General features: G+C 72.5%; 51 protein-coding genes, 1 pseudogene and 1 riboswitch. Of the genes and pseudogenes, 30 read left to right on the plus strand and 22 right to left on the minus strand.

Going from position 1 to position 53,897, the window contains the following annotated elements; genetic code table 11:
* The 6 genes from VF746_28595 to VF746_28620 form a co-directional block, all read right to left on the minus strand.
* A partial coding sequence (locus VF746_28595) for a DUF4173 domain-containing protein (protein ID HEX8696412.1) occupies positions 1-1,473 on the minus strand: 1,473 nt, incomplete at its 3' end.
* Between the two features lie 19 nt (positions 1,474-1,492).
* Positions 1,493-2,686 (minus strand): NAD(P)/FAD-dependent oxidoreductase, encoded by a 1,194-nt coding sequence (locus tag VF746_28600; protein ID HEX8696413.1) that lies wholly within the window; start codon positions 2,684-2,686, stop codon positions 1,493-1,495.
* Positions 2,683-3,396, minus strand: a complete 714-nt coding sequence (locus VF746_28605) for a hypothetical protein (GenBank protein HEX8696414.1) — start codon at positions 3,394-3,396, stop codon at positions 2,683-2,685. Before VF746_28605 ends, VF746_28600 begins: the two co-directional genes overlap by 4 nt.
* A gap of 134 nt (positions 3,397-3,530) precedes the next feature.
* Entirely contained in the window at positions 3,531-4,259 is a 729-nt protein-coding gene (locus VF746_28610; protein ID HEX8696415.1) for a di-trans,poly-cis-decaprenylcistransferase, read from the minus strand.
* A 39-nt stretch (positions 4,260-4,298) separates the two neighbouring features.
* Entirely contained in the window at positions 4,299-4,670 is a 372-nt protein-coding gene (locus tag VF746_28615) for a transcriptional regulator (GenBank protein HEX8696416.1), read from the minus strand.
* Positions 4,663-5,280 carry a hypothetical protein gene (locus tag VF746_28620; protein ID HEX8696417.1) on the minus strand — a complete coding sequence of 206 codons (618 nt, stop codon included), beginning with the start codon at positions 5,278-5,280 and terminating at the stop codon, positions 4,663-4,665. Before VF746_28620 ends, VF746_28615 begins: the two co-directional genes overlap by 8 nt.
* Positions 5,281-5,480: 200 nt before the next feature.
* Here VF746_28620 and VF746_28625 point away from each other — a divergent pair, with 200 nt between their 5' ends.
* Positions 5,481-6,098, plus strand: a complete 618-nt coding sequence (locus VF746_28625; protein ID HEX8696418.1) for a hypothetical protein — start codon at positions 5,481-5,483, stop codon at positions 6,096-6,098.
* 18 nt (positions 6,099-6,116) lie between these two features.
* Here VF746_28625 and VF746_28630 read toward each other — a convergent pair whose 3' ends face one another.
* From VF746_28630 to VF746_28665, 8 genes are all read right to left on the minus strand, one after another.
* Positions 6,117-6,839, minus strand: a complete 723-nt coding sequence (locus VF746_28630) for a hypothetical protein (protein ID HEX8696419.1) — start codon at positions 6,837-6,839, stop codon at positions 6,117-6,119.
* A 119-nt stretch (positions 6,840-6,958) separates the two neighbouring features.
* A complete protein-coding gene (locus tag VF746_28635) occupies positions 6,959-7,564 on the minus strand; it encodes a DUF4276 family protein (protein HEX8696420.1) in 606 nt (201 codons plus the stop codon).
* On the minus strand, positions 7,561-8,775 hold the full coding sequence (locus VF746_28640; GenBank protein HEX8696421.1) for an AAA family ATPase: 1,215 nt from the start codon (positions 8,773-8,775) through the stop codon (positions 7,561-7,563). The genes VF746_28635 and VF746_28640 overlap by 4 nt, the downstream gene beginning before the upstream one ends.
* An 80-nt stretch (positions 8,776-8,855) precedes the next feature.
* A complete protein-coding gene (locus VF746_28645; protein ID HEX8696422.1) occupies positions 8,856-9,884 on the minus strand; it encodes an amidohydrolase family protein in 1,029 nt (342 codons plus the stop codon).
* Entirely contained in the window at positions 9,881-10,765 is an 885-nt protein-coding gene (locus VF746_28650; protein ID HEX8696423.1) for an alpha/beta fold hydrolase, read from the minus strand. The genes VF746_28645 and VF746_28650 overlap by 4 nt, the downstream gene beginning before the upstream one ends.
* Positions 10,762-12,195 carry an NAD(P)/FAD-dependent oxidoreductase gene (locus tag VF746_28655; GenBank protein ID HEX8696424.1) on the minus strand — a complete coding sequence of 478 codons (1,434 nt, stop codon included), beginning with the start codon at positions 12,193-12,195 and terminating at the stop codon, positions 10,762-10,764. The genes VF746_28650 and VF746_28655 overlap by 4 nt, the downstream gene beginning before the upstream one ends.
* A gap of 353 nt (positions 12,196-12,548) precedes the next feature.
* Positions 12,549-13,073 (minus strand): hypothetical protein, encoded by a 525-nt coding sequence (locus VF746_28660; GenBank protein ID HEX8696425.1) that lies wholly within the window; start codon positions 13,071-13,073, stop codon positions 12,549-12,551.
* Positions 13,074-13,115: 42 nt separating this feature from the next.
* The gene (locus tag VF746_28665; GenBank protein ID HEX8696426.1) at positions 13,116-14,279 is read right to left on the minus strand and encodes a hypothetical protein; all 1,164 of its coding nucleotides are present in this window, start codon (positions 14,277-14,279) and stop codon (positions 13,116-13,118) included.
* A gap of 133 nt (positions 14,280-14,412) precedes the next feature.
* Here VF746_28665 and VF746_28670 point away from each other — a divergent pair, with 133 nt between their 5' ends.
* The 21 genes and pseudogenes from VF746_28670 (at position 14,413) to VF746_28770 (ending at position 35,424) form a co-directional block, all read left to right on the plus strand.
* Entirely contained in the window at positions 14,413-14,979 is a 567-nt protein-coding gene (locus tag VF746_28670; protein HEX8696427.1) for a DUF3267 domain-containing protein, read from the plus strand.
* A gap of 68 nt (positions 14,980-15,047) precedes the next feature.
* The gene (locus VF746_28675) at positions 15,048-15,272 is read left to right on the plus strand and encodes an AbrB/MazE/SpoVT family DNA-binding domain-containing protein (GenBank protein HEX8696428.1); all 225 of its coding nucleotides are present in this window, start codon (positions 15,048-15,050) and stop codon (positions 15,270-15,272) included.
* A 131-nt stretch (positions 15,273-15,403) separates the two neighbouring features.
* The gene (gene fadI, locus VF746_28680) at positions 15,404-16,696 is read left to right on the plus strand and encodes an acetyl-CoA C-acyltransferase FadI (protein HEX8696429.1); all 1,293 of its coding nucleotides are present in this window, start codon (positions 15,404-15,406) and stop codon (positions 16,694-16,696) included.
* Positions 16,697-17,075: 379 nt separating this feature from the next.
* Positions 17,076-17,582 carry a sigma-70 family RNA polymerase sigma factor gene (locus tag VF746_28685; GenBank protein HEX8696430.1) on the plus strand — a complete coding sequence of 169 codons (507 nt, stop codon included), beginning with the start codon at positions 17,076-17,078 and terminating at the stop codon, positions 17,580-17,582.
* On the plus strand, positions 17,579-18,376 hold the full coding sequence (locus VF746_28690) for a zf-HC2 domain-containing protein (GenBank protein HEX8696431.1): 798 nt from the start codon (positions 17,579-17,581) through the stop codon (positions 18,374-18,376). The genes VF746_28685 and VF746_28690 overlap by 4 nt, the downstream gene beginning before the upstream one ends.
* Positions 18,376-19,734, plus strand: a complete 1,359-nt coding sequence (locus tag VF746_28695) for a HEAT repeat domain-containing protein (protein ID HEX8696432.1) — start codon at positions 18,376-18,378, stop codon at positions 19,732-19,734. Before VF746_28690 ends, VF746_28695 begins: the two co-directional genes overlap by 1 nt.
* On the plus strand, positions 19,731-20,564 hold the full coding sequence (locus tag VF746_28700) for a HEAT repeat domain-containing protein (GenBank protein HEX8696433.1): 834 nt from the start codon (positions 19,731-19,733) through the stop codon (positions 20,562-20,564). The genes VF746_28695 and VF746_28700 overlap by 4 nt, the downstream gene beginning before the upstream one ends.
* Before the next feature lie 310 nt (positions 20,565-20,874).
* Positions 20,875-22,260, plus strand: a complete 1,386-nt coding sequence (locus VF746_28705; GenBank protein HEX8696434.1) for an ATP-binding protein — start codon at positions 20,875-20,877, stop codon at positions 22,258-22,260.
* Between the two features lie 230 nt (positions 22,261-22,490).
* Positions 22,491-23,744: a tetratricopeptide repeat protein gene (locus tag VF746_28710; GenBank protein ID HEX8696435.1), complete on the plus strand. Its 1,254-nt coding sequence runs from the start codon at positions 22,491-22,493 to the stop codon at positions 23,742-23,744.
* A 33-nt stretch (positions 23,745-23,777) separates the two neighbouring features.
* Entirely contained in the window at positions 23,778-25,034 is a 1,257-nt protein-coding gene (locus tag VF746_28715; GenBank protein ID HEX8696436.1) for a tetratricopeptide repeat protein, read from the plus strand.
* Positions 25,035-25,052: 18 nt separating this feature from the next.
* Positions 25,053-26,321 (plus strand): tetratricopeptide repeat protein, encoded by a 1,269-nt coding sequence (locus VF746_28720; protein HEX8696437.1) that lies wholly within the window; start codon positions 25,053-25,055, stop codon positions 26,319-26,321.
* A 43-nt stretch (positions 26,322-26,364) separates the two neighbouring features.
* On the plus strand, positions 26,365-27,369 hold the full coding sequence (locus VF746_28725; GenBank protein ID HEX8696438.1) for a tetratricopeptide repeat protein: 1,005 nt from the start codon (positions 26,365-26,367) through the stop codon (positions 27,367-27,369).
* 82 nt (positions 27,370-27,451) lie between these two features.
* Positions 27,452-28,771, plus strand: coding sequence for a hypothetical protein (locus VF746_28730; protein HEX8696439.1), 1,320 nt, complete (start codon positions 27,452-27,454; stop codon positions 28,769-28,771).
* Between the two features lie 6 nt (positions 28,772-28,777).
* A riboswitch (TPP riboswitch) is annotated at positions 28,778-28,879 on the plus strand.
* 144 nt (positions 28,880-29,023) lie between these two features.
* Positions 29,024-30,829 carry a phosphomethylpyrimidine synthase ThiC gene (thiC, locus tag VF746_28735; protein HEX8696440.1) on the plus strand — a complete coding sequence of 602 codons (1,806 nt, stop codon included), beginning with the start codon at positions 29,024-29,026 and terminating at the stop codon, positions 30,827-30,829.
* A 169-nt stretch (positions 30,830-30,998) separates the two neighbouring features.
* Positions 30,999-31,184: a hypothetical protein gene (locus VF746_28740; protein HEX8696441.1), complete on the plus strand. Its 186-nt coding sequence runs from the start codon at positions 30,999-31,001 to the stop codon at positions 31,182-31,184.
* A gap of 208 nt (positions 31,185-31,392) precedes the next feature.
* Positions 31,393-31,647, plus strand: a complete 255-nt coding sequence (locus VF746_28745; GenBank protein ID HEX8696442.1) for a hypothetical protein — start codon at positions 31,393-31,395, stop codon at positions 31,645-31,647.
* A gap of 216 nt (positions 31,648-31,863) precedes the next feature.
* Positions 31,864-31,989: a hypothetical protein gene (locus VF746_28750; protein ID HEX8696443.1), complete on the plus strand. Its 126-nt coding sequence runs from the start codon at positions 31,864-31,866 to the stop codon at positions 31,987-31,989.
* Positions 31,990-32,223: 234 nt separating this feature from the next.
* The gene (locus VF746_28755; protein ID HEX8696444.1) at positions 32,224-32,748 is read left to right on the plus strand and encodes a hypothetical protein; all 525 of its coding nucleotides are present in this window, start codon (positions 32,224-32,226) and stop codon (positions 32,746-32,748) included.
* Entirely contained in the window at positions 32,735-33,913 is a 1,179-nt protein-coding gene (locus tag VF746_28760; GenBank protein HEX8696445.1) for a P-loop NTPase, read from the plus strand. The genes VF746_28755 and VF746_28760 overlap by 14 nt, the downstream gene beginning before the upstream one ends.
* Before the next feature lie 20 nt (positions 33,914-33,933).
* Positions 33,934-34,203 (plus strand): annotated as a pseudogene (locus tag VF746_28765) (hypothetical protein).
* Between the two features lie 174 nt (positions 34,204-34,377).
* Positions 34,378-35,424 carry a restriction endonuclease gene (locus VF746_28770; protein HEX8696446.1) on the plus strand — a complete coding sequence of 349 codons (1,047 nt, stop codon included), beginning with the start codon at positions 34,378-34,380 and terminating at the stop codon, positions 35,422-35,424.
* A gap of 39 nt (positions 35,425-35,463) precedes the next feature.
* On the opposite strand, the gene VF746_28775 is transcribed toward VF746_28770, so the two are convergent.
* The 5 genes from VF746_28775 to VF746_28795 form a co-directional block, all read right to left on the minus strand.
* Complete coding sequence (locus VF746_28775; GenBank protein ID HEX8696447.1) at positions 35,464-37,128, minus strand: FtsX-like permease family protein; 1,665 nt, start codon at positions 37,126-37,128, stop codon at positions 35,464-35,466.
* Positions 37,128-38,180: an ABC transporter permease gene (locus VF746_28780; GenBank protein HEX8696448.1), complete on the minus strand. Its 1,053-nt coding sequence runs from the start codon at positions 38,178-38,180 to the stop codon at positions 37,128-37,130. The genes VF746_28775 and VF746_28780 overlap by 1 nt, the downstream gene beginning before the upstream one ends.
* 12 nt (positions 38,181-38,192) lie before the next feature.
* The gene (locus VF746_28785) at positions 38,193-38,546 is read right to left on the minus strand and encodes a PadR family transcriptional regulator (GenBank protein HEX8696449.1); all 354 of its coding nucleotides are present in this window, start codon (positions 38,544-38,546) and stop codon (positions 38,193-38,195) included.
* A gap of 379 nt (positions 38,547-38,925) precedes the next feature.
* Positions 38,926-41,646: an ABC transporter permease gene (locus VF746_28790; GenBank protein ID HEX8696450.1), complete on the minus strand. Its 2,721-nt coding sequence runs from the start codon at positions 41,644-41,646 to the stop codon at positions 38,926-38,928.
* Positions 41,643-41,987 carry a PadR family transcriptional regulator gene (locus VF746_28795; GenBank protein ID HEX8696451.1) on the minus strand — a complete coding sequence of 115 codons (345 nt, stop codon included), beginning with the start codon at positions 41,985-41,987 and terminating at the stop codon, positions 41,643-41,645. Before VF746_28795 ends, VF746_28790 begins: the two co-directional genes overlap by 4 nt.
* Positions 41,988-42,125: 138 nt before the next feature.
* Between VF746_28795 and VF746_28800 the strand changes: the two genes are divergently transcribed.
* The 3 genes from VF746_28800 (at position 42,126) to VF746_28810 (ending at position 44,710) form a co-directional block, all read left to right on the plus strand.
* Positions 42,126-43,781: a glycosyltransferase gene (locus VF746_28800; GenBank protein HEX8696452.1), complete on the plus strand. Its 1,656-nt coding sequence runs from the start codon at positions 42,126-42,128 to the stop codon at positions 43,779-43,781.
* A gap of 298 nt (positions 43,782-44,079) precedes the next feature.
* Entirely contained in the window at positions 44,080-44,310 is a 231-nt protein-coding gene (locus tag VF746_28805) for a hypothetical protein (GenBank protein HEX8696453.1), read from the plus strand.
* 34 nt (positions 44,311-44,344) lie between these two features.
* Positions 44,345-44,710, plus strand: a complete 366-nt coding sequence (locus VF746_28810; GenBank protein HEX8696454.1) for a type II toxin-antitoxin system death-on-curing family toxin — start codon at positions 44,345-44,347, stop codon at positions 44,708-44,710.
* Positions 44,711-44,904: 194 nt separating this feature from the next.
* On the opposite strand, the gene VF746_28815 is transcribed toward VF746_28810, so the two are convergent.
* The 3 genes from VF746_28815 to VF746_28825 all read right to left on the minus strand — a co-directional run bounded on the left by VF746_28815 (position 44,905) and on the right by VF746_28825 (position 47,734).
* A complete protein-coding gene (locus tag VF746_28815; GenBank protein ID HEX8696455.1) occupies positions 44,905-45,753 on the minus strand; it encodes a L,D-transpeptidase in 849 nt (282 codons plus the stop codon).
* 429 nt (positions 45,754-46,182) lie between these two features.
* Positions 46,183-46,770: a hypothetical protein gene (locus tag VF746_28820; GenBank protein HEX8696456.1), complete on the minus strand. Its 588-nt coding sequence runs from the start codon at positions 46,768-46,770 to the stop codon at positions 46,183-46,185.
* A gap of 412 nt (positions 46,771-47,182) precedes the next feature.
* On the minus strand, positions 47,183-47,734 hold the full coding sequence (locus VF746_28825) for an RNA polymerase sigma-70 factor (protein ID HEX8696457.1): 552 nt from the start codon (positions 47,732-47,734) through the stop codon (positions 47,183-47,185).
* 166 nt (positions 47,735-47,900) lie between these two features.
* Here VF746_28825 and VF746_28830 point away from each other — a divergent pair, with 166 nt between their 5' ends.
* The 5 genes from VF746_28830 to VF746_28850 all read left to right on the plus strand — a co-directional run.
* Entirely contained in the window at positions 47,901-48,953 is a 1,053-nt protein-coding gene (locus VF746_28830; GenBank protein HEX8696458.1) for a FecR domain-containing protein, read from the plus strand.
* On the plus strand, positions 48,950-51,427 hold the full coding sequence (locus VF746_28835) for a TonB-dependent receptor (GenBank protein HEX8696459.1): 2,478 nt from the start codon (positions 48,950-48,952) through the stop codon (positions 51,425-51,427). Before VF746_28830 ends, VF746_28835 begins: the two co-directional genes overlap by 4 nt.
* 304 nt (positions 51,428-51,731) lie before the next feature.
* Complete coding sequence (locus VF746_28840; GenBank protein HEX8696460.1) at positions 51,732-52,529, plus strand: hypothetical protein; 798 nt, start codon at positions 51,732-51,734, stop codon at positions 52,527-52,529.
* A gap of 180 nt (positions 52,530-52,709) precedes the next feature.
* Entirely contained in the window at positions 52,710-53,357 is a 648-nt protein-coding gene (locus tag VF746_28845) for a hypothetical protein (protein HEX8696461.1), read from the plus strand.
* Positions 53,358-53,454: 97 nt separating this feature from the next.
* Positions 53,455-53,897: hypothetical protein (locus VF746_28850; GenBank protein HEX8696462.1), on the plus strand; the 443-nt coding region annotated here is incomplete at its 3' end.

The raw sequence follows: 53,897 nt of genomic DNA on the forward strand, positions 1-53,897 counted from the left end.
GCGGCCCAGGCTCCACTCCCGCCAGTCCGCCGGGGCGTCGTCCCAGCGCTTCAGCAGCCGGTCGGTGGCCAGGCAGCGGTCCGCCGGCGCCAGCTTCGGCAGCGCCGCCAGGAGCGCGGGGACGGCGTCGGCGCTCAGGGACGCGGCGTAGCGCGCGTCGAACGGCACCTCCGCGCTCATCCGCCGGGCGTTCACCCGCACGATCAGCGCGTCGGGGTTCACCGCGTGCAGCACCACCAGCGCCTCCAGCCCCGCCGCCAGCGCGCCGAAGGCGAAGCGCTCGCGCCGCCCCCGGAGCACCGTCCACGCGAACCAGCCGAAGACCGCCGCCAGCCAGACCATGAACGCCGTGGTGTACAGCCGCAGCTCGGTGAGCCCGTACGCCGCCTGGTACAGCCGCATCCGGTGCAGCGCCGAGGCGATCATCACGAACACCAGCGCCGTCATCGCGGCCGCCAGCACGCGGAAGGCGCGCTCGTGCCGCGGGCTCTCCCTGCGCAGCAGCCAGTGCGAGCCCAGCAGCAGCGGCAGCACCATCCCCGCCACCGCGCACAGTTCGAAGAAGCCCCGCCGCGCGTACTCGGCGTACGTCGTGGTCCCCGGCTGCTCGATCAGCCCCGTCCCGCCGAAGAAATAGGGGAGCTGCACCACCACGAAGGCCAGGAAGAGCAGGTCCAGCGACCCCAGCACCGTCCCCAGCTCCACGATCCCCAGCGACGGCCGCGGCGGGCGGAGCTCCTCCGAAGGCCGCGCGATCGGCTCGCCGGGGAGCACCAGCGCGCGCAGCACCCCGCCCGCCAGCCAGGCGAAGCAGAGCGCCAGCAGCACGTGCGAGAAGGCGAGCGGCAGGTCCAGGTCGAACCCGCCCAGCAGCCGCTCGAAGCGCGCGTCCGCCGCCGACAGCAGCGCCCCGAAGACCAGGAGCAGCGGGATCGCCAGCGCCAGCCCGCGCGCCACGGCCAGGGCGTGGCGGCTCCACCCCTCGCGCGGCACCTCGCGCCACTTCACGTCCTTCGTGAGCAGCAGGAGCGAGCCGAAGGTGGCCTCGGCGAAGGAGGTCAGCAGCCCGCCCACGTACGCCGCCAGCCCGCCCAGGCGGATCGTCCCCCCGCGCGCGCGGTGCACGGCCAGGCCTAAGATCAGCAGCAGCGCGGTGAGGTCGAGCGCCTTGAGGGTGGGCGAGTCGCGCCAGGCGATCAGCACGGCCACCGCGAGCGCCAGCGGCATCCACCCGCGCACGCGGTCGTCCGTCTCCGCCCAGTCCTGCAGCCCCACGGCGGCGGCGACGAGCGCCACGGTCCACAGCGCCAGGTTGAGCCCCCACGGCGTGGGCCGGAGCAGCGCGTCGCCCAGCGCGCCCAGCGCCAGCGCCGCGCCGGCCACCCCCAGCGCGCGGCGCGTCGGCGGGCTCATCGGCAGGCGCGCGGCCGTCGGCGCCTCGAGGTTCGCGGGGAGGGTCGATTCGATCTCCATCTCCATCACCCTTTGTAGTTCAGCTCGCCGACGTGCCGTAGAGCACCCGGTCCAGGAGCCGCGCGCGGACCGGTCCGTGAGCGACGGTGGACCGCGTGGCCGGCTCGACGTCGGGGAACGAGCCGCGGCCGAAGAAGACGTGGTGCGCGAGCGGGGGAAGCAGGCGCAGCGCGGCGCAGGCGGCCTCCGCCAGCGCGGGCGAGCGCACCGCCGACAGGGCGTGCCGCATGGCGATGCGGGTGGCGAAGTGCCGCCGGAAGCGCTCGCCGTCGTACGGCTCCAGCGCCGTCGTGTCGCCGCCCGCCAGGTAGTCCGCCGTGACGCGCGCGGCCAGCGCCGAGAGCCGCAGGCAGGGGTCCAGCCCGCCCGCCGTGAGGGGCGACACCGCCCCCGCCGCGTCGCCCACCAGCAGCCCGCGCGGGGAGGCGATGCGCCGCAGCACCCCGCCGACCGGGATCCGTCCGCCGCGCCGCTCGTCCGCCCGGCGGCCGGCGAGCCCGAAGCGCGGCGCCACGCGCGCCAGGAAGCGGCCCAGCGCCTCCACCGGGCGGAAGCGGCCCGCGTACCCGCCGGTGCCCACGTGCACCTCCTCGCCGTCGCTCACCACCCAGGCCAGGTAGCCGGGGGCCAGCACGGGGTCCAGCCAGCAGTGGAAGGCGGGCGGCCCGTCGGCGCGCACGCCGCGGAAGACGTCTTCCACGCCCACGATCCACTCGCGGTTCTCGTCGAGCCCCAGGGCGCCCGCCACCCGCGACACGGCGCCGTCCGCGCCCACCAGGAAGCGTGCCCGCACCGTGCGCCGCCCGCCCGCGCCTTCGAGCACGACGGACGACCCCGCGCCGTCCGGGCGGCTCTCGAGGTAGCGCGTGCGCGGCATCCACTCCACGCCGAGCGCGGCGCAGTCCTCCAGCATGCGGCGGTAGAGCGCGCCCATCCGTCCCACGCGGAACTCGTCGCGCGGGCTCTCGAGCGGCAGCGCCCGGCCGGCGGGGGAGTAGAGGACCACGCGGCGCACGGGCGGGCCCAGGCAGTCGTCCGGGAGGTCGAAGTCCTCCAGCGTGCGCCGGACGAAGATCCCCGTGGTGTGCACCGCCGCGTCGACCGAAGCCCTGTGATCGACCAGCAGCACCCGGAGCCCGCGCGCGGCCATCCCCCGCGCGCTCTCCAGCCCCGCCAGCCCGGCGCCCACCACCAGCACGTCGTGGTCGCTCACGAGCGGACTCCGGCGAGCGGCGCGTCGCGTAGGCGAAAGACGGTCTTCGCGTGCAGCAGGCTGCGCTCGTGCCCGATCAGCAGGCGGGTGACGGGGTCGGCCTCGGTGACCAGGAGCCCGGGGCTCCGCACCCCCGGCGGGACGTCGAAGACCAGCGTGGTCGTGTACGACTCCCCCGGCCGGAGCGGCGCGGCGAGCGGCGTCTGCCGCCCGGCCGACGCTTCCAGCGCGCGCAGCCCCTCCTCCGAGGGCGCGTAGCGGTTCCCCTCCGCGTCCACCAGGCGCACGTCGCGCGGGTTGGGCGTGAGTGGGCTGCCGCCGCGGCGGGAGGAAGTCGTCCCGGGGTCGAACCAGACCCTGAGCGTCACCACCTCCCAGGCGCCGCGCGAGGGCCGCGCGGCGCCGAGGGCGGCCTCCCGCCGCGCGCCGAGCACCGAGTAGGCCAGGTGGCAGTCGATCTCGCAGAAGTACTTGGCGTTCCCCGGCTCCACCACCCGCTCGCGGCTGGCCAGCGAGAAGCCGGTGAGCGCCGCCAGGTACGCCGCCGCGACCGCGCCCCCCGCGAGCAGCACCCGCCGCGCCGCGAACGAGCTGCGGCGGAGGAGCAGGATCACGAACGCCACGCCCGCCGCCCCCAGCAGCGCCGCGGTGCCCAGGAACGCCAGCACGGAAAGGATCGCGTTGCCGTGGAAGTTGAAGAGCGGTTGCATCGTACGGCCTCCTTCGGTTGATCGACCCCAAGTGCTTTAGTCCTTAGTGCTTAGTCCTTAGTGCTTGTACAAAGGCCGATGATCGCGCCGAAGCCCCACTAAGCACTAAGGACTAAGCACTAACACACTGCCGTTCACCCCGCCGCCGCCGCCGGCACCCGCCCGAAGCGGCGCTCGCGCCGGCGGAACTCCGCCACCGCCTCGCCGAGCGCGGCCGCGTCGAAGTCCGGCCACTGGCGCGGGGTGAAGTACAGCTCCGCGTAGGCGCACTCCCAGAGCAGGAAGTCGCTGAGGCGCTGCTCGCCCCCCGTGCGCACCAGCAGGTCCACGTCGGGCACGGGGAACGGGTCGCCGATCGCCTGGCCCAGCAGCGCGGCGAACTCCTCGCGGTCCGGCTCGCGGCCCCCGGCGAGGGACGCCGCGCGCGCGATGGCGTCGCGCGCCGAGTAGTCGATCGCCAGGCGCAGGTGCAGCCGCGCGCCGCCGGCGGTCGCCTCCTCGGCGCCCTCGATGGCGCGCACCAGCGTCTCCGACAGGCGGTCGCGCCGGCCCACCACGCCCAGGCGCACCCCGTTCTCCACCAGCCGCTGGGTCTCCGAGGCCAGGTAGCTGCGGAAGAGGCGCATCAGCGCCCCCACCTCGCGCGGCGGGCGGGCCCAGTTGTCGGAGCTGAACGCGTAGAGCGTGAGCGTGCCCACCCCCAGCCCGGGCGCCGCCTCCACCACCCGCCGCACCGCCTTCGCCCCCTCGCGGTGGCCGGCCACCCGCGGGAGCCCCCGCGCCACCGCCCAGCGGCCGTTGCCGTCCATGATCACGGCCAGGTGCAGCCCCGCGAACCCGCCCTTGCCCAAAGTGCTCTGCATCGTAAAGCCCCGGGTGAAAAAAATTTGGGTTTCTCCGCGTCAGCGCTCGCGCACCGCGTGGATGAGCGCCTCCATGTGGGCCAGGTACGCCTCCAGCGCGCGGCGCCCCGGCTCGGTCAGCCGGAACTCCGTGCGGGGGACGCGCCCCTCGAACTTCTTGGTGCACTCCACGTAGCCCGCCTCCTCCAGCTTGCGGGCGTGCACGCTCAGGTTGCCGTCGGTGAGCCCCAGCATGTCCTTCAGCTCGTTGAAGGCGAGCGACTGGTTCACCGCCAGCGCGCTCACGATCCCCAGCCGCACCCGCTCGTGGATGAGCCGGTCCAGCTCGGGGGCGCCCGCCTCGGCGCCGCCGGGAACGCTGCGCAGCGGCTCCGCCGCGCTCTGGCGCGCGGCCCGCCTGGCCTCAGCCACCGTACCTCCTCGCGATCAGGGTCCCGAACACCACGTGCAGCCCCCCGAACCCGGCCGCCATCAGCGCGTCGCCCCACTCCGGCGGGGCGAAGAGCGTGGCGCCGCCCAGCAGCATGAAGCTGAGTCCCATCACCGGCACCACCTTCACCGAGAACGAGCCCGCCGCCACGATCCCCACCCCGAAGAGCAGCAGCCACATCCCCGGGAGCAGGTGCGGCATCCCCGCCCGGAAGAGCACCGCCGTGAGCACCGCGCCCGCCACCAGCGGCGGGAACAGGCTCAGCGCGAACTTACGCCCCGGGCCGGAGCGCAGCGGCATCCCCATGGCGCGCGCCTTCATGGCCGTGGTCACCAGCCCGATCAGCCCGGCCACCACGGCCGCCACCGCCCAGGTGGCCAGCCAGTTGTGGGGCGACTCCTGCCGCGAGGCCAGCCACGCCGCCAGGAAGCCGGTGACGCCGATCACCACCTGCCCCCACCCCGAGACGGCGGTGAAGCTCCCCGCGCGCTCCATGGTGTCGCGGATGAAGCGCAGGTTGTCCAGCGCGGCCGCGTGCAGCTCCAGGGGCGGCTCCTCGGGGGGCCTGCGGAAGGGGAGGATCTTCGCCATGGCTCGATACGATGCGCTGCTGGTGCCCGCGTGTCAAGTGCTTTACACAGTAAAGCAGGTTTCGTGCCTGCCCGGTGCGCCGCCGAGAGCGTCCTTTCGGCCCGTCCTTGGACGTTCCCGGTCGGCGACATAATATGTCCCCTTGTGCTTCACCGCTCACGCTCCGCGACTCATCCCCTCGTTCGATCCCGGAGGAGATCATGCGCCGATGGCACCCGCTGGCCGCGTCTCTGGCGGCGCTGGCCCTCACCGCCGCGCTCTCCGCGCCCGGCGCCGCCCGGCGGCAGTCGTGCGACCGCTCGCAGGTCTTCCGTCGCGACATGCTGGACAACTTCCGGACGCCGGGGGCCCGCACCCAGCCGAGCTCCGAGCTCCGGGCCTACCTGGCAGGCATCAAGACGGGGTCCCGGGAGAACCAGGGCTACGACAACGGCGCCGCCGGCACGGGCTTCGGCGACTCGTTCACGCTCGGCGCCGAACCGGTCTGCTCGGTCCTGGTGGAGATCGCCGTCCGCAAGGCGCCGCAGGGCCTCGCCGGCACCGGCTGGAGCGGCGACGAGGTCCGGGTGGGCCGCGCTCCCTTCGCCGCGGAAGGGCAGATCCTGTACCGGGACAGCCTCTGGGCGGGCCCGAACGCCGAGCGCTCCGCGCGGACGCTGCACATCCCGCTCGCGTCCGACTCGCTGGCACTGGCGGGCGTGAACGCCTTCCTGGAGGCGCACGGCGGGGTGCTCGACGTGGCGGTGGGAGGCCACAGCAACGTGGATTACGTCGCCGTCTACGTCACGCGCAGGCTGCCGGCCGAGCCTCGCCCGTAGGCCGTCCGCCGCCGCCCGTCAGCGCCGCATGCCGGCCGACACCAGCACGCCCGACGACGGGCTGAAGTCCGTGTACCCGGCCACGAGCTCCGCGCGGACGAACCAGCGTCCCGTCGTGCGGAAGCCCAGCCGTACCTCGCCCAGCGACTCGTTGCCGCGGATCTCCTCGTGCGCCGTCCCCACCTGCTGGCCGAGGACGGCGAGCGAGGGGACCACCGGCCCGGCGTCCAGCTCCGCGCACAGGGCGTAGACCAGCAGGTCGTCCTGCTCGAACTCCGGGTCGCGCGTCCCGAAGATCCCCACCCCCGCCTCCGCCGCCAGCGACGCCCTCCCCCGCGCCGCCCGCGCGCCCACGGTGGCGAAGAAGTCGGTGGCGTCGCGGTCCAGCCCCACCCGGTTGTCCGTGGTCGGCAGCCGCGCCCCGAAGCGCAGGATCGCGGCGACCGGCGCTCCCTCCCCGGTCAGCCGCACCGCCGTCGCCACGCGGTAGTCCCCCGAGTCGCTTCGGTCGCCGTCGTCCGCCGGCTGCACGAACGGCTCCGGGGGCGCGAAGCTCCGCTCCTCGTCGAAGAAGCGCCGCACCGTCCCGCCCGCTTCCAGGACCACGCGCCCCGTCCGCCAGAACGCGCGGAAGCTCCCCGCCTCCACCAGCGTCCCCTCCGTCCCCGCCAGCGACGCCCGTTGCCCGCGCAGCCACCCCCCGCCGGCCTCTACCTGCACGCTCCTTCCCGCCTCCAGCATCCCCCATTCGAACGGCTCCAGCGGTCGGAGCTGCGCGGCGAGTGGAAGCGCCGTGAGTGAAAAGATCGGAGCAAGAAGAAGCAGGCGTAACGAACGGAACCGAAGAGCGCGAGGCGAGATCAAGCGCCCTCCGTCGAAAGTTGTTGCTCAATCGTTATAAACAGCCGCTCGCAGTGAGACGCCCGGTCGCGCACCTTGCCTGGGTCCAGCCGCTCAAGGATTTGTGGGGCGTGCCGGATCTTGTCGTATTTCCCTTTCTGTGTTCTGCGCGTCGCATTCTCAAGCGATGGAGCTAAGTCTACCTTGGGAATTTCTTCTACCTTTTCACGTCCCGGGAGCGCACCGGCCTGGAACCCTTGGCCGTAGTACTTTCGGAGCGCATCGATATCCGCCAGGAACCAGGCCTCCATGGCCTGGGTCATTAGATGGCACTGTTCGTCAGCCACTGCTGATAGATCCCATGCATCGCCTTTTGGCGCGGAGAGATGCTCCCGAGGTGTCTTGATGACGGGCCACTCCGCGTCTACAAGCAGGATGTTCAGTGCTTTCGGGTGGGTACGCAGGGCGAATTGGAAAGCGTCATACGTGCTGGATCGCGAGCCGCACAGCACGATTTCCCATCGGCATTTGCGGCGCCTGGCGTTCTCTTCGAGTCCCGCTAAGAAACCACGAAATCCTCTTCGTAGCTCTGGGGCACCTTCGATGTAGAGGCGGATCTCCCTCACCACCGCGTTCCCCCGATCTCGCCCATCCGCCAGAGCTCACCCAAGGAGTATCGGTTTAGCCATTCAACCAATGCGTCACGATCGAGCCGCCGTAGTTGGGTGCCGTCGCTGCTCGGTTCGCAGACGACAATTGCTTCCGGAGCGTCCGCCAGTGCCGAAACTAGAGCCTCGGAGTGGGTGGTGACGACGAGTTGCGTACGTTTGGATGCCTCCCGGAGCAACTCCGCGATCGTGGGAAGAATATCCGGATGCAACCCGAGCTCCGGCTCCTCAAAGCAGACGAGCGGCGGCGGAGATGGATGCAGCAGAATCGTCAGAAGGCTCAGGTATCGCAGCGTGCCGTCCGAAAGCCGAGATGCGGGGACAAAATCGTCCCGTCCTTCGTCAATGTAGAGTTCCACCGTCCCACCCTGAATTCTCGTCCGTACCCGCTGTGCCGACTGGTAGAAGACGCGGAGGTACTCGATCAACCTTTCTTCCGTCTGGGACCGTTGCATCAGTTCGTGCAGCACAAGCACAAGATTGCTTGCATCCGGTAGAAGGAAATCGGTTGGGAGATCTGCCGGTTGGGGAGCCCGCACCCGGGCACGACGCCCAAACGTCCACTCTTGGATTACCGAGATCTCGTCAAAGCGCTCTGCAAGATAGGTCAGTTCAGGATATAGCTCTGGATCTTTGCGCTGTGAAAGGATGGATCGATCGGCGGCCAAATCTTTGAGAGGTATCTCGCGCTCGTAAGCATCACTCCATTCATCCCCTCCGGGCGCGCGTCGGTGGATCACGGCCTGTCCATCGCGGAGCGAATAAAAGACCTGCGGCAGCATCCCTTCATCTGTGAATACGAAAGAACGGTTGTAATCGATGGATTCCTCGACCACTCGTGGACGATGGCGGATCTGCGAAAAACCCAGAGCATAACGCAATGGATTGCTGAGACCGGGGTAGTCCACAAGCGCCTCTATTGATGCCACTGCATCAGAACCTCCGCCCTTCCAGATGTATTCCTCGACGCCGCCACCGCTGCGTAGCCAGGCCGGCAGATCCGACGCGGTGGCGCGCAGGACTGACAGCGCCTCAAGCAAGTTGGACTTTCCAGAGGCATTGGGACCAATCAGCACGTTCAGCGGCAGCAGATCGATCGAGGCACCTTCGCTCCCGTACGAGAGGAAGTTACGCAAGGTCAATCGCTGGATCAGTCGCTTGCCTTCCATGCTGCAACCGGGTCACAGGGCTGAATCGAGGAGCGGGAGAAATCTCGTTGGAAGATGCTGCGAGCCCGTGCACCTGGCAATTACATATTGCGTGCGGGGTTCTCCTGCCGCACCCACCGCTCCAGGTTCGGCAGCACCGAGCAGGCGCGCGTGAGCACCTCGTCGGGGTAGCCGAGGGCGCGCTTGATGGCGACGTCGCGCTGCAGCGGGTTCTTCTCGCTCTCCAGCGAGCGCACCCGCCGCGCCCCCAGCTCGCGCACGTAGTAGAAGGAGTTGGTGGGGACGGGGAAGTCGCTGCCGTGCAGCGTGCGCCCCACCAGCAGCGGGTCCCGCGCGAACTTCGGCAGGTGCGGGAAGCGCGACAGGTTGCTGATCCCCGAGTTGTCCACCCACAGCCGCGGGAACTCGCCCATCCACTCCTTGAGCAGCGGCACCTGGTCCTCGTCGCGGGCGTAGAGCACGGGCGCGGCCGTGTGGGCCACGATCACCGTCACCCCCTCGCGCAGCGGGCGCTCCAGCAGGCGCAGGTCCTTGAGCCGCGCGTCCACCTGCGCGAAGGTGTTCTCGCTCCCGCCCGAGTGCACCAGCAGCGGGATCCCCGTCTCCGCCAGCCGCCGGTAGAACCACCCGTGCGCCGGGTCCGCCGGGTCGATGCGCTGCGTGGCCGGGAGCCACTTGATCAGCACCGCCCCGCCCTCCACGCACTCCTCCAGCCGCTCGCGCGCGTCCTTCCGGTGCGGATTGACCGACGGTCCGGGGAGCAGCTCCGGGTGTCGGCGGCAGGCCTCGAAGACGAACGACGGGGGGACGATCATCTGCGAGAGCGCCCGGTCCAGCTCGCCGCGCCCGTCGTACACGCCGTCGAACCCGAGCGCCACCGCGAAGTCCACCTCGCTGGCGCGCACCCGCCGCGCGAGCCCCGCCGCCCACTCCGCGTCGAAGCTGCTCTCCAGCTGCGCGGCCGTCACCCCCAGCATCCAGCGCAGCACCCGGAAGGTGAGCCGCTTGCGGAGCGCGTCCGACGTCCAGCAGCCGGACGCCTCCGTGCCCACCCCCGCCAGGTGCGCGTGCACGTCGATCCGCGCCGGCCGGCGGATCCCCCCCGTCACGCCGGCACCGCCCGGCGCGCCGCCATCCACCCCGCCGCCGCCTCCACCGCCTCCGACGCCAGCAGCGTGCTCCAGTGCGACCCCCCCGCGATCCGCAGCAGCTCCGCGTGGGGGAGCCGCGCCGCCAGCCGCTCGCCCTGCGCCAGGGGCACCAGCCGGTCGCGCGTGCCGTAGACCAGCAGCACCGGCGCGCGCACCTCCGGCGCCCGGCGCTCCAGGTCCAGCCGCGCCAGCAGCGACTGCACGGCGGCCACGTAGCCGAACGGGCCCCCCGCCGGCCCCGTGCGCCGGAACGGGTAGGCGCCCCGCCTCACCGGGCCGAAGGCGGGGACCAGCCCCCACAGCCCGTAGTGCTCGCGCTGCGCCAGCGTCGCCGGCCGCAGGAAGTTGCGCAGCTCCGCCAGCGCGGCCCCCGTGTCGATGGTGAGGAAGGTCGGCGCGGAGACCACGACGGCGCCGGACGCGTGGGGGACGGCGCCCGCGGCCAGCGCGTGCAGCACCAGCGACCCGCCGAAGCTGTGCCCCTGCAGGAGGAGGGGAAGCTCCGGCCGCCCCCGCTCCGCCTCGGCCACCGCGGCGGGGAGCGCCGTCTCCACGGCGGGGACGGAGAAGGTCGTGGTGCTCGCGGTGCCGTGGCCGTCCACGTCGAAGGCGAAGACCTCGAAGCCCTGGCGGAGGAGCGCCTTGAAGAGCGCGACCTGCGGGAAGAGCGCGTCGTTCCCCGCCCCGTGCGCTGCGACGACGCGGCCGCGCGGGTCGGGCGGGACCAGGCGGAAGCCCGAGACCTCGCCGCCCGCCTCGGGGCGCGCGTAGCGGACCGTCTCCAGCCGCGCCCCGGCCGCCGCCAGCCAGCGCTCCAGCCGTCGCGCGAGAGCCGTCATCGCCCCCCGGGCGCGGCGGCGGCCTGGTCGCGGTCGCCCGACATCCACCCGCGCTGCTCGGCGTCCGCGGGGGCGCCGCTGCCCATCGCCTCCGCCTCCACCGCGTCGCGCCGGCTGGCGTGCTCCTGCCGCGGCGCGCCGATCGGCAGCCCCGGCGGCGCCAGGTCGGGGCCCACCTCGCCGGTGATCAGGCGGGCGCCGCGCTGCCAGGTGAGGTAGCTCCACGCCCACTGGATCATCACCACCAGGCGGTTGCGGAAGCCGATCAGGAAGAAGATGTGGATGAAGAGCCAGGCCAGCCACGCGATGAACCCGCTGAACCGCACCCCCGCCGACTCCACGATCGCGGCGCTGCGGCCGATCGTCGCCATGCTCCCCTTGTCGCGGTAGCGGAAGGGGCGCCGCCGCCGGCCCACGATCGTGGCGACGATGTTCTTCGCCGCGTGGGCGCCCTGCTGGTTGGCGACGGGTGCCACCCCGGGGAGCGGCTTCCCCTTCTCGTCGCCGAGCAGCGCCAGGTCGCCGATCACGAAGATCTCCGGGTGCCCGGGGATGGAGAGGTCGGGCTCCACCTTCACGCGGCCCACGCGGTCCGTCTCCACCCCCAGCTTCTTCCCCAGCGGCGACGCGGTCACCCCGGCCGCCCAGACGACGTTGCGCGTGCGGAGGCACTCGTCGCCGATCATCACCCCCTCCGCGGCGATGCCGGTGACCACCGCGCCGGTGCGCACCTCCACCCCGATCTCCTCCAGCGCGCGCTTCGCGTAGGCCGAGAGCTCCTCGTGGTAGGCGGGGAGGATGCGGGGGCCGCCCTCCACCAGCACGATGCGCGAGGCGCCGGGGTCGATGTGGCGGAAGTCGCGCGTCATGGAGTGGCGGGCGATCTCGGCCATGGCGCCGGCCATCTCCACCCCCGTGGGCCCGGCGCCCACCACCACGAAGGTGAGCAGCGCGCGCCGCTCGGCGGGGTCCTCCTCCTGCTCGGCGGCCTCGAAGGCCAGCAGGAAGCGGCGGCGGATCTCGGTGGCGTCCTCGAGCGTCTTGAGCCCCGGCGCCAGCGGCTCCCACTCGGGGTGGCCGAAGTAGGCGTGCGTGGCCCCGGTGGCGATCACCAGGTAGTCGTAGTCGAGCCGCTTCCCGTCGGCGAACACGACCTGCCGCCGCTCGCGGTCCACGTCGGTCACCTCGGCCATCAGCACCTCGGCGTTGCGCTGCCGGCGCAAGACGTTGCGGATCGGCGCCGAGATGTCGGCGGGGGAGAGGGCGGCGGTGGCCACCTGGTAGAGGAGGGGCTGGAAGACGTGGTGGTTGCGCCGGTCGACCAGCGTGAGCGTCACCGGCGCCCGCCGCAGCGCCCGCGCCGCCGCCAGCCCCCCGAACCCGCCCCCGACGATCACCACGTGGGGAACCCGCAAGATCCTGGTCGCCATCGAGCCTCCCGTTCCCGAGCCGCCGCACCCCGGCGGCTCGTCATCAAGATACCGCCGGGGAGGGAGACACGAAAATGAGGGGGAGGGGAGAGAGGGGCTGTCGGGCGGCTGAAGCCGCGGCAACAACTGCAGGAAGCCTGCTGCGCAGGCTGCGGGGCGAGGTTCCGTTCTCCTGCGCCAAGTTCGACCTGAACGAAGCGAGTACCATCCAACCATATCGCGCCGTCTCGCCGCTCTGGAGCACTCAACGAACGGAAGAATCGCGCGATCGAAGTTGAAGCCTCGCGTAGTTTGCGAGGCTTTCTGCAGTTGTTGCCGCGGCTTCAGCCGCCCGGCAACCCCCGGGACCCCCTCTACACCCCCTCCTGGTGCGACGGCGGCCGCCCGCCCGGCGGGGGGCCGCCGGCCATCCCGCCCGGGAGCGTGCCGCCGCGCAGCTCCGGGCGCGGGGTCTCGCGGCCCGCGCCCAGGCCGTCGCCGCCGCGGGGGGCCAGGGCGCCCTCCAGGCGGGCCACCTTGCCGTTCAGGCGGCCCACCAGGATGCGGGTGGCGCGCAGGTCGTGGTTCGACTCGATCAGCATCAGCGCCAGGTCGGCCGCGCCCCACAGCAGCCCCGCGAACACGATGATGCGCGTGGCCTCCACCAGCAGCGTGGGGATCGCCGAGTTCCCCTCGCGGATCAGCCCCAGCACGATCTCGCCGATCAGGAGCAGCACCAGCAGCACCGCCAGCAGCTTGAAGAGCCGCGCGATGTAGCGCAGCCCCTCGTGCGGCTCCAGGTCCTCGTCGCGCACGTCCATGTCGGGCGGCAGGTCGACGCGCTCCAGCTCGTGCCGCCGCTCGTCGCGCCGCTCCGCCTCTTTCGCATCCAGCGCCATGCCGTCCCCCTTCCGTCGTCCGGATCTCTCGGCGCGCCGCCGCTACCAGCGGGCGCGGAACCCCCGCGTGTCGATGTGCACCATCCCCTGGTGCCCGCCCGTGGGGGGGTAGTAGTGCATCCCGCCCACCAGGTTCGGGTACTTCCGCTCCACCCGGTCCACCGCCGCGCCGATCACGCGGGCGTCGGCCAGGTTGATGCGCCCGTCGCCGTTCAGGTCGTCCATGATCCCGTTGCGGTCGTTGTCGACCGCGATGTCCATGGCGTCGCCGTACATGTGCCGCGAGAGCTGCCCGCGCCCCGCGGTGGTCCCCCCGTGCGCGTTGTACCAGGGGGTGCGGAAGCCGCTCACCGCGAAGATGTTCTCCACCGGGTGCCCCATCCGCTCCAGCTCCTGGATCACCAGCTCCACCTTGTCCAGGATGCGCGGGTTGACCGCCACGTACTTGGGCCAGACGTTCTCCTGCCCCTTGGTGATGAAGTCCTTGAGCTGGATGTGCTCCGAGAGCCACATGTCCTTGTTCTCGGGCGTCACCTGGATGAGCCCCTTGGGCGGCCGGTAGACCGGCTTGGGCGCGCCGCCCTGCTCGTACGGCCAGTTGCCGATGTTGAAGCGGCCGATCCGCCCGCCGCGCTTGGCCGAGAGCGGCACCAGGGTGATCACGCTCACCTCCGACGCCGGCCGCACCGCGTCGGCCATCTTGAGCACCAGGTTCCAGATCCCCGGCTCGGGGGCTCCGTCCGACGCCGGCACGGTCGCGCCCGCGGTTCCCTCCGCGGGCTGCAGCACCACCGCCGCCCCCGGCGGCAGGCTGTCGGCCGAGCCCGGGAGGCCGATCTCCTCGCCGGGCTGCACGATGCGCACGTTCACCGCGCCGCTCTGCCCGCGGACGTCCGCCTCGAAGTCGCGGGCGAAGGCCTGGACGAACTGGTCGACCAGGAACGCGGGCTCGGGGGCCGCGTCGCGGGCCAGGGGGCTGCGCACCAGCTGCGTGCTGATGCGCGCCACCGACGGGTGGTCCGCCGCCAGGGCGACGCGGTCGGCCAGGAAGATCGAGTACAGCCACCCGGTCAGGAAGACGGCCACCAGGAGCGTGGCCACCCGGTTGAAGTTCCTCTCCTGCCGGGGGGAGAGCCCCGCCTTCTCCCAGCGCGAGCGCGGCTCGCGGACCAGCGGAAACAGGTAGTGGTCTTCGACGTATTCCATAGACCCGCCCGCTGATTCAATCCGCGTGCCGCGGCGGCGGGCGCCCCCCGGCGCGGCGATCCTTGCATGCGTTTGCCGGGACTGGAGATACGACGCATTCCCGCGTTTTTCCCTGGGCTTCCGCCTCCGCGCCGTGACCGACGCCACGACCGAACCCGCCGCCGCGCCGCCCGGGCGGGACGCCACCGTCTCGTTCGAGGCGGCGAACGTGATCGCCCTCCTCTTCCTCCCCCTGGCGGCCGCGCCGGTGGCGGCCCACGCGGCGCTCTGGGGCCGCGCCTCGCTCCTGGCGGGGCTGGGCGACCTCTTCCCCTGGGCGTTCCTCCCCGCCTTCCTGGCCAGCATCGTGGCGCACGAGGCGCTGCACGCGGCCGGCTTCCTGCTGCTGGGGCGCGCCCCGCGCCGGGCCATCCGCTTCGGGCTGGACCGCGCGACCCTCTCGCCGTTCGCGGGGTGCCGCGTTCCGCTGCGCGCCGGGGCCTACCGCGCGGCGGTGCTCCTCCCCGCCCTGGTGCTGGGGGCGGGGCCGGCCGCGTGGGGACTGTGGAGGGGAGCGGGATGGGCGACGCTGTGGGGCGCCTTCATGCTGCTGTGCGCCGGCGGCGACTTCGCCGTGCTCTGGGCCATGCGCCGCGTCCCGGCCCGCGCCCGCGTGCTCGACCACCCCGAGCGCGTGGGGTGCCAGGTGGTGGAGGAGTGATCCCGGTTCAAGGTCCTTCTCAGGGCCAGGCCGGAGATCAAGCGAGTGATACCTGGGAGGAGAAGCCGATGCGGATCACTTCGAAGGGACAGGTGACGATCCCGCTCGAGATCCGGGAGCGCTATGGACTGCTGCCGGACACCGAAGTCGAGCTCGAGCCCACCGCGGAGGGAGTCCTGATCCGCAAGACCGAGAGACCGCGACGGCGCGGCAGGTCTCTGATCGAGCACATGCGCGGGCGGGCGACGCGAAAGCTCTCGACGGACGAGATCATGACACTCACGCGGGGATAGCGAACGAGCGCCCACACCCGCTTTTCCGTACCTCGTACTCCGTACTTCCGTCCGCACTCCCTTGATATGAGCGGAGTTCACACGGAGATTGCTCCGTCTCGCCGGAAAACCACGCGACGGAAGGAACCGGAATGAACCGCATCGGGCGCAGGGTGGCGATCATCGAGGGGTGCCGCACCCCGTTCGCCAAGTCGGGGACGGACTTCAAGGACCTCTCCTCGGTCGAGCTGGGGAAGATGGCCGTGCGCGAGCTGGTCTCCCGCGCCGAGCTGGACGTGGAGCAGATCGACCACGTGGTCTACGGCACCGTGGTGCAGTCGGTGAAGGAGCCGAACATCGCCCGCGAGGTCACGCTGGGCTCCGGGATCCCGCCGCGGGTGCCCGCCTTCACCGTGGGCCGGGCGTGCGCGTCGTCCAACCAGGCGATCACCTCGGCGGCGGAGCAGATCGCGCTGGGGCTGGCCGACGTGGTGATCGCGGGGGGCGCCGAGAGCCTCACCGACATCCCCATCCTCTTCTCCCCCGAGATGCGCAACGCCCTGGTGCGCGCCTCCAAGGCCCGCTCGCTGGGCGAGAAGGTGAAGACGTTCGCCACGCTCCGGCCCAAACACCTGGCGCCGGTCACCCCGGCCATCGCCGAGCCCACCACGGGGCTCACCATGGGCGAGAGCGCCGAGAAGATGGCGCAGGAGAACGGGATCACCCGCGAGGAGCAGGACCGCTGGGCGCTGCGCTCGCACCAGCTGGCCGCCGCGGCCACCGCCGACGGGCGGCTCACCCGCGAGATCGTGCCGGCGTACCTGCCGCCCGGCTTCGAGAAGGTGGTCACCTCCGACAACGGGATCCGCGCCGACACCTCGCTGGAGAAGCTGGCGCAGCTCAAGCCCGTCTTCGACCGGCGCTACGGCACGGTGACCGCCGGCAACGCCTCGCCGCTCACCGACGGGGCCTCGGCGGTGCTGCTGATGAGCGAGGAGAAGGCGAAGGCGCTGGGGTACACGCCGCTCGGCTACATCCGCGGCTACGCCTACGCCTCGCTCTCGCCGGCCGACCAGCTCCTGCAGGGGCCGGTGTACGCGGCACCCGTGGCGCTGGAGCGCGCCGGGCTCACCATGAAGGACATCGACCTGCTGGAGATGCACGAGGCGTTCGCCGCGCAGGTGCTCTCCAACCTGCAGTGGTTCGACTCCGACAAGGTGGCGAAGGAGCGGCTGGGGCTCGACAAGGCGATCGGCATCCCCGACGAGGACCGCATCAACGTGATGGGCGGCTCCATCGCCATCGGCCACCCGTTCGGCGCCACCGGCGGCCGGGTGACGGTGACGCTGCTGAACGAGCTCAAGCGCCGCGGCGGGCAGTTCGGGATGATCAGCGTCTGCGCCGCCGGCGCCATGGGCTTCGTGATGATCGTCGAGCGGGAGTAACCCCACTCGTCGCGCCGCGAATCGAAAGGCTCCCTCGCCGCCGCGGGGGAGCCTTCTTCGTGTGCCTGGGAATCGTATGCCACGTCGCCGAGCACCGTTCTGGTCCAGACAGATCGAGGATTTCGGAGCCCTGCACCAGAACGATCCTTTGCAAAGCGGTATGGGCGGAGAACGACGACGGGGGTTCTCCGTTCACTCCGTTTCCTCCGCGTGAAGCTTTTCGCAGGCCGGCCGCGCCTTGCGCTCCGTCTTCCCCGCGCACAATTCCCATCCCTCGAAACGCGTTCCAACCATCGCGCCCGGGCCCCTGTCCAACGCAGTCGCCGAACGCGGAACGAACCACGCCGGAGCGACCACCCTGACCCAGGAACTGCAGGCAGTGCGCGGCAGCGACGCCATGCTGGCGGCGGCGGGAGACGCGCACGCATTCGCCCGGCTCTACCGCGACCACGCGGGGCGCATCCACACCCTGGCGCGCCGCATGGCCAGCGAGGACGAGGCCGACGAGCTCACCCAGGACGTGTTCGTGCGCGCCTGGGAGAAGCTGGGCACCTTCCGCGGCGAGTCGGCGTTCGGCACCTGGCTGCACCGGCTGGCCGTGAACCTGATCCTGGCCAGGCGGGCCGCGGCCGGGCGGCGGCGGAGCAGGGAGGCGGGCGACGAGGCGCTGGAGATCACGCCCGGCAGGAGCGCCCCGCCCGAGCTCAGGATGGACTTCGAGAAGGCGGTCGAGTGGCTCCCCGACGGCGCGCGGCACGTGTTCGTGCTGTTCGACGTGGAAGGGTACCGCCACGAGGAGATCGCCCAGATGCTGGGCATCAGCGTGGGGACTAGCAAATCGCAGCTCCACCGGGCCCGGATGATTTTGCGGGAGCACCTGACATGAGCGAAACACTGGACCGCCACGCCTGGGCCGACCGGCTCTCGGAGTACCTGGACGACGAGCTGCCGCCGCCCGAGCGCGCGGCGCTGGACGAGCACCTGCGCGAGTGCGCCGGCTGCCGGGCCGTGCTGGAAGACCTGCGGCGGGTGAGCGTCCGCGCGAAGGCCCTGCGCGACCGCGACCCGGACCAGAACCTCTGGCCCGAGATCGCCCGGCGCATCGGCCGGCCCGAGGCGGCGTGGGCCGTGGCGGGCGGGGGCGACGAGGGCGACGAGCTGGCCGCGCGGCGCCGCCGCAAGGTATGGGCGCCCTGGCTCGGCGCCGGGGCGGCGGCCGCCGCCGTGCTGGTGCTGGGGATCGGCATCGGCCGCTTCACGGCGCCCGGCGACCCCGAGCTGCCCACCGCGCGCGTCGAGGCCCCCGCGCCGGGGACGCCGCTCACCTCCGACCCCTACCGCCTGGCCGCGGTGCAGCACCTGTCGCGCACCGAGGCGCTGCTCACCACGTTCCGCGCCGAGGCCGGGCGCGGCACCACCGACCCGGCGGTGGCCGGGTGGGCCGACGACCTCCTCACCCAGACCCGCCTGCTGCTCGACTCACCGGCGGCCGACGACCCCAGGCTGCGCGCGCTGCTGGAAGACCTGGAGCTGGTGCTCGCCCAGATCGCCCGGCTGCCGCGCCAGAACCCCGACACCGAGGTGGACCTCGCCGAGCGCGCCATTGAGCGGAGCCGCGTGCTCCCGCGCATGCGCACGCTGGTGCCGGCGGGCCCCGCTGCCCTTCAGGGAGAATCGTGATGCACATCCGAACCGTCGCGCGGGTCCTGCTGGCCGCCGCGCTCGCGGCCGCGCCGCTGGCCGCGCAGGGAAGGCAGGAGATCGTCCTGGCCGGGTGGGCCGCCGGGTCCGCGGTGCGCGAGTGGCCGCAGGACCCCGCCCACGAGCTGTACACGGAAGGGCGCGAGGCGCTCAACGACGACGACTACGCGCGCGCCGCCCGGCTCTTCCAGCGGGTGCGCCAGGATCATCCGCGCTCGAGGTACGTCCCCGACGCGCTGTACTGGGAGGCGTTCGCCCGCTACCGGATCGGCGGCAACGACCAGCTGCGCATGGCGCTGGGAGGGCTGGACGCGCTGCGCCGCGACCACCCCCGCGCCACCGCCCGGCGCGACGCCGACGAGCTGGCCACGCGCATCCGCGGCGAGCTGGCGCGCCGCGGCGACTCGCGCGCGGCCGAGCGGGTGACCCAGGGCGCCGAGCGCGCCGTGCAGGAGTGCGGCCGCGGGGGCGACGACGACACGAGGACCGCGGCGCTGAACGCGCTGCTGCAGATGGACGCCGACCAGGCGCTGCCGATCCTGCGCCGGGTGCTGGCGCGCCGCGACGCCTGCTCGGAGGAGCTGCGCAAGCACGCCGTGTTCCTGGTGGCGCAGAAGCGCAACGCCGACACCGAGAACCTGCTGCTGTCCATCGCCCGCGACGACCCGAGCTCCGAGGTGCGCGAGCAGGCGGTGTTCTGGCTCTCCCAGGTGGGCACCGAGCGCGCGGTGGACATCCTCGGCGAGATCCTGCGCTCCTCGCGCGACGCCGGGCTCCAGGAGAAAGCGGTGTTCGCCCTGTCGCAGCATCGGAGCCCCCGCGCGGCGCAGCTTCTCCGCCAGACCGCCGAGCAGGCGGGTCCGCGGTCCGTGCGCGAACAGGCGATCTTCTGGCTCGGGCAGCGGCGCTCGCAGGAGAACGCCGAGTACCTGCGCGGGCTCTTCCGCCGGCTGGACGACCGCGAGCTCAAGGACAAGGTGATCTTCTCGCTCTCGCAGATGCGCGGCGTCGGCAACGACCGCTGGCTGCTGGAGGTGGCGCGCGACGAGAGCCAGCCCGAGGAGGTGCGCAAGCAGGCGATCTTCTGGGCCTCGCAGGCGGGGGTGCCGCTCTCCGACGTGTCCGACCTGTACGACCGCGTGCGCGACCCCGAGGTGAAGGAGCAGATCATCTTCGCGCTCTCGCAGCGCGGGCGCGAGGCGGCGGCCATCGACAAGCTGATCCAGATCGCGAAGAGCGACCGCGACCCCAAGATGCGGGAGAAGGCCGTGTTCTGGCTGGGCCAGTCGCGCGACCCCCGCGCCACCCGCGCCATCCAGGAGATCATCGACCAATGAGAACCAGGCGAATCGGCATGGCCGCCCTGGCGGGAGGGCTCCTGGCCCTCCCCTCCGCCGGGTGCGCCGAGGCCCAGGGAGCCAGCCAGGAGGCGATCGCGGCGCGGGTGCGGCGCGCGCCCGACGGCGAGGTGCGGATGCACTTCACCTCGCGCCCCGGGGTGTGCGGGAGCGTGGACGGCCACAACGTCTCCATCCAGGACCGCCGGCGCGGCGGCACCATCATGCACCGGGGCAACTGGTCGGACTACCGCGAAGACCGGGACTGCATCGAGGGCCCCACCCACGTGCGGATGCTGGTGCGCGGCGGCCGCGTGGCCGACGTGAGCACCCGGGTGGCGCACGACTGGCCCCGCGAGGGCGCCGGCCGGGTGACCGACCTGGGGCGGGTGGGCGCGCGCGAGGCGGCCGACTACCTGCTGGACCTGGCCGAGAGCTCGGACGACCGCGACGCGGGCAAGGAAGCGATCTTCCCGGCCACGCTGGCCGACAGCGTGGTGACCTGGCCGCGGCTGCTGCGCATCGCCCGGAGCGGCCAGGCGGGGCAGGAGGCGCGCAAGTCGGCGGTGTTCTGGCTCAGCCAGCAGGCGGGCGACCAGGTGACGCGGGGGATCTCGGACCTGGTGGACGACGACGACCAGGACCGCGAGGTGCGCGAGGCCGCCGTCTTCGCGCTCTCGCAGCGCCCGCGCGACGAGTCGGTGCCGGCACTCATCCACATCGCCCGCACGCACCGCGACCCGCACATCCGGAAGACGGCGCTCTTCTGGCTGGGGCAGAGCCGCGATCCACGGGCGATCGAGCTGTTCGAGGAGATCCTGTCGCAGTAGGGGACAGGGAACAGGGTACAGGGGACAGCCGTCAAGGACTGGACGAGAAGCCCCTCCTCCGGTGGTAATCGGGGGAGGGGCTTCGTCGTGCATCCCCAAAAGGAAAAGCCTCACACGGAGTCAACGGAGTCAACGGAGAAACGGCGGGGTTTTCCTCCGTTAACTCCGTTGACTCCGTGTGAGACATTCAGTTACGGATCTCGATCACGAACGATCCAGCGCTTGACTTGCGGGCGGTCGGGGAGCGATATACCCTCCCGCCGGCCGTTCTCGTCGTCTCCCGTCGCACATTCCCACCGTCCAACACCCGATGACCGAACCCAGCGACCGCATCCGCGCGCTCCGCGCGGCCGTGGGCGTGGCGCCCGAAGACGCCGAGCTGCGCCGCCTGCTGGCCGACGCGCTCCTGGACGCCAGCGACGCCGCCGAGGCCGAGGCCGTGCTGCGCGAGGGGCTGAAGGCGGCCCCCGAGGACGCGGCGCTGCGCCGGGCCCTGGCGCGCGCCTTCCACCGGCAGGGCAAGCTCTCCGCCGCGCTCGTCGTGGTCGAGGACCTGCTGCGCGCGGGCGAGGGCGGCGCCGAGGTGCACCTGCTGCACGCGCGCGTCCTGCTCGACTCGGGCGAGCTGGGGCGCGCGCGCCAGGCGTACCGCGAGGCCACCGCCGCCGGCGCCACGGACGTGGAGCTGGCCGCCCGCCTGGGGAGCGCCCAGCCGCCGCGCGAGCGCCGCGTCCCCGCCGAGGCGGAGGAGGCGCTCGAGCGCCAGGAGCGGGAGCGCTGGCGGGACAGCGGGGAGGAGGACGACGACGAAGACGACGAGGACGACGCCGCGGGCGCGCGCACGGAGAAGCCGCGCATCACCTTCGCGGACGTGGGCGGGATGGACGCGCTCAAGGAGGAGATCCGCCGCAAGATCATCCATCCGCTCCGACACCCCGAGCTCTACCGCGCCTACGGGAAGCAGGCCGGCGGCGGGATCCTGATGTACGGCCCGCCGGGGTGCGGCAAGACGTACCTGGCGCGCGCCACCGCGGGCGAGGCCGAGGCGGCGTTCCTCGCCGTGGGCATCCACGAAGTGCTCGACATGTGGCTCGGGCAGAGCGAGCAGAACCTGAACGCGCTCTTCGAGCGGGCGCGGGCGGTGGCGCCGTGCGTCCTCTTCTTCGACGAGGTCGACGCGCTGGCGGCGCGCCGGAGCGACCTGCGCACCAGCGCGGGGCGCACCCTCATCAACCAGTTCCTGGCCGAGCTGGACGGGGTGGCCGCCTCCAACGAGGGGGTGCTGGTGCTGGCCGCCACCAACGCGCCCTGGCACCTGGACCCCGCCTTCCGCCGCCCGGGGCGCTTCGACCGCGTCCTCTTCGTCCCCCCGCCCGACGAGGCCGCGCGCGCTGCGATCCTGCGGGTGCTCCTGCGCGGCCGCCCCGTGGAGGCGGTCGATTACGCGAAGCTCGCGAAGCGCACCGACGGCTTCTCGGGGGCGGACCTCTCCGCGGCGGTGGAGCTGGCGGTGGAGCGGAAGCTGGACGACGCCATCCGCGCCGGCCGCCCCGTCCCCGTCACCGGCGCCGACCTGCTCGAGGCGGCCAAGACGGTGCGCCCCACCGCCCGCGAGTGGTTCGCCACGGCGCGCAACTACGTGCTCTACGCCAACGAGGGCGGCCAGTACGACGACGTGAAGCCGTACCTCCGCTAGGTGCCGCCGTGATTCGGGATCGCTCACCGAAGTTGGTTGATCAGTCGATCTTTGCTGTCATTCCGAGTCCCGGCCACACGGAACCGGCATCTGGATAGGTGACGGCAGGGCCGAGGAATCTTCTCACCTCGCCAGGTGGGTTGCGCGCGGCAGCGGCACGGATGCCGACCGGGCACGATTCCCGTGATTGCTGATCCTTCCACCCGATCCCACCGGGCGTAGTCGAAGCGATGCCGCCGCACCCGGCCCTCGCGCGGGCGAAGCTCCTGATGGAACGCGGCCGCTGGGCGATGGCGGCCGGCGAGCTGCGCCGCGCGCTCCACGACGAGCCCGACGACGCGCTGCTGCACGCGTACCTGGCGCTCTGCCTGGTGGAGGACCCGGCCCGGCTGGACGAGGCGCAGGAAGAGGCGCTCTGGTCCACGGCGAAGGACCCGCTGCAGCCGCTGGCGTGGTACGCCGCCAGCTACGTGGCGGCGCGCCGGGGGAACGGGCCGATGGCGGAGGACGCGGCCCGGGTCGCGCTGTCGCTCTCCGCTGAGTCGACCCCGCTGCTGGCGCACATGGCGTCGCTGATGCTGGCGCAGGGGCGGGTGAAGGCGGCGCTGGAGACGGCCGGGCACGGGCTGGCGGTGGACCCGGACCACGTGGGGTGCCTGCTGGCCGCCGGGACCGCGCTCTCGCGCAAGGGGCGGCACGACGAGGCGCAGGCCGCGCTCGCGCGGGCGCTGGAGCGCGAGCCCGAGGACGCCGGGGTGCACGCCCGGGTGGGGTGGGCGCTCCTGCGCCGGGGCGACGCGGCCGGGGCGGTGCGCCACTTCCGCGAGTCGCTGCGGCTGGACCCCACGCGCGAGGAGGAGCGGGGCGGGCTGATGGAGGCGCTCAAGGCACGCAACCCCGTCTACCGCGCCCTGCTGCGCGCGTGGCTGCGGCTGCCGTGGGTCCCGCCCAGCCTGAAGTGGCTGGCGGTGGTCGCCGGGATGCTGGCCGTGATCGGCATCCTGATGCTGGAGATGGAAGGCCTCCCCACGTGGATCGCGCTCCCGCTGGAGGTCGCGGTGGTGGCCGCCGTCCTCCTCACCTGGACGGCCGGCCCGCTCTTCGACCTCCTCCTCTTCGGCGACCCGCTGGGCCGGCACGCGCTCACGCCCACGCAGCGGGCGGGCGCCGTGGCGATGGCCGCGACGCTCCTGGCCGCGGCGGCCGTCGCGGTGGCCGCGCTGGCGACGGGCGAGGGGCTGTTCGGCTTCACCGCCGCGCTCCTGGCGCTCTACACCGTCCCGATCGCCGCCACGCTGCGGGCGCGGCCGGGCCGGGCGCGCGCGCTCACCGCCGCGTACACGCTCCTGCTGGTCGTCCCCGCCGCGATGTTCGTCACCCTGCAGGCGCGCGGCGCGGGCGACCCCGCGGTGTGGTTCGGGATCGCCTGCGGGGGCATGGCGTTCTCGGACCTGGTCTCGGACCAGTTCTCCGGGCGGATCTGATCCCGGACCACTTTCGCACTTTCGCACTCGAACATGACGCAACACAGGCACCGCGCGCTGGTGCTGATGGAGCAGGGGCGGCCCGAGCTGGCCGAGGGCGAACTGCGCCAGGCGCTGCAGCACGACCCGCACGACCCGGTGCTGCACGCGTGGCTCTCGCTCTGCCTGAGCGACCTGAAGCGCCCCGCCGAGGCGCTCGCCGAGGCGCGCGAGGCGGTGACGCTCGCGCCCGACCTGGGGACCAGCCACTACGCGCTGGCGCTGGCCCTGGACGGCTCGGGCCGGCCCGACGAGGCGGAGCGGGCGATCGGCGCGGCGCTGGACCTGGAGCCCGACGACCCCGACTACTTGGCGGTGCTGGCGGCGCTTCACGCGCGCCGCGGCCGCTGGGACCGGGCGCTGGCCGCGGCCGACGCGGGGCTGGAGACCGACCCCGAGCACGCCGCCTGCGCCAACCTGCGCGCGCAGGCGCTGGTGCACCTGGGGCGCCGGAACGAGGCCGCGGCCACGCTGGGCGCGGCGCTCTCGCGCGACCCCGAGAACGCGCACACGCACGCCAACCAGGGGTGGGCGCTCCTGCACCGGGGCGAGCCGCGGCGCGCGCTGGAGCACTTCCGCGAGGCGCTCCGGCTGAACCCGCACTCCGAGTGGGCGCGCGCCGGCCTGGTGGAGGCGATGAAGGCGCGCAACCCCGTGTACGCGGCGCTGCTGCGCTACTTCCTGTGGATGCAGCGGCTCCCCGTCCGCACGCGCTGGATCGTGATCCTGGGCGGCCTGTTCGGGTTCCGGCTGCTGGGCCGCGTCCTGCGCTCGCAGCCGGGGCTGGAGCCCGCGGCGCTGGCGGTGGCGGTGCTCTACCTGGGCTTCGTGCTGGTGAGCTGGACCGCCGACCAGCTCTTCAACCTGGTGCTCTTCCTGGACCCGGTGGGCCGGTACGCACTCTCGCGCGAGCAGCGCGTGGGCGCCGCGCTCCTGGGCGTGCCGCTGGCGGCGGCGCTCGGGCTGGCCGCGGCGGGGCTCGCCACGGGGGATGCGACGCTGCTGGCGGGCGCGGGGCTGTCGGCCGGGCTGATGCTGCCGCTGGCGGGGACGCTGCGCGCGGAAGGGACGGGGCGGCTCGTCCTGGGCGCGATCTCCGCCTGCGTGGCCGCGCTGCTGGTGGTGTCGGCCATCGCCGCGTGGACCTCGGCGCTGGGCGGGATGGACACCGCGTCGGGGCTGGTGGGGGTGGCGCTGCTGGCCATCGTCGCCTCGTCGTGGATCGGCAACTTCGTCTCCCTGCGCGACTGAGGCGCCGCGCCGCACGCCATGCACGAAGCCGCCGACCCGTACGCCCGCGCGCAGCTGCTGCTGGACCGCCGGCGTCCCCGCGAGGCCGAGGCGGAGCTCCGCCGCGCCCTGGGCGAACGCCCGGGCGACGCGGAGGGGCACGCGCTGCTGGCGCTCGCGCTGCAGCGGCAGGAGCGCCCGGACGAGGCCCTCCGGGAAGCGCGCCGGGCGGTGGGGCTCGACCCTGAGTGGGGGTACCCGCGCTTCGTGCTGGCCACGCTGCTGGTGGAGCGGGGGAGCGCGCGGGCGGCGGAGCCCGAGGCGCGCGAGGCGGTGCGGCTGGCGCCGAACGACCCGGCGTGCTGGTGGGTGCTGGCGGCGGCGCTCCTGGCGCGCGACCGTGCTCGTGACGCGCTGGAGGCGGCGGAGCACGGGCTGGAGATCGACCCGGACGATCGCGACTGCCTGGAGGCGCGGGCGCGGGCGCTCCTGGCGCTGGGGGACCACGAGGGCGCAGGGGAGACGGTGCGGAGCGCGCTGGAGCTGGAGCCCGAGGCGGCGGCGCTGCACTCGCTGGAGGGCTTGCGGCTGCTGGAAGAGGGGCGCGCGGCCGAGGCGGTGGCGAGCTTCCGCGAGGCGCTGCGGCTGGATGCGTCCGACGAGCGTGCCCGGGACGGGCTGCTGGAGGCGCTCAGGGCGCGCAACCCGCTCTACCGCGCGGTGCTGCGGGCGGTGCTCTGGCTGATCCGGCGCGGGAGCCGGGTGACGGCGGCCGTGCCCGTGGCGGCGTACGTCGTCTTCCTGGCGCTCTGGATGGCCTTCTACGCCTACCCGGAGGCCGCGCCCTACCTGGTGCCGGCGATGGCGCTGCTCGTCGCCCCGTTCGCCCTTTTCCACCTGGCCAACGTGCTGGTCAGGGTGCTGCTCCTGTTCGACCCCGTGGGACGCGACGCGCTGCGCCCCGCCGACCGCCGCGCCGCGTGGTGGCTGCTGGCCGGCCTGGTGATCCTGCTCCCCGCGGCCATCGTAGCCGTGCTGCTGGCGGGCGACCCCGGCCTCGGCGTCGTGGCGATGGTGGTGTTCCTGTGCATGGCCGTGTACCACACGGCGGAGCTGGAGCCCGGCCCTGCGCGCCGGGCCCTCTCCGCGTACTGCGTGCTGCTGGCGGCGGCGCTCGCCTGGGCTTATCCCCTCGTGCTCTCCGCCAGGTCCAGCATCGTGACGGTCGCGTTCGTGGTGGGCGCGCTGATCGGGGCGAGGACTCCCGAGCTGGCCCAGCAGGTGTTCCGGCTGCGGACGCGGGAGTAGCGGCGCGCGTCGCCTCCCGGTTTCGATCCACCCGCAACGCGAAATGACTCCGCGCCTCGCCCTCGCCATCGACCTGATCAACGGCGGCCGCCCGGACCTGGCCGAGCGCGAGCTGCGCAGGCACCTGGCGCGGGAGCCGGAGGACGCCGGGGCGCACGGGCTGCTCGGGGTGGCGCTGGCGGCGCAGCGGAAGGGCGCCGAGGCGCTCGCCGCGGCGGAGGAGGGAGCCCGGCTCGAGCCGGGGCACCCCTGGGTCCTGCAGGCGTTCGCCGAAGCGCACGTGCGCCTGGGCCGCGGCAGGCGCGCCGAGGCCGCGGCGCGCGAGGCGCTGGCGCTCCATCCCCTGGTGCCGTACTTCCACGCGCTGCTCGCCCGCGCGCTCCTGGTCCGCTCGTGGCTGAGGCCCTTCTCCCGCGCGCTGAACGAGGAGGCGCTCCGGGCCGCCGAGGCCGGGCTCGCCCTCGACCCCGTGAACGTGGAGTGCATGCTGCAGCGGGCGCAGGCGCTGGTCCGGCTCGGCCGGGTCGAGGAGGCGCGCCGCGCTTCCGAGGCGGCGCTGCGGCTCTCGCCGGAGAAGGCGGCGCCGCACGCGGTGCACGGGGTGGTGGAGCTGGCCTCGGGGAGCCGCGAGCGTGGCCGCGCCCGCCTGCGCGAGGCGCTGCGGCTGGACCCGGCCGATCCCTTCGCCCGGGTGCGCCTCGAGTTGAGCGGCGACCCGCCCCTGCGCGACTTCGCCGTGCTCGTGCTCCAGGCGCAGGACTGGAAGGTTCCCCTCGGGGCCGTCTTCGCGGTCCTGCTCGCGACCACCTGCGTGGCCCTGGCGCGGCCGGCGCCGGGCGAGTTCCCGTGGCTGCCGCTCGTGCCGCTCGGCTACGTTCTCCTGCCGCTGCTGATCCTCGGGCCGACGTACGCGCGCCACCGCCACCTGCTCACCGACCTCCGCGAACCGGGCGCTCTCCAGCCGCGGGAGCGGTTCTGGGCCCGGGCGAGAATCGTGCTCTGGGCCGTGTTCGGGCTGGGCTCCGCCGCGATGGCCCTGTTCTTCTGAACCGGGGCCGCGCCCGGCGGCGCGGCTCGGAATCACGGCCCCGGCTCCCCGCCCGCTCCGCTCCCAGCTCCCGACGCCGCCCGTGTACTTCGCCGACTCCTCCTTCCAGTCGCCGCGCGCCCGCGAGGCGTTCGAGCAGCTGCAGCGCGGCCGGGCGGACCTGGCCGAGCCGCTCCTGCGGGCCTGGGCCGCGGCGGAGCCGCACCACCCGGCCGCGCGCGGGCTGCTGGGGGTGTGCGTGGCGCTGCTGGGGCGCGGGGAGGAGTCGCTGCGCGAGGCCGAGGCCGCCGTCCGGCTGGCGCCCGAGTGGGACGGGGCGCACGGGCTGCTCGCGACCGTCCACCTGCTCCGCGAGCGCCCGGTGCCGGCGGAGCGGGCCGCGCGCGAGGCGCTGGCGCGCGCCCCGGACGACGTGGAGCACCACGCGCTGCTGGCCGCCGCGCTGCTGGGCCAGGGCCTCCGCCGGGACGCGTACGAGGCGGCCGAAGCGGGCCTGCGGCTCGACCCGCTGCACCCCGGCTGCACGCGGGTGCGGGTTCACGCCCTCCTGCTCCTGGGCCGCGCCGCCGAGGCCGAGGGGGCGGCCGCCGCGGCGCTCGCCCGCCACCGGGGCGACGCGGAGCTGCTGGGGCTGCACGCCTGGGCCCTCCTGGCGCAGGGCGAGAGGGCCCAGGCGGAGAAGCAGGCCCAGGAGGCGCTGCGCCGGGGAGGCGGGGGCGCCTACGCCCGGCTGGTGCTGGAGCAGGCCCGCACGGTGCACGACCCGCTCTGGCGGACGCTGGTGGCCGTCACGGACGAGTACCTCGACTGGGGGCCGCTCGTCCTCCTCCCCCTGGCGTTCGCGAGCGCGGCCGCGATCGCCATCGTGGGAGACGACGCGCCGGGGGTCGTGTGGCTGGCCTTCCTCCCGCACCTGGTCGCCGCGGTGTTCACGGTGCTCGGCCTGGTCCTGTCGGGCTTCTACGACTCCGCGCGCCGCGGCCGGCTGCGCGGGCCCGACGCGCTCCGGCCTGAGGAGCAGGCACGCGCGCGCGGGATCGCCGCTGCGCTGATGCTCGGCTCCACGGGCGTGGCGGCGGCGGCGGTCGCGGGGGGGCTGCGCTGGACCGCCGTGGCCGTGCTGGCGGCGCTCCTCTCCATCCCGGTGCGCGCGGTGGCAGAGGCGAGCGGGGAGGGCGAGTGGGACTTCGCGACGGCGTGGCTGGTGCTGGCGACGGTGGCCGCGCTGCTCGCCTCCGGCGCCTGGCTCTTCGCGCCGCTGCCGGCCCCGCTGCGGGCGCTCGCGCTGCTGGCGGCCGCGGCGGTGTCGCTCCCGGCCGGCGTGCTGGCGCGGCGGGCCGGGCGGCGCAAGCGGGAGGTGTCGGCCGCCGCGGCTCTGGTGCGCGACGACCTCTCCCGCTAGCTTCACGGCAGCCGCCAGGGGTATCCCGTGCGTCCGCGCGGGGTTGAGAGAGTCCCTTGGAACCTGATCCGGATCACACCGGCGTAGGGAGCGCGGCGTGTCGCAGGCGATGAAGCCACCCGTCCGCTTCCGGCGGACCCGACCTCATCCAGGCGCCACCCGGGCTTCCGGGCGGCGCCTGTCCAGTCTGCGGGCGCTTCCCGGGGTCCTTCTCCCGTCCGGATCATCTCCCTCGCTCTTCTGGAGGAGACGATGATCAAGCGAGCCCGTCCCGAGCCCTCCTTCGCCGGCGACTACGGCGAAGCGTTCCCCAGCTCCCGCAAGGTCCACGTCGAGGGGCGCCACGGCATCCGCGTCCCCATGCGCGAGATCTCCCTCTCCGGCGGCGAGCCCGCGCTGCGCGTCTACGACACCAGCGGCCCGCTCGGCGGCGACGTGCGGCAGGGGCTCCCCTCCGTGCGCGGCGAGTGGATCCGGGCGCGGGGCGACGTCACGGAAGTGCCCAGTGCCCAGGGCCCAGTGCCCAGTAACGGCGGTTCCGCAGTTCCTGGGCACTTGGGACTGGGCACTGGGCACTCGCCGTCGCTGATCCCCGACTCGCTCCGGCGGCCAAGGCTGCGCGGCACCGGCTGCGTCACGCAGATGCACTACGCGCGGCGGGGCGAGGTCACGCCGGAGATGGAGTTCGTGGCGCTGCGCGAGGGGGTCGACCCCGAGCTGGTGCGCGCGGAGGTGGCGCGCGGGCGGGCGATCATCCCGGCCAACGTCAACCACCCCGAGCTGGAGCCGATGGTCATCGGGCGGGCGTTCAAGGTGAAGGTGAACGCCAACATCGGGAACTCGGCCGTCTCCTCGTCCATCGAGGAGGAGGTGGAGAAGCTGCGCTGGGCGACGCTCTGGGGCGCCGACACGGTGATGGACCTCTCCACGGGGAAGAACATCCACGAGACGCGCGAGTGGATCGTGCGCAACTCGCCGGTGCCGATCGGCACGGTGCCGATCTACCAGGCGCTGGAGAAGGTGGGCGGGGTGCCCGAGGAGCTCACCTGGGAGGTGTACCGCGACACGCTGGTGGAGCAGGCCGAGCAGGGGGTGGACTACTTCACCGTGCACGCGGGCGTGCTGCTGCGCTACATCCCGCTCACCGCCGGCCGGATGACGGGGATCGTCTCCCGCGGCGGCTCCATCATCGCCAAGTGGTGCCTGGCCCACCACCAGGAGAGCTTCCTCTACACGCGCTTCCGCGAGATCTGCGAGATCATGCGGGCGTACGACGTCTCCTTCTCGCTGGGCGACGGGCTGCGCCCGGGCTCCATCTACGACGCCAACGACGAGGCGCAGTTCGCCGAGCTGCGCACCCAGGGCGAGCTGAACCGGATCGCCTGGGAGTTCGACGTGCAGACCATGAACGAGGGGCCGGGGCACATCCCCATGCACCTGATCCGCGAGAACATGGAGAAGCAGCTCGAGTGGTGCGACGAGGCGCCGTTCTACACCCTGGGGCCGCTGACGACCGACATCGCGCCGGGGTACGACCACATCACGTCGGCGATCGGCGCGGCGCAGATCGGGTGGTACGGCACGGCGATGCTCTGCTACGTGACCCCCAAGGAGCACCTGGGGCTGCCGAACCGCGACGACGTGAAGGCGGGAGTGATCGCCTACCGCATCGCGGCGCACGCGGCGGACCTGGCCAAGGGGCACCCGCGCGCCCGGGAGTGGGACGACGCGCTCAGCAAGGCTCGCTTCGAGTTCCGCTGGCGCGACCAGTTCAACCTGTCGCTGGACCCGGTGACGGCGCTGGCGTACCACGACGAGACGCTCCCGGCCGAGGGCGCCAAGGTGGCCCACTTCTGCAGCATGTGCGGACCGAAGTTCTGCTCGATGAAGATCACCCAAGACGTGCGCGACTACGCTGCCCAGCAGGCCGAGATCGAGGCGGGGATGCAGGAGAAGAGCGCCGAGTTCCGCGAGAAGGGCGGGGAAGTGTACCTGCCGGTGGTGGCCGCGCCGGCCGCGGACGCGCAGGAGGAGACGGTCGCGGCGGATCGAGCGTGAAGGCCGAGGGTGGTGCGGGACGACGGGGCGGGGCACGCCGCGCGCTCCTCCCCGTTTCCCTCGCTCCCCGGCACCCTCCGGGCGCGTGTACCCGATCCCCTCGACGGGAGCGGGGTACCGAAAGAGCACGGCCGGAGCCACACCCATCTACCGGAAAGCGAGGCGGAGAGTGACCGACGCGACACCCTTGAGCGACGCGGAGCGCGCGAAGCTGGAACAGCGGCGCGACCGGCTCATGAAGCTGATCAGGGAAGGCGACGGCTCGGGAGGCGGTCCCGCGCTGGACGCCGACGACCGCGCGGACCTGATGCAGGAGTGGACCCGGATCGACAACCTCCTGCAGCGGCGTCGGTGACCCGGCGGGGACCGGTGGCCTTTCCCGCCGCCGCCCCCGCCGCACACCGGAAGGCGCATGTGGAGGAAACCGATCAGGAGCCCGGGGTTCCGGGCGAAGGGACCGCCGGCGACGAAGGCTCCGACGCGGAGCGACGGCGCCTGCGACGTGATCCGCGCGGTGTGGGCGCGGATCGACCAGCGAGAAACGATTACCTTGTGATTCCGCGATGAAGGTCCCGAACGAGTGGCTGACCCAGCGAGTCGAGAACCGGCCGATCGCGCAGCACCGCGATCTCGCGCCCATGGCGGCGCTGCGGGTCCGGAGGGAGTGGGAGAAGCTGAAGGCCCAGGCCGGCGAAGGAGACGAGCTGTGGGCGTTCGCCAACCCCTCCAACACGTGGAAGCGGCTGGGCAAGCACACCGGCTACGCCCTGGTGCGCGAGGGCAAGATCGTGCAGAGCGTCGTGGTGACCAGCGGGTGACCGACGCCCGGGCGTCGAACGTGCAAGGGGGGTGGGATCCACGGACGCGCTTCGAGTTCCGCTAGCGCGACCAGTTCAACCTGTCATTGGACTCCGTGACGGCGCTGGCGTACCACGAGGAGAAGAAGGGCGCCGAGATGGCCCTTTTGCTCCATGTTTGGCCGGGGGTGCCAAGGTGGCCCACTTTTGCAGCATGTGCGGCCCAAGTTCTGCTCGATGAAGATCACCCAGGACGTGCGCGACTACGCCGCGAAGCAGACCGAGATCGAGGCGGGGATGGCCGAGAAGAGCGTGGAATTTGCCGGTGGTGGAGACGTTCGCGGTCACGGAGGCAGCGGATAACCTCGCAGGGCATCCCGACTGCGGACGGGTAATCAGACCAACTCACAATACCTCCCCAGAAGGAGCCCTGATCTGCCGTGCGACTCCCGGACCTCGGTGGCCGCTTTCCCCGACAGGAGGAACGTCGCGTCGATGGAGCCCAAACTGCCGGCTCACGTTTCACTTGACGTTCCTTTTCGATGCTACTAAACATGAACGCAACTTGCTTGTTGCGCCTCCTCCATTCCAATGAACATGTATACGTTTCTGCAGGAAATTCCTAATTCATCCGATACTGCCCAAGGGGCAGCATCTCCACCCGACGTGATCTCTATTGAAGGCATTTTACGGTTTGTGTTCTCTGGATTAGTCTTGATGGCTATTTCGGTGATCTTGTCTGGTAAGTTCCTGGCTCAAAGGATCAAGCTTCCAGTGAGGTCGTCACAGTTGTTTCAGATACCGCTACCTGGAATTCTCAAGATTGGTGCAACCGACGACGAGGTGATCCTCGGCTTTACTGGACTGATTATAACACTCCTTGCAACTGGGTCTCTATTCGGCAAGCGAGCCCACGTCTTTTTTTCCAACAACTTCGGAATAGATCCAGGACAGTTCAACTCACTATGTATTCTCAGCGCTTTCCTCGCAGTAATTTGGTCGTTCGTATTATTTCTTCTGCTAGGTATTCGCAGCCAGAGCAATTTAGAGCCTGTCGCCGATAAGCATGCGGAAATTGTTCGCTCTCTCACCGAACGCTCGCAGAGAGGTGATCGTGTCTGAATCTTGGGGCAGCCCGGCTCGGGAGATTTTGGACAGTAGTGCGTTAGGTGAAGCGCCTGTTCCGAAAAATGCTTCAGATGCTCGCCAGCCATCCAAGGTACTCGCCATAGTGAGCGGAAAAGGTGGCAGCGGTAAAACCATGATCGGTGCAGCTATTGCTACTATCCTTAGTGAATTTGCGCCCGGTAGAACGATTCTTTTGGATTCTGATGTCGGTACGGGTGGGCTAACGTACTATTTTGGTCTCTCCCTCGCTCCTCGGCCCGGTCTTGGATTGGCGAAACTGGCGGGAGCGCCGAAGGAGAGGATTACCGTTGAAGCCGTAGAGACATTGATACAGAAAGTCAAGGGACTTGAGCATCTTCGGTTTTTAGGACTCGGTGATCATCGGCGCTTGTACCGGGAACTCGAGCAACGAGAGAATATTGCCGAGTTACTTAGCGCAACTGTCCGGGCTCTTCGGGGATTGGCCAATTTCATTGTGGTGGATTGTCGCGGAGGCATTGATGCGGAGTCGATAGCTGTTTGCCAAGAGGCAGATGATATATTGTTGGTGGTTGAGCCGGATACCACATCCTTACAAGCTGGTCAGCACGTTGTTGATATTCTCAGCGAGCACAATTTGGACTCGCGATTGATAGGGTTTGTAATCAATAAAGTCTTCGATGACCCGGGAACGATCGTGCGGGCTGGATCTGGTTTGTTTCGGTGTCGGTATTTAGCATCGATTCCGTTCGATCTCGATGCCACCCGTGCCTTTTATATTGGGGAGATTCCTCGCCTTAGCAGCAATTTCGGAATCCATGTATGGCAAGGTCTTTTTGCCGCTTATGATGACCTGATTCCGCCCCCATTCCGTCGTAGTTGGGAATTCCGTGACTTCAGAGAAGTAGGTTTGACGAACACAGAATCAGTTCGTGGCGGAATGGTATACGCCAGTCTCTTGATGTTACTTGGTATTACGTTCTCTATTCGATTCTTTCTTCTATATCCGCCGACTGTCCGTCAGAACTGGCTTGTACTACAGCTTTTTATCTACAGCGTGGCTGGCTGGCTCCTTGGACTGGCAGCTAGCCTCGAGCCCACGCGACGCCTACTGGGAAGAGCAACGGCTACATACATTCGAATACTGAAGCGTGTTTTTAGCAAACTCACTAAGGGATAGAATAGAATCAGTTTCGCTGGCGCGATAGGTTCAATCTGTCGCTGGACCCGGTGACGGCTTTGGCGTACCACGACGAGACGCTGCCGGCCAAGGGCGCCAAGGTGGCCCATTTCTGCAGCACGTGCGGCCCCAAGTTCTGCTCGATGAAGAACACCCAAGACGTGCGCGACTACCGCGGCGAAGCAGGCAGAGGTCGATGCGGGATGCAGGAGAAGAGTGGCGAGTTCCGCGAGAGGGGCGGGGAAGTGTACTTGCCGGCGGTGGGACAGGAGCCGGTTACGATTGGTTGATTGTCGGGATAAGCGATATTTCTAAGTAGGTAGTCCTAAGTGCTGAGTGCTGAGTCCTAAGTTGCCGGATCGGATATCGTCTGTGCAGTTCAGCACTTAGCACTTAGCACTCAAGACCTGAAAGTCGACAGAACTTCTGAGCACTTACTTAGGAACTCAGTCCTGGACGTTGGTATGAGCCCGAAACCGGCTTTAAGTAACGCGACTACGTTGTGGGTGGTCCATATCGGCAACGACGACCGGATTGCGCTTCGCGCCCGTGAGGAGGGTTTTGTCTGTATCGGTTGGACGGCGATGGGCGACCTGTCGCCGTACGACACTCGTCCTAAGATGCGGGCCGCGATGGAGCAGGCGTATCCGAACTGGAGCCCGAAGACGGTCAGCTCCTCGTATGGTCAGACGTACCGGTTTGCGCACGAAATGAAAGTGGGCGACCCAATCGTGTTCCCGGTCCGTCCCACAGCGGAGATCGCAATAGGGAGGATCGCTGGACCGTACAGCTGGTCCAGCGACCCCGACCTCGCCGCGAACGATTACAACAACGTCCGACCTGTCAGCTGGCTGAAGATTGTTCCGAGAACTGCCTTCTCGCAGGCGGCCCTACACAGTTTCGGATCTTTTCTCTCTGTTAGCACCTCCGACGACTATCTCGAAGAGGTGCAGACCGTCCTCGCCAGAGACATGGCGACGACGGAACTGGTGCCTGGACCGGCCGAGGAACCGGAGACGGAGGAGGAGGCTGGCGCCGGTCTCAATCTGTACGAGACCGCGCGCCAGGAGACAGAGGATTTCCTTCTCAAAGCTTGGCAGCGGACGGGGGCGGACTTCGAACACGTTGTCGCCGGGCTGTTTGAGGCGCTAGGGTACACGGCTACCGTGACACCGCGTAGCGGTGATCATGGCGTAGACGTCATCGCGCACCCCGACCCGCTCGGTCTCGAGCGGCCGTACATCAAAATTCAGGTGAAGAGCGGCACGGGCACCATCGGTGAGCCCGAGGTGAACCAGCTCCGCGGTCTGCTTCACCTGGAGGAGCAGGGCGTGTTTGTATCACTAGGCAAGTTCACTCCCGCTGCTCATGCCATAGAACGCAACAGCAGGAATCTCACCCTGATTGGTCCGAAGCAGTTCGTGAAGCTGTTCTTGGATCATTACGAGAAACTCGACGCGACTTGGAAGGCGAAATTCCCACTAAAAAAGGTCTACGTTCCTTTCAGCTAGAGATCCTCGAGTTGGGCCGCGGGCGTTCCCCCGGGCGGGTTACCCATCCGCCCGCAACGCCTCGGTCGGCTCGACGCGGAGGGCGCGGCGGGTGGGGATGCAGGCGAGCAGGCACACCCCCAGCATGAGCGCCGCGTACCCCACGAATCCCGCGGCTCCCTCCGGCGACACCGCTCCCCGGCTCGCGAGCAGCAGCGAGGCGGCCACCACCCCACCTCCGGCGGCGACGCCCAGGCCCACCTGCGTGAGCGGCCGCCGGAAGATCGCCAGGACCACGCGCCGCGCGTCGGCGCCCAGCGCCACGCGGATGCCGATCTCGCGCGTGCGGCGCGCCACGGTGAACGACATCACCGCGTAGATCCCCGCCAGCGAGAGGAGCACGGCCACCGAGACCGCCAGCACGGTGAGCTGGAAGAGGAACGCCAGCCAGCGCAGGTCGCCTGCGTGGATCTCGTCCAGGGGGACGAGGTCGTGGAGCCGGAGCGCCGGGTCGACCGCGGCGGCGAGCGCCTGGAGCCGCGGCGCGAACGACTCCGGCTCGCCCCGCACGTGCACGGCCAGGTGCACCGGGCCCGCAGCGCCCGGCGCCACGGGGTGGTAGAGCCCCGCGCCTTCGCCGGGGGCGCCGCCGGCCGTCATCCCCAGGTCGCCGACCACGCCGACGATCTCGTACCACGGGCCCGGCTCCCCGTCCGGGGTCCGGGGCTCCGCGTAGCGCACCCGCCGGCCGACCGGGTTGCGGCCCCCGAGGACCCGGGCGACGAACGACCGGTTGGCGACGACCACGCGCGCGCCGGGCGCCAGGTCGCCGGAGTGGAAGGCGCGTCCGGCGGAGACCGGCGCGCCCAGCGCCTCGAAGTAATTCGCCGCGACCGACGCGCTCCCCACGCACTCCGTCCCCGCGCGGCCGCAGGGGCCGGCGGCGGACTCCGGGGGCGGCGCCCCGGCGCCCTCCACCTCGACCCGGCGGGGCACGCCGCGCATCCCGGGGAGGACGTCCGCGAAGGTGACCCCGGACACGGCGGGGTCGGCCGCGAGGCGCCGCTCCAGCTCCCCGTACGCCGCGGCGAACCGCGCGGCGAAGACCGCCGGGGAGGTGTCGGCGGGCGCGGCCTCGCGGTCCAGCTCCAGCCGGGCGGAAAGGTACTCCCCCGCCGGGAAGCCGAAGTCGAGCGACCGGAGCCGCCCCGCGTCGCGCTGGATGAAGAAGGCGTGCACGGGGACGGCGACGGTGACGGCCACCTGGACGACGATCACCGCGGTCCAGATCCCCCCGAGGCGAAGGCCCCCTCCCCCCGCCGACGACTGCCGGAGGCGCGCCCCCAGCCCGCGCGTCACCTTGAGCGCGGGGAGGACGCCCGCGATCGCCGCGCCGAGAAGCGTCAGCAGGGCGGCGTAGAGGACGGTCGCGGGCGAGAGATCGAAGCGGAGCCAGAGCGGGAACTCGCCCCCGACCAGCGCCTTCAGCGCGCCCAGCCCCCAGCGCAGGACGAGCGCGGCGGCCGCGAGCCCGGCGGCGGCCGCCACGGCGCCGAGCACCAGCGCTTCGGCGAAGAGCTGCGCCACGATCCGGCGCCGGCTCGCCCCCAGGGCGCTGCGCACCGCGAGCTCGGCCTCGCGGCTGGCCGCCCGCGCGAAGAGCAGGAGCGCCACGTTGGCGCACACCAGCCCCAGGAGGAGCACCAGCAGCAGGTTGCTCGACATCAGCGCCGCGGACTCGGCCGGCGACAGCCCCAGGACAGCCGCGCGTACGGCATCACCCGGGGCCGCAGGTGCCGGTGCGTGTCCGGGTGGTCGGCGGCCGCGCGCCGGCCCAGCGCGGACAGCTCCGCCTGCGCCTCCTCCAGCGCCACGCCGGGGGCGAGCCGGCCGAAGACGCCGTCCAGCTCGGGTCCCGCGCCCCGCGCGTAGTCCAGCGGGTCCAGCCGGAGCGGGACCCACAGGCCCTGGGCCGCGGGGAAGACGAACTCCCCCGGCATCACGCCGACCACCGTGGCCCGCGCGCTCCCCAGCCGCACCGTCCGCCCGACCACGGCGGGGTCGCCCCCGAAGCGCGCCCGCCACGTGTCGTACGCCAGCACGGCCACCGGCGGCGCCCCCGCGCGCTCGTCGGCGTCCGCGAGCGCGCGGCCCAGCAGCGGTGAGACGCGCGCCACCCGGAACGCCGACGCGCTGACCTCCGCCACGGCGACGGGCTCGCCCCGGCCTCCGTTCCCGGCGACCAGGTTGCGCTCGAGGACCCGGAAGGCGCCCAGCTCCTGGACCGACGCGACCTCCGCGCGCCAGGCCGCGAAGTCGTGCAGCACCCGCGGCTCCGCGCGCCCGGCGGCCGCGTCCCAGCTCTGGATCGCCACGATGCGGCCGCCGCCCGGGAGCGGGAGCTTCGGGTACGCCATTTTGCCCACGAACTCGAAGGCGGCGGCGCCGAGGGCGATCGCGAACGCCATCGCCAGGCCGCCCACCAGGGTGAGCCCCGGGTACTTGAGCAGCATCCGGAAGCCGAGCCGGAAGTCCAGCGACATCCCCGTCACCCACCCGAGCGTCCGGGCGTCGCGCACCTCCTCCTTGAACTTCTCCACGCCGCCGAAGGCGAGCGCCGCCTGCCGCCGCGCCTTTTCCGGGCTCATCCCCGCGCGCAGGTTCTTGCGCGTCTCCATCTCCAGGTGGAACGCCAGCTCCTCGTCCAGCTCGCTCTCCACCGCGTCCCGGCGCAGCAGCGCCCGCAGGCGCTTCCTCCAGCGCTTGGTCCAGCCCATGGGATCGCTCCGTCAGGTGGTGCGGAGGATGAGGTCGACCATCTCGACGTAGCGGCGCCAGCTCTCCGCCTCCTCACCCAGCGCGCGGCGCCCGGCGGGGGTGAGCTCGTAGTACCTGGCCCGGCGGTTCTGCTCGGTGGCCCTCCACTCGCTGTCGATCCAGCCCTTCTCCTCCAGCCGCTGCAGCGCGGGGTAGAGCGAGCCCTGCCCCACCCGCAGCGCCTCGCGGGAGAGCTGCTCCAGGCGCTGCGCGATCGCCCAGCCGTGCATCGGCTCCAGCGAGAGCGCCTTCAGGATCAGCAGGTCGAGCGTGCCGCGCAGGACGTCGTTCGGCGCGGAGGGGGAGTTCGATACGGGCGGGGACATGGAACCTCCGGAGGAGTGCTGTCGGATTTCGACACGAGTATAGGCGCGGCTATTGTCGAAAGTCAACAACAGACCGTCGGCGGGATTGATACCAGATTGCCGAGCATTGTTCTGGTTCCGAACAGATTGGGAATCACACAGAGGACACAGAGAACACGGAGGAACTGAAGACGCGATTGAAGTTTCTCTGTGTTCTCTGTGTCCTCTGTGTGAGGCTTTATCGGAAAGCTGTACCCGAACGATGCTCTGCAAAGTGGTATGAATCGAGTCTCGCGAGCCTTTGAAACCGAACTGATGAGCCTCACACGGAGTCAACAGAGAAAAACCTCCGTTAACTCCGTTGACTCCGTGCGATCCAATGCGGTGTGGTCTTTTCCGGCTACCCGTCCACCCGGAGCGCCTCGGCCGGCTCGATCCGGAGCGCCCGCCGCGTGGGGACGACGCACGCGAGCAGGCACACCCCCAGCATGAACGCCGCGTATCCCGCGAGCCACGCGACCGCCTTCAGCGGCATCATCCCCTCGCTCGCCACGCACAGCAGGGCGCCGATCAGGAGGGCGCCCGCGGCCACGCCGAGCGCCACCTGCCCGAGCGGGCGCCGGAAGATCGCCAGGACCACGCGCCGCGCGTCGGCGCCCAGCGCCACGCGGATCCCGATCTCGCGGGTGCGGCGCGAGACGGTGAACGACATCACCGCGTAGATCCCCGTGAGCGAGAGGAGCACGGCGATGGCGCTCACCAGCACGGTGATCCGGAACCAGAAGTCGAGGAACTGCAGCTCGGTCTGGCTGAGCTCGTCCATCGGCACCAGGCCGTCGACCCGGAGCGTGGGGTCCACCCCCGCGGCGAGCGCGCGCAGCCGCGGCCCGAACGACTCCGGGCTTCCCCGCACGCGCACCGCCACGTGGAGCGGGCCGGCCGCGTCGGGCGCCAGGGGGTGGTAGAACCCCGCGGCCTTCGGGTCGAAGCCGTCGGGGGCCATCCCCAGGTCGTCGACCACGCCGACGATCTCGTGCCACGGGCCCGGCTCCTCGTCCCCCGTCCTCGCCTGCCCCTCGAGGTACACGTAGCGCACCCGCCGGCCGACCGGGTTGCGGCCGCCGAGGACCCGCTCGACGAACGACCGGTTCACGACCACCACGCGCGCGTCGGGCGCGAAGTCGCCCGAGTGGAAGCCGCGGCCCGCGCGGACCGGCGCGCCCAGGACCTGGAAGTAGTCGGCGTCGACGGCCACGGAGCTCACCCGGTACCCCTCGGGCCACTGCGGACGCCGCGGCGCCGCCCCGCCCGTGTCCACCTCGACGATGCGGTGCGGGTGGTACATGCGCGGCAGCCGCTCGGCGAAGGTCACCCCGGCCACGCCGGGCTCGGCCGCCAGGCGGCGCTCCAGCTCCTGCCGGGCCGCCCGGAACCGCGCGGCGAACGCCGCCCGGGACGTGTCGGCGGGCGCGGCCTCCCGGTCCATCGCCAGCCGCGCCGAGAGGAACTCCTCCGCCGCGAAGTCGGCCCGGATCGAGCGCACCTGCTCCACGTCGCGCCAGGTGGCGAAGGCGGTCACCGGGAACACCACGGTCACCGCGATCTGGGCGACGATCACCGCGGTCCAGATCCCCCCGAAGCGCAGGCCGCCGCCCCCCGCGCCCGCCTCGCGCAGGCGCGCCTGCAGCCCGCGGGTGACCTTGAGCGCGGGCAGCACGCCCGCGATCGCCGCGGCGAGCGCGGCGAGCACGCCGGCGTAGAGCACGGTGGCGGGCGACAGGCTGGGGTGGAACCAGAACGGGAGCCGCGCCCCGTCCAGCAGCGCGCCCTCCACCACGGCGAAGCCCCACCGCATCCCGGCGCCCGCGCCCGCGAGCCCGACGGCCGCGGCGGCGCCCGCGAGCACCAGCGCCTCGGCGAAGAGCTGCGTGACGATGCGGCCGCGGCTCGCCCCCAGGGCGCTCCTCACCACGATCTCGCCCTCGCGCGTGGCCGCCCGCGCGAACATCAGCAGGGCCACGTTCCCGCAGACCAGCACCAGGAACATCACCAGGAAGAGGTTGGTCGACCCCACCAGCAGCGACTCCGTCCCCGAGAGGCTCAGGATCGACTGCGCGTACGGCGCCACCCGGGGCCGCAGGTGCCGGTGCGTGCGTGGGAAGTCGGCGGCCGCGCGGCGGCCCAGCGCGGCCAGCTCCGCCTGCGCCTCGCCCAGGGTGGCGCCGGGCGCGAGGCGGCCGAACACCCGGACCTCGGGTCCTGCGCCACGCTCGTAGTCGAGGGGGCTCAGGTGCAGCGGGACCCAGAGGCCCTGGGCCACGGGGAAGCCGAAGCCCTCCGGCATCACGCCGACCACGGTGGCCTCTGCGCTCCCCAGCCGCACCGTCCGCCCGACCACGCCGGGGTCGCCCCCGAAGCGCGTCTTCCAGACGTCGTGCCCGATGACCACCACCGGGGGCGCCCCGGCCTGCTCGTCGGTCTCCACCAGAGAGCGGCCCAGGAGCGGGGGGACGCGGGCCAGCCGGAACGCGGAGGCGCTGATCTCCGCCACCTCCACCGGCTCGGCCTCGCCCGCGCCCGTGATCAGGTTGCGCTCGAGCGTGCGGAAGGCGCCGAGCTCCCCCACCGCCCGCAGCTCGTGGCGCCAGGCGGCGAAGTCGTGCAGCGCCCGGTCGTGCGGCCGCCCCGCGGCCGCGTCCCAGTTGCGGACGCCCACGATGCGGCCGCCCTCGTCCAGCGGCAGCGTGGGGCGGAGCACCTGGGTGACGAACTCGAAGGTGCCGGCGCCCACCCAGATGGCGAACGCCATCGCCAGGCCGCCCACCAGGGTGAGCCCGGGGTACTTGAGCAGCATGCGCAGGCCCAGCTTGAAGTCCAGCGACATCCCGGTCAGCCACCCCAGCCCGCGGGCGTCGCGGACCTCCTCCTTGTACTTCTCCACGCCGCCGAAGGCCACCCGGGCCCGCCGCCGCGCCTCCGCCGGCCCGAGCCCCTCCTCGCGCATGAGCCGCTCGGTCTCCATCTCCAGGTGGAAGCGGAGCTCCTCGTCCATCTCCGCCTCTTCCCGGGCGCGGAAGAACAGGCCCCGCAGCCGCTCGCGCGCCTCCGCGATCCACCTCATGCGAGCCCGCCCTTCCAGTCGAGGACCCAGTTCACCGCCGCCGACGAGCGCTCCCACTGCGAGCGCTCGCGAGCCAGCTCGCGCTCGCCCGCCGGGGTCAGCAGGTAGTACTTCGCCTTGCGGTTGTTCTCGGTGGTGCGCCACTCGGAGCGGATCAGCCCCCGCGACTTCATCCGCTGCAGCGCGGGGTAGAGGCTCCCCTGGTTCACCTGGAACACGTCGCGGGACATCTGCTGGATGCGCTGGCTGATCCCCCACCCGTGCATCGGCTCGAGCGAGAGCGTCTTCAGAACCAGGAGCTCCAGGGTGCCCTGGAGGAGGTCCGACTGGTCGTGCGCCATGTTTCTCCTTTCGGCGGTCTACAGGAGAAGGATACACCTGTTCCTCTAGACGGTCAAGAGAAGCGTCTCCCGTCCCGTCCTCCCGGCCGCAACCTTGCACTCCGCCGCGCGGAACCCCGACCCGCGGCGCGAGCGAAGATGATCTGCATCCTGCACGGATACCTGCTGGAAGGCTCTGGGAGCAACCTGTGGACGCGCTCGGTGGTGGAGTCGCTCTGCCGCCAGGGCGAGACCGTCCACCTGATGGCGCAGGAGAACCACCCGGAGCGCTACCCGTTCATCCGCGAGGCGCGCCGCTACCTCCCCGGCGGCGGCGTCGAGACCTTCTACCGGGGGGAGCCGGGCGCCTACCCCGGGTGCTGCGTGCTGCACAAGCCGGTGCTGGGCGACACGCTCCCGGTGTACGTGTGGGACCGCTACGAGGAGTTCCCGAACGTGGTCCCCATGGTCGAGCTCCCCGACGAGGCGATCGACGACTACCTGGAGAGGAACGTGGCCGCGCTCCTCCGGGTGGTGCGGGAGAACGGGATCACCGCCATGCACGCCAACCACGCGGTGCTGATGTCGGTGGTGGCCCAGCGGGTGGGCGCGGCCGCGGGCGTCCCCTTCGCGGTGATGCCGCACGGGAGCGCGCTGGAGTACGCGGTCAAGCGCGACCCGCGCTTCCTGCGCCTGGCGGCGGGCGCCTTCGCCGCGGCCGGCCGGATCTTCGTGATCGGCGACGAGATGCGCGCGCGGGTGCGGTCCGTGTTCACCGCGGTGCCCGACCTGGAGGCCAGGATGCGCGACCTGCACCTGGGGGTCGACACCGGCCAGTTCGAGCCCGTCCCGCGCGCGGGGCGCCGCGGGAAGATCGCCGAGCTGCGCGGCGCGCTGGAGGGGCTCCCGCGCGGGCGCACCCCCGGGCAGACGGAGGCGATGCGCGGCCGGCTGCACGGCGGGCTGGACCGGGCGGCGCTCGAGGAGGCGCTCGGCGCGGCGCGCGGGTTCGAGCCCAAGGCCCCCGACGCGGACCTGGAGGCGAAGCTCGCGGCCGTGGACTGGGAGAAGGACCCCACGCTGCTGTACGTGGGCCGCCTGATCTCGGCAAAGGGGGTGCAGGAGGTGGTCGCCGCCCTGCCGCTGCTCCTGGAGCGCACCCCGGACTTACGCCTGCTGGTGGTGGGGCACGGGCCGCTGCGCGAGCCGCTGGAGGCGCTGCTCTGGGCGCTGGAGCACGGCGAGCGGGCCCTGGCGGAGCGGATCGTGGCGTGGGGCCGGGCGCTGGAGGGGGAGCCCGAGGGCGAGGGCGAGGGTGGAGGAGAGGAGCTCACCAAGGTGGCCCGCTTCTTCGCGCAGCTGGGCGCGCGCGGGGAGCTGGACGCGTACTTCGCGGCGGCCCGCCGGCACGTCCGCCCGGAGCGCGTGGTGTTCACCGGGTACCTCACGCACCGGGAGCTGCGCCACCTCTTCCCCTGCTGCGACGTGGCGGTCTTCCCCTCGGTGGTCAGGGAGGCCGGGCCGCTGGTGTTCCTGGAGGCGCTCGCGTCGGGGGCGTTCCCGATGGGCACCTACTTCGGCGGGATGAAGGCGAGCATCGACGCGGTGGCGGAGTCGCTCCCCCCGGGCGCGGCCGAGCCGATGAAGCTGGACCCGGCCCCGGAGCGGACCGTGGCCGACCTGGTCCGCCACTTCCCGGTGGCGCTGGAGGTGGGCGGACGCTACCGGGAGGTGCTGCGGCGCGTGGCGCGCGAGCGCTACGACTGGGCCAGCGTGACCCGCACCCTCGCCGCCGAGCTGCGCGCCATGACGTGAGCCGGCCGCCCGCCCGTCTCCGGCGGCAACGGCGAGGCCGGCTTACGCACGGAAGCAGGGTTATGGACCGCGGGACGCGGGCGTGACGCGCACGGACGAGCAGGAGCGCCATTCCACCGGCTACGCCTGCGGCTCTCCGGCGTGAAGCAGGCGCGGCTCGAGCTGCTGCCGGCGGCGGCCCGAGCCGGTGCCGGCCGCGGGAGATTCCGAGCCTTGCATCAGGGCTTCCTCGCGCCCGGGATTGAACTTTACCGGGTTATAAGGCATCTTATAACCGGACCGCGCAAGGAGGCTGCGAATGACGCATGCAAGCATCAAGATCCGGCAGGTGGGCGGCTCGGCGGGGGTGATCCTGCCGAAGGAAGTGCTGGATGTGCTGCACGCCGGGGTCGGGGACACGCTGCACCTGGTGCGCACGGAGCGCGGCTTCGAGCTGACGCCGTACGATCCCGCCTTCGAGGAGGCGATGGAAGGCTTCGAGGAAATACGGCGCAAGCACCGGAACGCGTTCCGCGAGCTGGCCAGGTAGCGTGGAAGAGCCGCGGTGGCTCTGGCGCGCCCTGGTGGATGCCATGCATCGCGAGCTGATCGCGGAGCACGGGGGGCTGTACGGGGTGCGCGACGAGGGGATGATCGAGTCGGCGCTGGCGCGGCCGCGCAACCGCTGGCTCTACGAGCCCGACGCGACCCTCGCCGACCTCGCCGCCGGCTACGGGTTCGGGCTCGCACGCAATCACGGCTATGCGGACGGAAACAAGCGCATCGCCCTGGCGGCGATGCACATGTTCGCGTGGCTGAACGGCTACGAGATCGCGGCCGAGGAGCCCGACGAAGTCGCGGTCGTGCTCGATCTGGCCAGTGGCGCCGTCTCTGAGCCGCAGCTTGCCGGCTGGGTACGCCAGCGGTTAGTGCTCAGGAGCTCGTCCTGAAAGGCGGAACGGGCTGGCAATCGCCGGCGGGGCGGCAGAGATCATCTGCTGCCCCGCTGCGTGTTCAGGACTCCGCTCCGGCTGCGGCGCCTGCTACCGCGCGGGGGTGGCGCCGGCAGCTGTCTCGATGAGCACGAGGAGGGCGCCTCCCCCGGGGAAGGCGCCCTCCTCGTGCTCCGCCGTCGATCGGTGGCTTACCGCTGCAGCGTGGCGGTGCTCCCGGCCGGCACGCCGACCGCGACCGCGGGCTCGCGCACGGGCAGGGCGGCGACGGCGGGGGCGGCGGGCGCTGCGGGCGTGGTGCCGCGGGCCAGGCGGACGGCCGCCGCGGGCGCCCGCGAGGTCTTGAGCTGGGCGAGCACGGGGACGGGGTCGGCGCCGGCGCGGCTCAGCTCCTCGTGCACGCGGGCGGCGTAGCCGCGGCCGGTGCGCGCGTAGACGTCGGGGTGCAGCGTCACCGAGTCGGCCTCCACTTCCGCCAGCCGGTACTCGATGCGCACCCGCACCCGGCCGGAGAGGGCGAGCTCGCGCGTGGCCCGCGGGTTGTCCACCAGGCGCTGCACGGTGCTCTCCGCGATCGGGGCGCCCTCGGCCTGCAGCACCAGCTTCGCCAGCTCCATCACGTCGGCGTTGCGCATGCGGATGCAGCCGTGGCTGGCGGGGCGGCCCAGGTGCCGCTCGTTGGCGGCCGGCGTGCCGTGCACGTAGTAGACGCCGAACAGGTGCATCTTCACGCGCCCCATCGGGTTGTTCCACCCCGGGCCGGCCGGCTTCTCGTCGCGCGCCCAGTCGGAGCCGGGCGGGGGCGTCCACGAGGGGTTCCAGACCATGCGGCGGATGGCGGCCTCGCCGGTGGGGGTGGCGTAGCGCGCCCGGCCCACCGACACCGGGTAGGAGCGGATGCGCTCGCCGCCCTGGAGCACGTCGAGGCGGCCGGCGGGGATGTTGACGACCAGCTCCATCGCCGGCGCCTGCGCGGCGGCGGGAGCGGCGGCGAGCGCGGCGAGCAGCAGGGCGGACCTGACCGGATGTATCGAAGACATGGCGCGGTTTCGGGACTGGCGGTTGCGGACCGTCTCGCTGGTCGAACGGGCCCGGGCCTGCCGGGTCGTGTGGTCCGCTGCGGCGGGGGAGAAGGACTCCTCCCCCGCGTTGGGGCGGTGGATACGGAAGGCGGCCCGGCGGTGTTTCAGGCTCCGCGTCGCACCGGATCACCATGCGCCCCGGGCACGGCGATGCGGCTTTCCGTGGCCCGCCGGAAGGCAATCCCGATACCTCGTTCACGTCCCGCGGCTCCATCTTCTCCAGGTCGTTGCCGCGGGCGGGTTTCCCTCACCCGGAGCCCACCCGCGGCCGAGGAGGTGGTGCCACAGGACGTGGGACAGGTCCGCCCCGGGTGGGTCTGCGATGTCCCTGCCTGGATCGACGGGCGATGTGAAAGGGGGTCCCTCGCCGGGACCCCCCTTGCTCCGTCACGCGCCTGACCCCCCGCCTTCGGGAGGCTTCGTACACCAGGGCCATGCCGGCCCCCGGCCTTCGCGGAAGCCGTACGCGGCGCCGCCCGGTGCACCCGGGCCCGTCTGCCGCGCGAGGGACGGCGCGGACCGGCCGCCGCGGGGCGCACGCCGCTCGTGGAGCAGGGCGAAGAGCTCGCAGACGCGCTCCCGCTGCTCCGCCGAGAGCACCGCCCGCACCCGGGTGGCGGCCGCGCCGTTGTTCTCGGCGAGCCGCAGCAGGATGGGCCAGGCCCGGTCGCCGGGCCGGGCGCTACCCGCTCCGCCCGGGCGCCGGCGGGAGCGGTCGCCATCGCGGAGCTCGCCGAGCTGCGCGAGCAGGGGCCGGTTCGCCGTGTCGAGCCAGGCGCCGATCGAGTCCAGCGCGTTCACCTGCGCGGAGCTGAGCGCCAGCCGGTCGCGGTAGCCGAGCAGGGCGTAGACGGGCGGCGGCGCCGTGCCGGCGGAGAGCACGGCGGGGCGCTCCTCGCCGGCGGGCGCCGGGTCCCTGCGCCCCGCGCACGCCGCGAGGACCAGCAGGGCCAGGGCGGGGTAGATTCGCTTCATGTCACACCGAATCCGGCCCCTCCGAGCCGGTGATGTCGGAGCAGGCGGCGGCGTCGGCCAGGACCAGGGCGGCCGCCAGGGCGCGCGGAGTGGTGCGGTTCATGGGATGGGTGTCCGGGTTGGCCCGTCCGGTGGAGACCCGACCTGATTCGGGCCCGCGTCCGCCGGCTTTCACCACTGGAGACACACGAGGGGGAGCGTACCCCTACGGCGGGAGCGGAACAGCTTGGCTCACGGAGTCGACGGAGTTGACGGAGACGGCAGGGGGTTCTCTGTTGACTCCGTTAACTCCGTGTGAGGCTTTTCGTTGGAGAATCAGGATCCAGAACGATCCTCGGCGAAATCGCGTGAAGTTCCCTGTGCCTCAGTGTCTCTGTGTGAGACCAGCAGTCAGGCAGCTCGAAAGTTTGCGTCACCCGTCGTCGGCACCGGGGAGGAAAGGGGCCAGGCGGTCGCGCAGGACGCGCAGCGCCTTCCCCATCTGCGCCTCGACGGTCTTCACCGAGATCCCCAGCACGCCGGCGATCTCGGCGTAGCGCAGGCCGTGGCCGCGGCTCAGCTCGAAGACCTCGCGGCAGCGCTCGGGGAGGGCGCCCACCGCCTCGCGCACGGCGCGGTCGATCTCCTCCTCCTCCAGGCGCGCGGGGGCCTCGGGGCGGGTCACCGTCTCCCCGGCGGCGCGGGGGGCGGTGCGCTGCTTCATCCGCTCGTGGCGCAGGTGGTTGAGCGCCCGGTTGCGGGCGGCGCGGAAGAGGTAGGCGCGCAGCGAGTCGTCCACCGACACCGTCCCGCGCCGGCGCCAGAGCTCGAGCATCACGTCCTGCGCGACCTCCTCGGCCACGGCGCGCTCGCCCAGGAGCCGCTCCGCGACGCCCACCAGCGCGGGGTAGTGCGCGCGGAAGAGCGCGTCGAACGCGGCGCCGTCGTCCCGGCGGAGACGGTCGAGGAGCTCGCGGTCGGTCACGGTGCGCTCATGGCTCGCGAAGGCCTGGTGCGGGCGGGCGGCTCCCCTGTCGCCGCTTCCGGCGGGGGGCGTAAATTACCGGCGGCACGCCACGGGCAGCAATCCGGCCACGCGCGCGCGGGGGACGGGGAGTAGGGGTGCGCCGGGGCTCACGTGTCCTAGGAGCATGGAGAACGGAACCGAGGTGCCCGAGACGCGCGGCGAGCCGGCCGACTGGGAGGCCCTGGCCCGCTTCCTGGCCGGCGAGAGCCCGCCGGAGGAGGCCGACGCCGTCCGCGCCTGGCTGGCCGAAGACCCCGCGCGCCGGGAGCGGCTCGACGCCCTCGACCGCTCGCTGGACCGCTTCGCCTGGCGGGCACCGGCGGACCTGGACGTGGAGGGGGCGCTCCGGCGCGTGCGGGCGCGGATGGACGAGCCCGGGGCGCGGGCGATCCCGCTCCGCCGCCCGCGGGAGCGCCAGGGGCGGGCCGCGGGGTGGCGGCCCGTGCTGCGCGCCGCCGCGGTGGCCGCGCTCCTCCTCATCGGCCCCTACCTCCTCTGGCGGATGGTCCGCGGAGAGCGGGGCACCTCCGTCGCGCGGACCTACACGACGGCGGTGGGCGAGCGCGACTCGGTGCGCCTGCCGGACGGGAGCCGCGTCCTGCTCGGCCCCGGGAGCCGGCTCACCGTGGCCGCCGGGTACGGGCGCGGCAGCCGCCCGGTGGAGCTCGCGGGCGAGGCGCTCTTCGACGTCCCCCACGACGCGTCGCGCCCCTTCACCGTGCGCGCGGGCGCGGCGCGGGTGCGCGACCTGGGGACCGTGTTCTCGGTGCACTCCGACCCCGGCGAGCAGGTGCGCGTGGTGGTGACCGCCGGCTCCGTCGCCCTGCAGCCGGCGGCGTCGCCCCAGGGCACGGGCGTGGTGCTGCGGGGGGGCGACCGCGCGGTGCTGGAGCCCTCGGGGCGCATCGTCCCCGAGCGCGCGGCGGCCACGGACGACGACCTGGCGTGGACGCGGGGGCGGCTCGTCTTCCGCGACGCGCCGCTGGAGCAGGTGGCCTCGGACCTCCGCCGCTGGTACGGGGTGGAGCTGCGCGCGGGGGACGCCGCGCTCGCCGGCCGCCGGCTCACCGCCTCGTTCGCCGGCGAGGCGCCGGAGCGGGTGCTGGAGGTGGTGGCGCTCGCCCTGGGCGCCGAGGTGGAGATGCGCGGGGACACCGCCGTGCTGCGCGCGCGATGAGCGGCGCCCGCGCGGCGCGGCTCCGGCGCGCTTTTCCCCGCGCGCTCGCCCTGCTGGCGCTCGCCGCCCCGGCGGCCGCGCGCGCGGCGCCCGCCTGCCCCGCGGGCGCGGGCGAAGCGTCTCCCCCGGCGCAGCGCTGGCCCGCCCCGCTCGACCGCACCCTCTCCTTCCACGCGCGCGACGTCTCGCTCCGCGACGCGCTCGACCGCCTGGCCGCGGCCGCGCGCCTGCGCATCTCCTACAGCGCCGACCTCCTCCCGCTGGAGCGGCGCGTCTGCGTCTCGCACGGCGCGGTGGCCGTGGGCGACGCGCTCGCGGAGCTGCTGCGCGGCACCCCGGTGGAGCCCGTGGTGGCCGGCGCCGACCACGTGGTCCTGGCGCCGCGCCGCGCGCGGGAGGAGGGCGCGGCGCCGGCCGAGCTGAGCCGGACCGTGGCGCTGGAGCGGATCGTGGTGACCGGGAGCGCCAGTGGCGGCCCGCAGCGGGGGCTCCCCGTGGCGCTGGACGTGATCGGCGGGGCGCAGCTGGGGCGCGCGGGGACGGAGCCGCTCACCCGGCTGCTCTCCGCCTCGCTCCCCGGCCCCTGGGCGTGGGAGCAGTCGCCGGCCAGCCTGGTGGCGCGCTACGGCGGCATCCGCGGCGCCAGCTCGTTCGGGGTGAGCCACCCCAAGGTGTTCATCGACGGGATCGAGGTGGCCAACCCGCTCCTGGTGACGCAGGTGGCGCCCGAGGCGGTGGAGCGCATCGAGGTGATCCGCGGGCCGCAGGGAGCCGCGCTCTACGGCACCGACGCCATCAGCGGGGTGATCAACATCGTCACCCGCCACGAGGGGACCGACACCGGCGCGCCGCGCCTGGGCCTGCGCACCGGGCTGGGGATGGCGAGGAGCGACTTCGCCCCGGGCGGCGCGCTGGCGCAGGAGCACGCGCTGACGCTGCGCGCGGGCGACGAAGTGCGCTCGGCGGGGCTCAGCCTGGGCCTCGGCGGCGTGGGCGAGTTCGTCCCCGGCGGGTCCAGCCGCTACCTGGTGGCCAGCGGCGGCGCGCGGCTGGTGGGCGCGCGGACGATCGTCACCGGGATCGCCCGCTTCTACGCCGCCCGCGCCGGCGTGGCCGCGAGCCCGGTCCTGGACGGCGTGCTCCCCGACACCGCGCCCGCGCGCCCCGGCCCCGCCGCGCCCGACGGGCAGCGGGTGCGCCAGTACACGCTGGGCGCCACGGCGAAGTACACCCCCGACGAGCGCTGGACGCACTCCCTGGTGGTCGGCGTCGACGGCGACCGGCTGAGCGGGCTGCTGGACGAGCGCACCCCGGTGCCCACCGCGGCCGAGGCCGCGCTGCGCGCCGCCGCCGGGGGCGCCGACCGCGGGACGCTGCGGATGAGCAGCGTGGCGCGGCTGGGCACCGTCGGCCGCGCGGACCTGGCGCTCACCCTGGTGGCCGAGCACTCGGTGCTGCGCGAGGAGGCGGGCGGCGGCGGCAGGCCGGGCGAGCCGCGCCAGGCGCTGGTGAGCTGGACGCACAGCACGGGGGTGGTGGCGCAGGGGAACGCCGCGCTGGGCGAGCGCCTCTACCTCACCGCCGGCCTGCGGGTGGAGCGCAACGAGGGGCTCGCCGGCGGCCGGTACGCGGCGCTCCCCGTGCTCGGCGGCGCCTGGGTCGCCGACCTGGGAGCCCTGGCGACGCTCAAGGTGCGCGCGGCGTACGGCAGGGGGATCCGCCCGGTGCGGAGTCCCCCGCGCGACAGCGCCTGGCCGGGGTTCCGCGCGCAGGCGCGGGGGGCGGGGCTGGAGCCGGAGGAGCAGTCGGGGGTGGAGGGGGGATTCGACCTGGCCTTCGGGCGCGCGCTCTCGCTGCAGGTCACCCGCTACCACCAGGTCGCCTCGGGGCTCATCCAGCGGGTGGCGCTCCCGGTCGACACCGCCTGGGGGACGGGCCCCCAGACGCCGTACGCGCCCCAGAACGTGGGCGAGATCTCCAACCGCGGGTGGGAGGCGCAGGGCTCGGCCGAGCTGGGGCGGCTCTCGCTCGCGGGCGCGCTGTCGCTGGTGGACAGCCGCGTCCGCCGCCTGGCCCCCGGCTACACGGGCGACCTGCGCCCCGGCGACCGCATGCTCGAGGTCCCCGCGCGCACGCTGAGCGTGACCGCCGCGTGGACGGCGCCGCGCTGGTCGGGGTCGCTGACCGCCTACCGCGCCTCGGACTGGATCGGCTACGACCGCCTGGCCCTGGCGCGCGACTTCGTCGCCGGGCAGTGGCGCGGCCACCACCTGGAGGGCGCCGCGCTGCGCGACTACTGGCTGCGGTACGGCGGCGTCACCCGCCTGGGCGCCACCGCCGCGGTGGACGTGCGCGGCCCGTTCGTGCTGGTGCTGACGGGCGACAACCTGCTGGACCGCCAGCGCGGCGAGCCCGACAACCTCACCGTCGTCCCCGGCCGCACCCTCACGCTGGGGCTGCGCGCCGAGTTCTGACTTCCCGTCAGGCATCCCCTGCCTGCCGTGCCGCTCCCGGGCCGCCCATCAGCCCGGGAGGGGCGCTTCGACTTCCGGACCCTCGTCCAGACCCACCTCGCTCCACCTGCCGCCCACGACGCGCTCTCTGACCAGCTCCTTCAAGGACGTTAGTTGCGCCAAGAAAACGACCGTTTGCCCCTTGACGAAGTTTACGGTGACAAACTAATGTTTCATCCCCAGATGTTTTTCTGTGTCGGCAAGAGTCCGGGGAAAGCGGCCCCGAACCGGAGCGTTCCCCCCGAAGCACCTCGGAGGCGCCCGCATGGCACGAGTTCTCGCCCTGCTGCCACACCCCGCCGCGGCCGAGCGCCTGCGCGCCGCGCTGGCGCCGGATGCCCGCCGCGAGCCCCCCTGCGAGCTCGCGTTCGCCCCCGCCTGGGGCGAGCTGCTGCGACAGGCGCGGGTGCGGCCTCCCGACGTGGTGGTGTTCGACCCCGACGCCGGCGTGGAGGGGTGCGAGGAGCTGCACGCCGCCCAGCCGGCCGTGGCGCTGCTGCCGTACGGGCGCTTCGACGGGGAGCGCGCGCGTGTCCTGCTGCGGCTCTCGCGCCTGGGCGTGAGAGAGGTGCTCATCCGCGGCCGCGACGACGACCCGCCCGCCATCCGCGCTCACGTGGCGGAGCTGCTCTGGCGCCCCCTGGTGGACGAGGTCACCGGCGCCCTGGGCGACCTGTTCCCCGACTCGCTGCAGCCGCTGCTGCTGCACCTGCTGTCGAACGCCGCCGCGCCGCTGGACCCCGCGCGGGCGGCCCGCTCGCAGTTCTGCCACGCCAAGACCCTGCGGGCGCGCCTGCGCCGGGCGGGGCTCCCCTCGCTCAACCGGCTGATCGTGTGGACGCGCCTCTTCCACGCCGCGCACCTGATGGCGAGCGCGGGGCGCTCCGCGGAGCAGGCGGCCCGGGCGATCGGCTACCCCTCGGCGGCCGCGCTCCGGACGCAGGTGCACCGGTACGCGGGACTGCGCGTGCGCGACCTGCGCCGCCCCGGCGGACTGCGCCGGCTACTCGAGGCTTTCCGCAAGCGGTGCTCGGAGTCGTTTTCTCTCTCAATGGCTGAATAGGATCTAAGCGGCGACGCGGTTCGGGGGAGTCGCGTGGCGGTTCGGCAGAGTTGCATTCACCTTTTGCGACGTATAGTAGAACCCGTTACGGTTGACGGTGCCGGTCGGCGCTTTCGCCGGCTGTCCCCCGCCGACGTTCGGCGGAAGGGGGAAGAGAACCGCCATCCTGGAGGACTCGCCATGCAATCCACCCGCCGGATCCTGGCCCTGGCCGCGCTCGCGCTCGGCACCACGCTGGCCGCCTGCTCCGACAGCGGCACCGCCCCGCAGCAGCAGGACGCAGATCCGCTCGTGGCGCGGCTGAACCGGGCAGCGAACGGCCAGGGCCGGGTCCTGTCCGTGACGAAGAAGGACGTGACGCTCCCCGGCGTGCCGGAGGGGATGCTGAAGCCTTCCACCCAGGCGGCCCTCCAGCCCTGCTACGAGACCATCGACGGGAATCCGTGCGAGCCCTACGAGCCGATCGACCCCACCTGCTACGGCAACTGCTCCTGGTTCGACGTGGACGCGTACGTGGCCGCCGGATGGCTGCAGACCACCAAGTACGCGAGCCTCGAGGGCAACCTGTACGCGTACGCCGGCTCGAGCAACAACTCCCTGAGCGTCTACTTCTACGGCGGCGGCAGCGTCAGCGGCTGCACGAGCAACCCGCCGCTCTTCGACAGCACCTACCTGACCGGCGGCAACGGCCCCCTCACGCTGGGCGCGAGCCGCTACATCGAGTACAACGGCGGCGTGTTCAGCTGGAAGGTCTACGTGGACGGCTGGTCGACGAACCAGTACGGCATCGACGGCAACGAGTGGGACCAGGCCAGCACCTGCTTCTGATCCCGGGGGGCGCCGCCGCGGCGCCCCGCCGGACCGCCCCTCCCGCCGCGTCCGGCGGGAGGGGGAAGAAAACCGTCATCCCCTGGAGGACTTCCCAATGCAATCCACCCGCCGGATCCTGGCCCTGGCCGCGCTCGCGCTCGGCACCACGCTGGCCGCCTGCTCCGACACCGGCACCGCGCCGCCGCGGCAGTCCGACGACCCCCTCGTGGCGCGGCTGAACCAGCAGGCGAACGGCCAGGGCCGGGTCCTGTCCGTGACGAAGAAGGACGTGGTGCGCGACGGCGTGCCCGACAGCCGGCTGAGGCCCTCCTCCGTCCTGAAGCCCTGCTACTACGACGAGCCGTGCGAGCCCGAGCCGATCGACCGCACCTGCTACAGCAGCTGCAGCTGGTTCGACGTGGACGCGTACGTGGCCGCCGGCTGGCTGTCGACCACCAAGTACGCGAGCCTCGAGGGCAACCTGTACGCGTACGCCGGCTCGAGCAACAACTCCCTGAGCGTCTACTTCTACGGCGGCGGCAGCGTCAGCGGCTGCAC

The organism is Longimicrobium sp. (genome assembly GCA_036389795.1).
GTDB lineage: Bacteria > Gemmatimonadota > Gemmatimonadetes > Longimicrobiales > Longimicrobiaceae > Longimicrobium.

Coding starts and splice junctions, on each gene's coding strand:
- VF746_28605 (HEX8696414.1), bottom strand. CDS start 3,396: ATGCAACCGCTCTTCAACTTCCACGGCAACGCGATCCTTTCCGTGCTG.
- VF746_28610 (HEX8696415.1), bottom strand. CDS start 4,259: ATGCAGAGCACTTTGGGCAAGGGCGGGTTCGCGGGGCTGCACCTGGCC.
- VF746_28620 (HEX8696417.1), bottom strand. CDS start 5,280: ATGGCGAAGATCCTCCCCTTCCGCAGGCCCCCCGAGGAGCCGCCCCTG.
- VF746_28625 (HEX8696418.1), top strand. CDS start 5,481: ATGCGCCGATGGCACCCGCTGGCCGCGTCTCTGGCGGCGCTGGCCCTC.
- VF746_28630 (HEX8696419.1), bottom strand. CDS start 6,839: ATGCTGGAGGCGGGAAGGAGCGTGCAGGTAGAGGCCGGCGGGGGGTGG.
- VF746_28640 (HEX8696421.1), bottom strand. CDS start 8,775: ATGGAAGGCAAGCGACTGATCCAGCGATTGACCTTGCGTAACTTCCTC.
- VF746_28650 (HEX8696423.1), bottom strand. CDS start 10,765: ATGACGGCTCTCGCGCGACGGCTGGAGCGCTGGCTGGCGGCGGCCGGG.
- VF746_28655 (HEX8696424.1), bottom strand. CDS start 12,195: ATGGCGACCAGGATCTTGCGGGTTCCCCACGTGGTGATCGTCGGGGGC.
- VF746_28660 (HEX8696425.1), bottom strand. CDS start 13,073: ATGGCGCTGGATGCGAAAGAGGCGGAGCGGCGCGACGAGCGGCGGCAC.
- VF746_28665 (HEX8696426.1), bottom strand. CDS start 14,279: ATGGAATACGTCGAAGACCACTACCTGTTTCCGCTGGTCCGCGAGCCG.
- VF746_28675 (HEX8696428.1), top strand. CDS start 15,048: ATGCGGATCACTTCGAAGGGACAGGTGACGATCCCGCTCGAGATCCGG.
- fadI (HEX8696429.1), top strand. CDS start 15,404: ATGAACCGCATCGGGCGCAGGGTGGCGATCATCGAGGGGTGCCGCACC.
- VF746_28690 (HEX8696431.1), top strand. CDS start 17,579: ATGAGCGAAACACTGGACCGCCACGCCTGGGCCGACCGGCTCTCGGAG.
- VF746_28695 (HEX8696432.1), top strand. CDS start 18,376: ATGCACATCCGAACCGTCGCGCGGGTCCTGCTGGCCGCCGCGCTCGCG.
- VF746_28700 (HEX8696433.1), top strand. CDS start 19,731: ATGAGAACCAGGCGAATCGGCATGGCCGCCCTGGCGGGAGGGCTCCTG.
- VF746_28705 (HEX8696434.1), top strand. CDS start 20,875: ATGACCGAACCCAGCGACCGCATCCGCGCGCTCCGCGCGGCCGTGGGC.
- VF746_28710 (HEX8696435.1), top strand. CDS start 22,491: ATGCCGCCGCACCCGGCCCTCGCGCGGGCGAAGCTCCTGATGGAACGC.
- VF746_28715 (HEX8696436.1), top strand. CDS start 23,778: ATGACGCAACACAGGCACCGCGCGCTGGTGCTGATGGAGCAGGGGCGG.
- VF746_28720 (HEX8696437.1), top strand. CDS start 25,053: ATGCACGAAGCCGCCGACCCGTACGCCCGCGCGCAGCTGCTGCTGGAC.
- VF746_28725 (HEX8696438.1), top strand. CDS start 26,365: ATGACTCCGCGCCTCGCCCTCGCCATCGACCTGATCAACGGCGGCCGC.
- thiC (HEX8696440.1), top strand. CDS start 29,024: ATGATCAAGCGAGCCCGTCCCGAGCCCTCCTTCGCCGGCGACTACGGC.
- VF746_28745 (HEX8696442.1), top strand. CDS start 31,393: ATGAAGGTCCCGAACGAGTGGCTGACCCAGCGAGTCGAGAACCGGCCG.
- VF746_28750 (HEX8696443.1), top strand. CDS start 31,864: ATGAAGATCACCCAGGACGTGCGCGACTACGCCGCGAAGCAGACCGAG.
- VF746_28755 (HEX8696444.1), top strand. CDS start 32,224: ATGTATACGTTTCTGCAGGAAATTCCTAATTCATCCGATACTGCCCAA.
- VF746_28770 (HEX8696446.1), top strand. CDS start 34,378: ATGAGCCCGAAACCGGCTTTAAGTAACGCGACTACGTTGTGGGTGGTC.
- VF746_28775 (HEX8696447.1), bottom strand. CDS start 37,128: ATGTCGAGCAACCTGCTGCTGGTGCTCCTCCTGGGGCTGGTGTGCGCC.
- VF746_28780 (HEX8696448.1), bottom strand. CDS start 38,180: ATGGGCTGGACCAAGCGCTGGAGGAAGCGCCTGCGGGCGCTGCTGCGC.
- VF746_28785 (HEX8696449.1), bottom strand. CDS start 38,546: ATGTCCCCGCCCGTATCGAACTCCCCCTCCGCGCCGAACGACGTCCTG.
- VF746_28790 (HEX8696450.1), bottom strand. CDS start 41,646: ATGAGGTGGATCGCGGAGGCGCGCGAGCGGCTGCGGGGCCTGTTCTTC.
- VF746_28795 (HEX8696451.1), bottom strand. CDS start 41,987: ATGGCGCACGACCAGTCGGACCTCCTCCAGGGCACCCTGGAGCTCCTG.
- VF746_28800 (HEX8696452.1), top strand. CDS start 42,126: ATGATCTGCATCCTGCACGGATACCTGCTGGAAGGCTCTGGGAGCAAC.
- VF746_28805 (HEX8696453.1), top strand. CDS start 44,080: ATGACGCATGCAAGCATCAAGATCCGGCAGGTGGGCGGCTCGGCGGGG.
- VF746_28815 (HEX8696455.1), bottom strand. CDS start 45,753: ATGTCTTCGATACATCCGGTCAGGTCCGCCCTGCTGCTCGCCGCGCTC.
- VF746_28820 (HEX8696456.1), bottom strand. CDS start 46,770: ATGAAGCGAATCTACCCCGCCCTGGCCCTGCTGGTCCTCGCGGCGTGC.
- VF746_28830 (HEX8696458.1), top strand. CDS start 47,901: ATGGAGAACGGAACCGAGGTGCCCGAGACGCGCGGCGAGCCGGCCGAC.
- VF746_28835 (HEX8696459.1), top strand. CDS start 48,950: ATGAGCGGCGCCCGCGCGGCGCGGCTCCGGCGCGCTTTTCCCCGCGCG.
- VF746_28840 (HEX8696460.1), top strand. CDS start 51,732: ATGGCACGAGTTCTCGCCCTGCTGCCACACCCCGCCGCGGCCGAGCGC.
- VF746_28845 (HEX8696461.1), top strand. CDS start 52,710: ATGCAATCCACCCGCCGGATCCTGGCCCTGGCCGCGCTCGCGCTCGGC.